This is a genomic window from Halomonas smyrnensis AAD6 (genome assembly GCF_000265245.1).
Classification (GTDB): domain Bacteria; phylum Pseudomonadota; class Gammaproteobacteria; order Pseudomonadales; family Halomonadaceae; genus Halomonas; species Halomonas smyrnensis.
Genome location: NZ_AJKS02000001.1, coordinates 1 through 56582 on the forward strand (window position 1 = coordinate 1; position 56582 = coordinate 56582).

At 69.1% G+C, this 56582-nt stretch carries 52 protein-coding genes (1 of these 52 running past the window's edge); 30 read left to right on the plus strand and 22 right to left on the minus strand.

Going from position 1 to position 56582, the window contains the following annotated elements:
* The 3 genes from UYS_RS0200005 to acnA all read right to left on the minus strand — a co-directional run.
* A partial coding sequence (locus tag UYS_RS0200005; protein WP_016853433.1) for a D-alanyl-D-alanine carboxypeptidase family protein occupies positions 1-965 on the minus strand: 965 nt, incomplete at its 3' end.
* Positions 966-1003: 38 nt separating this feature from the next.
* A complete protein-coding gene (locus UYS_RS18765; RefSeq protein ID WP_016853434.1) occupies positions 1004-3991 on the minus strand; it encodes an HD domain-containing phosphohydrolase in 2988 nt (995 codons plus the stop codon).
* A 298-nt stretch (positions 3992-4289) separates the two neighbouring features.
* On the minus strand, positions 4290-7037 hold the full coding sequence (acnA, locus tag UYS_RS0200015; RefSeq protein WP_016853435.1) for an aconitate hydratase AcnA: 2748 nt from the start codon (positions 7035-7037) through the stop codon (positions 4290-4292).
* A gap of 171 nt (positions 7038-7208) precedes the next feature.
* Here acnA and UYS_RS0200020 point away from each other — a divergent pair, with 171 nt between their 5' ends.
* From UYS_RS0200020 to trxB, 3 genes are all read left to right on the plus strand, one after another.
* Positions 7209-7418 (plus strand): zinc ribbon domain-containing protein, encoded by a 210-nt coding sequence (locus tag UYS_RS0200020; RefSeq protein WP_016853436.1) that lies wholly within the window; start codon positions 7209-7211, stop codon positions 7416-7418.
* A 171-nt stretch (positions 7419-7589) separates the two neighbouring features.
* On the plus strand, positions 7590-8192 hold the full coding sequence (locus tag UYS_RS0200025) for a peroxiredoxin (RefSeq protein WP_016853437.1): 603 nt from the start codon (positions 7590-7592) through the stop codon (positions 8190-8192).
* 133 nt (positions 8193-8325) lie between these two features.
* On the plus strand, positions 8326-9276 hold the full coding sequence (gene trxB / locus UYS_RS0200030; RefSeq protein WP_016853438.1) for a thioredoxin-disulfide reductase: 951 nt from the start codon (positions 8326-8328) through the stop codon (positions 9274-9276).
* A gap of 32 nt (positions 9277-9308) precedes the next feature.
* On the opposite strand, the gene UYS_RS0200035 is transcribed toward trxB, so the two are convergent.
* A complete protein-coding gene (locus UYS_RS0200035; RefSeq protein ID WP_016853439.1) occupies positions 9309-9554 on the minus strand; it encodes a SlyX family protein in 246 nt (81 codons plus the stop codon).
* 183 nt (positions 9555-9737) lie between these two features.
* Here UYS_RS0200035 and UYS_RS18940 point away from each other — a divergent pair, with 183 nt between their 5' ends.
* Entirely contained in the window at positions 9738-10202 is a 465-nt protein-coding gene (locus UYS_RS18940; protein WP_016853440.1) for a cold-shock protein, read from the plus strand.
* Positions 10203-10496: 294 nt separating this feature from the next.
* On the opposite strand, the gene UYS_RS0200045 is transcribed toward UYS_RS18940, so the two are convergent.
* The 7 genes from UYS_RS0200045 to map form a co-directional block, all read right to left on the minus strand.
* Complete coding sequence (locus tag UYS_RS0200045; protein ID WP_016853441.1) at positions 10497-10883, minus strand: hypothetical protein; 387 nt, start codon at positions 10881-10883, stop codon at positions 10497-10499.
* Positions 10884-10890: 7 nt separating this feature from the next.
* Entirely contained in the window at positions 10891-12066 is a 1176-nt protein-coding gene (dapE, locus tag UYS_RS0200050) for a succinyl-diaminopimelate desuccinylase (protein WP_016853442.1), read from the minus strand.
* A gap of 51 nt (positions 12067-12117) precedes the next feature.
* Complete coding sequence (dapD, locus tag UYS_RS0200055; RefSeq protein WP_016853443.1) at positions 12118-13143, minus strand: 2,3,4,5-tetrahydropyridine-2,6-dicarboxylate N-succinyltransferase; 1026 nt, start codon at positions 13141-13143, stop codon at positions 12118-12120.
* Between the two features lie 41 nt (positions 13144-13184).
* Positions 13185-13523: an arsenate reductase gene (locus tag UYS_RS0200060; protein ID WP_016853444.1), complete on the minus strand. Its 339-nt coding sequence runs from the start codon at positions 13521-13523 to the stop codon at positions 13185-13187.
* A gap of 15 nt (positions 13524-13538) precedes the next feature.
* Positions 13539-14738 carry a succinyldiaminopimelate transaminase gene (gene dapC, locus UYS_RS0200065; protein WP_016853445.1) on the minus strand — a complete coding sequence of 400 codons (1200 nt, stop codon included), beginning with the start codon at positions 14736-14738 and terminating at the stop codon, positions 13539-13541.
* A 144-nt stretch (positions 14739-14882) separates the two neighbouring features.
* Positions 14883-17561, minus strand: coding sequence for a [protein-PII] uridylyltransferase (locus UYS_RS0200070; RefSeq protein ID WP_016853446.1), 2679 nt, complete (start codon positions 17559-17561; stop codon positions 14883-14885).
* A 10-nt stretch (positions 17562-17571) separates the two neighbouring features.
* The gene (gene map, locus UYS_RS0200075; RefSeq protein WP_016853447.1) at positions 17572-18363 is read right to left on the minus strand and encodes a type I methionyl aminopeptidase; all 792 of its coding nucleotides are present in this window, start codon (positions 18361-18363) and stop codon (positions 17572-17574) included.
* A 295-nt stretch (positions 18364-18658) separates the two neighbouring features.
* On the opposite strand from map, the gene rpsB reads away from it, so the two are divergent.
* The 17 genes from rpsB to tilS all read left to right on the plus strand — a co-directional run bounded on the left by rpsB (position 18659) and on the right by tilS (position 39077).
* Positions 18659-19402: a 30S ribosomal protein S2 gene (rpsB, locus tag UYS_RS0200085; RefSeq protein ID WP_016853449.1), complete on the plus strand. Its 744-nt coding sequence runs from the start codon at positions 18659-18661 to the stop codon at positions 19400-19402.
* 137 nt (positions 19403-19539) lie between these two features.
* On the plus strand, positions 19540-20409 hold the full coding sequence (gene tsf / locus UYS_RS0200090) for a translation elongation factor Ts (RefSeq protein ID WP_016853450.1): 870 nt from the start codon (positions 19540-19542) through the stop codon (positions 20407-20409).
* A 110-nt stretch (positions 20410-20519) separates the two neighbouring features.
* Positions 20520-21284 (plus strand): UMP kinase, encoded by a 765-nt coding sequence (pyrH, locus tag UYS_RS0200095; RefSeq protein ID WP_016853451.1) that lies wholly within the window; start codon positions 20520-20522, stop codon positions 21282-21284.
* A gap of 4 nt (positions 21285-21288) precedes the next feature.
* The gene (gene frr, locus UYS_RS0200100; protein ID WP_026068241.1) at positions 21289-21846 is read left to right on the plus strand and encodes a ribosome recycling factor; all 558 of its coding nucleotides are present in this window, start codon (positions 21289-21291) and stop codon (positions 21844-21846) included.
* 72 nt (positions 21847-21918) lie between these two features.
* Positions 21919-22680: a polyprenyl diphosphate synthase gene (gene uppS / locus UYS_RS0200105; protein WP_026068242.1), complete on the plus strand. Its 762-nt coding sequence runs from the start codon at positions 21919-21921 to the stop codon at positions 22678-22680.
* A complete protein-coding gene (locus UYS_RS0200110; RefSeq protein WP_016853454.1) occupies positions 22673-23479 on the plus strand; it encodes a phosphatidate cytidylyltransferase in 807 nt (268 codons plus the stop codon). Before uppS ends, UYS_RS0200110 begins: the two co-directional genes overlap by 8 nt.
* The gene (gene ispC, locus UYS_RS0200115; protein ID WP_016853455.1) at positions 23476-24660 is read left to right on the plus strand and encodes a 1-deoxy-D-xylulose-5-phosphate reductoisomerase; all 1185 of its coding nucleotides are present in this window, start codon (positions 23476-23478) and stop codon (positions 24658-24660) included. Before UYS_RS0200110 ends, ispC begins: the two co-directional genes overlap by 4 nt.
* A 33-nt stretch (positions 24661-24693) precedes the next feature.
* Positions 24694-26052 carry a sigma E protease regulator RseP gene (gene rseP, locus UYS_RS0200120; protein ID WP_016853456.1) on the plus strand — a complete coding sequence of 453 codons (1359 nt, stop codon included), beginning with the start codon at positions 24694-24696 and terminating at the stop codon, positions 26050-26052.
* Between the two features lie 87 nt (positions 26053-26139).
* Positions 26140-28497, plus strand: a complete 2358-nt coding sequence (gene bamA, locus UYS_RS0200125; protein WP_016853457.1) for an outer membrane protein assembly factor BamA — start codon at positions 26140-26142, stop codon at positions 28495-28497.
* 163 nt (positions 28498-28660) lie between these two features.
* Positions 28661-29698, plus strand: a complete 1038-nt coding sequence (gene lpxD / locus UYS_RS0200130) for a UDP-3-O-(3-hydroxymyristoyl)glucosamine N-acyltransferase (protein ID WP_016853458.1) — start codon at positions 28661-28663, stop codon at positions 29696-29698.
* A gap of 104 nt (positions 29699-29802) precedes the next feature.
* Positions 29803-30246, plus strand: coding sequence for a 3-hydroxyacyl-ACP dehydratase FabZ (fabZ, locus tag UYS_RS0200135; protein ID WP_026068244.1), 444 nt, complete (start codon positions 29803-29805; stop codon positions 30244-30246).
* Positions 30243-31010 carry an acyl-ACP--UDP-N-acetylglucosamine O-acyltransferase gene (gene lpxA / locus UYS_RS0200140; protein WP_016853460.1) on the plus strand — a complete coding sequence of 256 codons (768 nt, stop codon included), beginning with the start codon at positions 30243-30245 and terminating at the stop codon, positions 31008-31010. Before fabZ ends, lpxA begins: the two co-directional genes overlap by 4 nt.
* Before the next feature lie 4 nt (positions 31011-31014).
* Positions 31015-32223, plus strand: a complete 1209-nt coding sequence (gene lpxB, locus UYS_RS0200145; protein ID WP_016853461.1) for a lipid-A-disaccharide synthase — start codon at positions 31015-31017, stop codon at positions 32221-32223.
* A complete protein-coding gene (rnhB, locus tag UYS_RS0200150) occupies positions 32220-32831 on the plus strand; it encodes a ribonuclease HII (RefSeq protein WP_016853462.1) in 612 nt (203 codons plus the stop codon). Before lpxB ends, rnhB begins: the two co-directional genes overlap by 4 nt.
* A 178-nt stretch (positions 32832-33009) precedes the next feature.
* Positions 33010-36519 carry a DNA polymerase III subunit alpha gene (gene dnaE / locus UYS_RS0200155; RefSeq protein WP_016853463.1) on the plus strand — a complete coding sequence of 1170 codons (3510 nt, stop codon included), beginning with the start codon at positions 33010-33012 and terminating at the stop codon, positions 36517-36519.
* 127 nt (positions 36520-36646) lie between these two features.
* Positions 36647-37600: an acetyl-CoA carboxylase carboxyltransferase subunit alpha gene (locus tag UYS_RS0200160; protein ID WP_016853464.1), complete on the plus strand. Its 954-nt coding sequence runs from the start codon at positions 36647-36649 to the stop codon at positions 37598-37600.
* A 196-nt stretch (positions 37601-37796) separates the two neighbouring features.
* Positions 37797-39077 carry a tRNA lysidine(34) synthetase TilS gene (gene tilS, locus UYS_RS0200165; protein WP_016853465.1) on the plus strand — a complete coding sequence of 427 codons (1281 nt, stop codon included), beginning with the start codon at positions 37797-37799 and terminating at the stop codon, positions 39075-39077.
* Positions 39078-39100: 23 nt separating this feature from the next.
* On the opposite strand, the gene ppx is transcribed toward tilS, so the two are convergent.
* Positions 39101-40636, minus strand: coding sequence for an exopolyphosphatase (gene ppx, locus UYS_RS0200170; RefSeq protein ID WP_016853466.1), 1536 nt, complete (start codon positions 40634-40636; stop codon positions 39101-39103).
* Between the two features lie 444 nt (positions 40637-41080).
* Between ppx and rho the strand changes: the two genes are divergently transcribed.
* The 8 genes from rho to UYS_RS0200205 all read left to right on the plus strand — a co-directional run bounded on the left by rho (position 41081) and on the right by UYS_RS0200205 (position 47379).
* On the plus strand, positions 41081-42340 hold the full coding sequence (rho, locus tag UYS_RS0200175; RefSeq protein ID WP_016853467.1) for a transcription termination factor Rho: 1260 nt from the start codon (positions 41081-41083) through the stop codon (positions 42338-42340).
* Between the two features lie 244 nt (positions 42341-42584).
* Positions 42585-44078: a 4-hydroxy-3-polyprenylbenzoate decarboxylase gene (gene ubiD, locus UYS_RS0200180; RefSeq protein ID WP_016853468.1), complete on the plus strand. Its 1494-nt coding sequence runs from the start codon at positions 42585-42587 to the stop codon at positions 44076-44078.
* Positions 44075-44860 (plus strand): NAD(P)H-flavin reductase, encoded by a 786-nt coding sequence (locus tag UYS_RS0200185; RefSeq protein WP_016853469.1) that lies wholly within the window; start codon positions 44075-44077, stop codon positions 44858-44860. The genes ubiD and UYS_RS0200185 overlap by 4 nt, the downstream gene beginning before the upstream one ends.
* Positions 44857-45570 carry a dihydromonapterin reductase gene (gene folM, locus UYS_RS0200190; protein ID WP_016853470.1) on the plus strand — a complete coding sequence of 238 codons (714 nt, stop codon included), beginning with the start codon at positions 44857-44859 and terminating at the stop codon, positions 45568-45570. The genes UYS_RS0200185 and folM overlap by 4 nt, the downstream gene beginning before the upstream one ends.
* 75 nt (positions 45571-45645) lie before the next feature.
* Positions 45646-45774, plus strand: a complete 129-nt coding sequence (locus tag UYS_RS18945; RefSeq protein WP_016853471.1) for a hypothetical protein — start codon at positions 45646-45648, stop codon at positions 45772-45774.
* Between the two features lie 89 nt (positions 45775-45863).
* A complete protein-coding gene (locus UYS_RS18295) occupies positions 45864-46010 on the plus strand; it encodes a hypothetical protein (RefSeq protein WP_016853472.1) in 147 nt (48 codons plus the stop codon).
* A 134-nt stretch (positions 46011-46144) separates the two neighbouring features.
* Positions 46145-46309 carry a hypothetical protein gene (locus UYS_RS18615; RefSeq protein ID WP_172977724.1) on the plus strand — a complete coding sequence of 55 codons (165 nt, stop codon included), beginning with the start codon at positions 46145-46147 and terminating at the stop codon, positions 46307-46309.
* A 5-nt stretch (positions 46310-46314) separates the two neighbouring features.
* Positions 46315-47379 (plus strand): 3-deoxy-7-phosphoheptulonate synthase, encoded by a 1065-nt coding sequence (locus UYS_RS0200205; RefSeq protein WP_016853473.1) that lies wholly within the window; start codon positions 46315-46317, stop codon positions 47377-47379.
* 84 nt (positions 47380-47463) lie between these two features.
* On the opposite strand, the gene ppk1 is transcribed toward UYS_RS0200205, so the two are convergent.
* Positions 47464-49668, minus strand: a complete 2205-nt coding sequence (gene ppk1 / locus UYS_RS0200210) for a polyphosphate kinase 1 (protein ID WP_016853474.1) — start codon at positions 49666-49668, stop codon at positions 47464-47466.
* 339 nt (positions 49669-50007) lie between these two features.
* Here ppk1 and elbB point away from each other — a divergent pair, with 339 nt between their 5' ends.
* Positions 50008-50667 (plus strand): isoprenoid biosynthesis glyoxalase ElbB, encoded by a 660-nt coding sequence (elbB, locus tag UYS_RS0200215; protein WP_016853475.1) that lies wholly within the window; start codon positions 50008-50010, stop codon positions 50665-50667.
* Between the two features lie 89 nt (positions 50668-50756).
* On the opposite strand, the gene tatC is transcribed toward elbB, so the two are convergent.
* The 9 genes from tatC to hslU all read right to left on the minus strand — a co-directional run.
* Positions 50757-51521, minus strand: a complete 765-nt coding sequence (gene tatC / locus UYS_RS0200220) for a twin-arginine translocase subunit TatC (RefSeq protein WP_016853476.1) — start codon at positions 51519-51521, stop codon at positions 50757-50759.
* Positions 51518-51922 carry a Sec-independent protein translocase protein TatB gene (gene tatB, locus UYS_RS18770; RefSeq protein ID WP_016853477.1) on the minus strand — a complete coding sequence of 135 codons (405 nt, stop codon included), beginning with the start codon at positions 51920-51922 and terminating at the stop codon, positions 51518-51520. The genes tatC and tatB overlap by 4 nt, the downstream gene beginning before the upstream one ends.
* Before the next feature lie 6 nt (positions 51923-51928).
* The gene (tatA, locus tag UYS_RS0200230; protein WP_016853478.1) at positions 51929-52183 is read right to left on the minus strand and encodes a Sec-independent protein translocase subunit TatA; all 255 of its coding nucleotides are present in this window, start codon (positions 52181-52183) and stop codon (positions 51929-51931) included.
* Positions 52184-52227: 44 nt separating this feature from the next.
* Complete coding sequence (locus UYS_RS0200235) at positions 52228-52563, minus strand: phosphoribosyl-ATP diphosphatase (RefSeq protein ID WP_016853479.1); 336 nt, start codon at positions 52561-52563, stop codon at positions 52228-52230.
* Between the two features lie 28 nt (positions 52564-52591).
* Positions 52592-54214, minus strand: coding sequence for a ubiquinone biosynthesis regulatory protein kinase UbiB (gene ubiB, locus UYS_RS0200240; protein ID WP_016853480.1), 1623 nt, complete (start codon positions 54212-54214; stop codon positions 52592-52594).
* Positions 54211-54852, minus strand: coding sequence for a ubiquinone biosynthesis accessory factor UbiJ (locus UYS_RS0200245; protein ID WP_016853481.1), 642 nt, complete (start codon positions 54850-54852; stop codon positions 54211-54213). The genes ubiB and UYS_RS0200245 overlap by 4 nt, the downstream gene beginning before the upstream one ends.
* A 7-nt stretch (positions 54853-54859) precedes the next feature.
* Positions 54860-55615, minus strand: coding sequence for a bifunctional demethylmenaquinone methyltransferase/2-methoxy-6-polyprenyl-1,4-benzoquinol methylase UbiE (gene ubiE / locus UYS_RS0200250; RefSeq protein ID WP_016853482.1), 756 nt, complete (start codon positions 55613-55615; stop codon positions 54860-54862).
* A gap of 266 nt (positions 55616-55881) precedes the next feature.
* On the minus strand, positions 55882-56265 hold the full coding sequence (locus tag UYS_RS0200255) for a gamma-butyrobetaine hydroxylase family protein (RefSeq protein WP_016853483.1): 384 nt from the start codon (positions 56263-56265) through the stop codon (positions 55882-55884).
* Positions 56266-56358: 93 nt separating this feature from the next.
* A protein-coding gene (hslU, locus tag UYS_RS0200260) for an ATP-dependent protease ATPase subunit HslU (protein ID WP_016853484.1) crosses the window boundary here: on the minus strand, positions 56359-56582 show its final stretch. Its footprint extends 1099 nt past the window's final position; the window shows 224 of its 1323 coding nt (coding positions 1100-1323); the start codon falls outside the window, past its right edge — the gene reads right to left on this strand; the stop codon is at positions 56359-56361.

The following is a 56582-nucleotide window of genomic DNA, read 5'->3' on the forward strand; positions in this document are numbered from 1 at the left end:
GCGGCGGCCGACGTCGCGGCCGGCGCGGCAGTGTCGCGGCTCGCCAGCATCTGCCCGGCCGGCGGCAGGGTGCGGCCCGGCAGCGGCATCAGCCGCTCGGCGGCGATCTCGGTGCGCGCCAGCCAGCCGTGGCCGTCGGCCAGGGCGGCGCGGGCGAAGCCGCGATTCAGCAGGTCGGCCATGTGCTCATCGCGGGAGGCCGCGGTGAAGCCGCCCATCACCACCGAGAGCATGCGCCGGCCGTCGTGCACCGCCGAGGTGGCGACGTTGAAGCCGGAGGCGCGGATGAAGCCGGTCTTGAGGCCATCGGCGCCCGGGTAGTTGGCCAGCAGGCGATTGTGGCCGCGGTAGGTGTTGCCGCGCCAGGTGAAGTCCTGCAGCGAGAAGTAGTGGTAGTACTGGGGGAAATCGAGCATCAGCCGACGGGCCAGCACCGCCATGTCGCGGGCGGTGGTGACCTGGGCGTCGTCCGGCAGGCCGGAGGCGTTGCGGAAGGTGGTGCGGCCCATGCCGAGCTCGCGGGCGCGCTCGGTCATCATCCGCGCGAAGTGGCGCTCGCTGCCGCCCAGCGCCTCGGCGATGACCACCGCCACGTCATTGGCCGAGCGCACCACCAGCGATTCGATGGCGGTCTCCACCGGAATGCTGTCGCCCGGCTTGAGGTAGAGCTTGGTGGCCGGCATGGCCGCGGCCGCCTGCGAGACCGGCAGCGGCTGCCCCAGGCTCATGCTGCGCCCCTCGATGGCCTCGAACAGCAGGTAGAGGGTCATCATCTTGGTCAGCGAGGCCGGGAAACGCGGCGCATCGGCGTTCTCGGCGTAGAGGATCTCGTGGGTATCGGCGTCGATGACGATCCCCGCGTAGCGAGGGTTCTCGGCCTGGGCGAGCGGTGCCAGCAGCAGGCTGACCATGACGAGGACGGCAAGCAGACTCGCTCGCCAGCCGGAAATCTGAGTCGGCAGCATCGGTGTTCCCCTGAAAAATGACGCGCTTTATAAGTGCATTATGACCTAGGGGCCTGCCCTGTACAGGACGAAACGCGGCCCGCAGCGCCATTTCCACTTTTCGTTGTCGGACATCCAGCCTCGTGCTTGAGCGCTTCGATGTCCACCTCGTCGATCTGCGCCGCGGCCAGGAAGCGTGCGGCATAGTCGCGCCACACGCCGCTGTCGAGCAGCAGGGCAAAGACATCGGGGTCCAGATGGCCATCGCGGGCCATGCCGGCCAGGATCGACAGCGAGCGCGACAGCGTCAGGCCCGGCTTGTAGGGCCGGTCGGCGGCGGTCAGCGCCTCGAAGACATCGGCCACCGCCATGATGCGCTCCTCCAGGCTGGCCTCGGCCAGCACCAGCCGGCGCGGATAGCCCTGGCCGTCCATGCGTTCGTGATGGTTGCCGGCGATGGTCGGCACCCGCCGCAGGTGCGCCGGCCAGGGCAGCGACTCGAGCATCATGACGGTCTGGACGATGTGCTCCTGGATGCGGAAGCGCTCGATGTCGTTGAGCGTGCCGCGCGCCACCCGCAGGTTGTAGAGCTCGCCCTGGTCGCCGGCCACCTCCGGCGGCTGCATGGCGAAGCCCCAGCGGTTGCGCGGGTCGTCCTCGGCCACCGGCGGCGGCGCGACGGCCCAGTCGAGGCGATGCCGGGGGCGGTCGGCCAGCAGCCGCTCCTCGGCGGGGAGCGGGGCTTCGGGCTCGCGGGCCAATCGTGCGGCCTCCTCCTCGGACACGCCGAGCCGGTCGTCGAAGTGGCGCCACCAGCGCCAGTCGGCGATCGCCTCGAGCCGCGCCAGGCCGTCCGCATCGACCGCCTGGCCGCCGCGGTTGAGCTCGGCCACCCGTCCAAAGGCCTCCTGCAGCTCGGTCTGCCGGCGCTGGCGCGCCGCGGCCAGCGTGGGCTCGTCGCCGCCCTCGGCCAGCCCGCGCCAGTAGGCGACGTCGGCGTCGCGCCACAGCACCTCGAAGCGGGTGCGGATCTCGTGGATGCGGTTGTAGCGGGTCTCCAGCTTGGTGGCCTTCTCCATGACCTCGTCGGGCGTGGTCAGCTTGCCGCAGTCGTGCAGCCAGGCCGCCAGGTGGAAGGCGGTGCGGCGCTCGTCGTCCAGCGTCTCGTCGGCGAAGGGGCCGGTGGTCATGCGATGGGCGCCCTCCAGCAGCATCTCGGCCAACTGCGGCACCCGCGAGCAGTGGCCGCCGGTATGCGCCGACTTGGCGTCGGTGGCGCCGGCGATCAGCTCGACGATGGCATCCAGCAGGCGCTTCTCGCCCTCCAGCAGTCGACGGGTCTCGATCGCCACCGCCGCCGCGCCGGAGAGCTCCTCGACGAAGCGCCGCCAGGAGCGATCGCCGCCCTGCCCCGACGCGCGCAGCGCCAGCACCAGCAGCCCCATGCGATGGCCGCTGCGATTGCACAGCGGCTGCACCAGATAGCCGCTGGCCGCGGCCCGGCGCTCCAGCGCCGCCATGCCGCCCTCCTCGGGGGCCTTCAGGGTCAGGCACGCCGGCAGCGGATCGTCGGGATCGCCCTGGCCCCGCTCGGCCTCGCAGACGAAGCGGGTGGCATCGCTCTCGTCCTCGAGGTAGATGGCGCCGTGGCGGCTGTCGGTGATGTTCAGCAGGTCCTCGAGCACGGTGGCGAGCAGCGTGTCCAGCCGCGGCTCGCGGCTCAGCGTGCGGGTCATGCGCTGGAAGCCCGCGATGCCCTCGGCCATGCCCGTCAGCGCGCCGCTCAGCTGCTGCACCTCGCGCACCGGCGAGCGCACCCCGCGGCAGGCCGAGAAGTCGAAGTCGCCCAGCGCCCGGACCTGCTCGGCCAGGGCGTTCAGCGGGCGGCTGAGCCGATGCCCGACCCACACGCCCAGCGGCAGCAGCGCCAGGGCCAGCAGCACGGCCACCAGCGAACGCTGCCACAGCAGCTCGCGGGTGCCGGCGAGCAGCTCGCGCTCCGGCACCACCATCAGCAGCGTGGCCGGCTCCACGCCGGGGATGCGGAACGGCAGGCGCATGCCGAACCAGTCCTCGCCGTCGACCCGGAAGCTGGCGGAGGCGCCGAAGGCGTCGTCGCCGGAGGCCGCCTCGCCCGGGGCCGCGGCGCCCAGCGAGGCGCCCTCGTCCCGGGTCAGGTGGCCGAGCCGCCGCAGCACCGGGTCATCGAGCTCGTCCAGCGTCGCCAGCCGCGGCGATCCGCCAGGCGCGGCGAGCAGCGTCTCCACGTCGGGATGCGCCAGCAGCCGGCCATCGCGGGACACCACCACCAGCCGGGTGCCGGGCGTGATGCCCAGCGCGTCCATTTCGCTGCCGAGATCGGCCAGCGAGGCATCAAGCCCCACCACCGACCGACCGTCGCGGCTGCGCCGGGCCAAGGTGATGCCGATCTCGCGGGTGGTGAACAAGGCATAGGGCTCAGTCAGCCAGGGGCCGCTGGCCGCCATCGCCCGCCGATACCAGGGGCGCTCCCGGGGGTCGAAGACGTCGCCCGGCTGGAGCCGCCGGCCGAGCAGGTTCAGGTCGCGGTCGTAGAGCCGCCACTCGGCCTGGGCATTGCCGCCGGCATCGCGGTCGACCGCCTGCACCAGATACGCCGCCTCGTCGGCCTCGGGCACCTCGGGCAACCGCGCCTGCGGCACCCGCCCGGCCGGGCGCAGCAGCAGGAAGTCGCCGTCCTCGTAGCCCACGTAGACGGCGCTGGCCGCCGAGTGCACCTCCAGCGAGGCGGCCAGCAGCGGCAGATGGCGCAGGCGATCGACGAGCCGCTGGCGCGACGCCAGATCGTCCTGGGCCAGCAGCGCCACCACCACCCGGGCCGGGTCGATCAGCCGCCGCGCCCGCTCCTCGGTGGTCACGGCCAGCTGACGGCCGGTGTCCTCCACGGCGCGGACCATCATCTTGTCGGCACCGCGGACGCCGTGCCACAGCAGCACCCCGGCCACGATCAGCATCAGGCCGACGATCGACACGGCGGTCAGCGCGCGAAGGGAGAAGGAACGGCGCATGGGCGGCCTCGGCAGCGGCGAGTCGGGCGCCGACGAGGTGCCGGCACTGCCTTCAAGATACGCCAAGTCCGCCGAGGATGGCGGCACCTTGCGGGAACGCCTTTCAACGTGGGGAGCCGTGCGCCTGGCTCGGATAGCCCTCTCGGAGTCTCCGCTCAGCTACCCCAGAGGCGCGAAACGCCGAGCCAGACCAGCCGCAGCGAGAGCAGCGTCAGCACCAGCCGGAAGAGATCGTCGAAGCCCCGCCGGTATCCCCCGGCGGGGCCTGTCACTCCCAAAGTGCCTGGGGATACCCCAATCAGGCTGCGCCGATCATCTTGCGCAGCACGTAGTGCAGGATGCCGCCGTGGCGGTAGTACTCCAGCTCGTTGGCGGTGTCGATGCGGCACAGCGCCTCGAGGGTCTGCTCGCCCTTGTCGCTCTCGATGGTCACCTCGACCCTGCCGCCCGGGGCGAGATCGTCGAGGCCCTTGATGGAGACGCGCTCATCGCCGGTCAGGCCCAGGGTCTCGCGGGTCTCGCCCTCGGGGAACTGCAGCGGCACCACGCCCATGCCGATCAGGTTGGAGCGGTGGATACGCTCGTAGGACTCCGCCAGCACGGCGCGCACGCCGAGCAGCCGGGTGCCCTTGGCGGCCCAGTCACGGGAGGAGCCGGTGCCGTATTCCTTGCCGGCGATCACCACCAGCGGGGTGCCTTCCTGCTGGTACTGCATGGCCGCGTCATAGATGGCCATCTGCTGGCCGGAGGGCACGTGGCGGGTCTCGCCGCCGACCACGCCGTCGAGCATCTCGTTCTTGATGCGCACGTTGGCGAAGGTGCCGCGCATCATGATCTCGTGGTTGCCGCGCCGCGAGCCGTAGGAGTTGAAGTCCACCGGCTTGACGCCGCGCTCCTGCAGGTAGCGGCCCGCCGGGCTGTCGGGCTTGATGGCGCCGGCCGGCGAGATGTGGTCGGTGGTCACCGAGTCGCCGAGCATGGCCAGCACGTGGGCGCGGTGGACGTCCTCGGTGGGGGCGGGGTCGCGGCCCATGCCGTCGAAGAACGGCGGATGCTGGATGTAGGTGGAGGCCTCGTCCCACTGGTACACCTCGCTCTCGGGGACGTCGATGGCCTTCCACACCTCGTCGCCCTCGAACACCTCGGCGTACTCCTTGCGGTACATCTCGGTGCGGACCTTCTCCACCGCCTCGGCGATCTCGGCCTGGGAGGGCCAGATGTCCTGCAGGTAGACCGGCTTGCCGTCGCGGTCGATGCCCAGCGGGTCGCGGGCCAGGTCCTTGCGCACGTTGCCGGCCAGGGCATAGGCCACCACCAGGGGCGGCGAGGCCAGCCAGTTGGTCTTCACCTGCGGATGGACGCGGCCCTCGAAGTTGCGGTTGCCGGACAGCACCGAGGCCACGGTCAGGTCGCCGTCGGTGATGGCCTGCTCGATCGGGCCGGGCAGCGGGCCGGAGTTGCCGATGCAGGTGGTACAGCCGTAGCCGACCAGGTTGAAGCCCAGGGCGTCGAGGTCGTCCTGCACGCCGCCGGCGGCCAGGTAGTCGGTGACCACCTTGGAGCCGGGGGCCAGCGAGGTCTTGACCCAGGGCTTGGTGTCGAGGCCGCGCTCCCGGGCGTTACGCGCCAGCAGGCCGGCGGCCATCATCACGCTGGGGTTGGAGGTGTTGGTGCAGGAGGTGATGGCGGCGATCACCACCGCGCCGGGGTCGAGGCGGAAGGCCTCGCCCTCGAGGTCGACCTGCTGGCTGTCGTGGTGCTCGTAGCTCTCCTCGACGCCGACCGCGGTCTGGCCGCCTTCGGACATCAGCTTGCCCTTCTCGGAGGGCGCCTCGAGCGGCTTGCCGTCGTCTTCCATCACCTTGGCGAAGGCCGTCGGCATGTCGGCCAGGTTGACGCGGTCCTGGGGCCGCTTGGGGCCGGCCAGGCTGGCCTCGACGTCGCCCATGTCGAGCTCGAGGGTATCGCTGAAGACCGGCTCGGCGCCGGGTTCGCGCCACAGGCCCTGGGCCTTGCAGTAGGCCTCGACCAGGGCGATCTGCTCCTCGTCGCGGCCGGTCAGGCGCATGTAGGTGAGGGTCTCGTCGTCGACCGGGAAGAAGCCGCAGGTGGCGCCGTATTCCGGGGCCATGTTGGCGATGGTGGCGCGGTCGGCCAGCGGCAGGTCCTTGAGGCCGTCGCCGTAGAACTCGACGAACTTGCCGACCACGCCGCGGCTGCGCAGCATCTGGGTCACCGTCAGCACCAGGTCGGTGGCGGTGATGCCCTCGCGCAGCTTGCCGGTGAGCTTGAAGCCCACCACCTCGGGGATCAGCATCGACACCGGCTGGCCGAGCATGGCCGCCTCGGCCTCGATGCCGCCGACGCCCCAGCCGAGCACGCCCAGGCCGTTGATCATGGTGGTGTGGGAGTCGGTGCCGACCAGGGTGTCGGGATAGGCGAAGGTCTTGCCGTCCTCCTCCTTGGTCCACACCGTCTTGCCCAGGTACTCGAGGTTGACCTGGTGGCAGATGCCGGTGCCCGGCGGCACCACGCGGAAGTTGTCGAAGGCCTGCTGGCCCCAGCGCAGGAACTCGTAGCGTTCGCGGTTGCGCTCCATCTCGATGGCGACGTTGTCCTTGAAGGCGCTGGGATCGCCGAAGTGGTCGACCATCACCGAGTGGTCGATCACCAGGTCCACCGGCGACAGCGGGTTGATGCGCGAGGGCTGCTCGCCGAGGGTCTCGACCGCGGCGCGCATCGAGGCCAGGTCGACCACGCCGGGCACGCCGGTGAAGTCCTGCATCAGCACCCGGGCCGGGCGGTAGCCGATCTCGCGATCGGACGAGGCGGTCTTCTGCCAGTCGACCAGCGCCTGCATGTCCTCGCGCTCGACGCCTTCCTGATCGGCGAAGCGCAGCTGGTTCTCGAGCAGGATCTTCAGCGTCATCGGCAAGCGCTCGATGTCGCCCAGCGTCTCGGCGGCCTTGGGCAGGCTATGGTAGTGGAAGGTGGTGCCGGCGGCGTCGAGGGTCTGCAGCGTCTCCGGTAGGGACGAAGTGCTCATGGGGTCCTCCTGTCACGGCGGGTAAGATCGAACCATCCTGGTCCGCTATAGATTACATGGTCATGATAGATGGCCTTTTCAACCATCGCGCCGACGCTGACCCCGGCGCCCTTGAAAAGACGGCCGCGGCGCCCCATCTAACGGGGCAGTGATCCGGCCGGGGAGGACATCGTGCACGAGGAAGCACTGGACAGCCACGCGGTGCGCTGCCCCTACTGCGATACCGGCTTCGAGCTGCTGGTCGATCTTTCCCAGGGCAGCCACACGACCTGGGAGGACTGCCCGCAGTGCTGTTCGCCGATCCAGATGCGCATCGAGGTGTCGCTCCTCGGCGGCGAGCTCGAGTCGCTGACCCTGGGGCGCGACGACGAGGTGCTGTGAAACCGGTGCCGTGAGCCGCCATGCCGCGAATGGGCCGCCCCGATGCCGGCCATCGATTTTGACTATCCGTGCCATTGACTCGCTTCAGTGGTGCGGCGAGGATGCCTGACCTAGCGTGGGCATTCCGCTTCTACCCCCGATGAATGTCATCACTCACTCAAGGAGATCTGCATGAGCGTACTGGTTGGACGTCAAGCACCCGATTTCGAAGCCGCCGCCGTCCTCGGCAACGGCGAGATCGTCGACAACTTCAAGCTGTCCGACAGCAACGGCAAGCTCCGCGTGCTGTTCTTCTGGCCGCTGGACTTCACCTTCGTGTGCCCGTCCGAGATCATCGCCCACGACAACCGTCTGGCGCAGTTCAAGGAGCTCGGCGTCGAGGTGATCGGTGTCTCCATCGATTCCCAGTTCACCCACCACGCCTGGCGCCTGACCTCGCCGGAGAAGGGCGGCATCGGTGAAGTCGGCTTCCCGATCGTGGCCGACGTCAAGCACGAGATCACCCAGGCCTACGGCATCGAGCATCCGGAAGCTGGCGTCGCCATGCGCGGCTCCTTCCTGATCGACGAGAACGGCGTCGTCCAGCACCAGGTCGTCAACAACCTGCCGCTGGGCCGCAACGTCGACGAGATGCTGCGCATGGTCAAGGCCCTGCAGTTCCACCAGAAGAACGGCGAAGTCTGCCCGGCCGGCTGGGACGAAGGCCAGGAAGGCATGAAGGACACCGCCGAAGGTGTCGCGAGCTACCTGGGCAACCACGCCGGCGCCCTCTAAGCCCGTGTGATGTCCTTCGGGGCGGCCTGCGGGCCGCCCCTCGCGTCCCCGACAGCGGCCTTCGCGATGCCGACGGCTCGCCGCCATCGCCAAGCCCGTTGCTCCACCCCTTTCGAGAATTGCGAGGTTTCCCATGAGCGAAGCACGCCACGAACGCCTGATCATCCTCGGCTCCGGTCCGGCCGGCTACACCGCCGCCGTCTACGCGGCCCGCGCCAACCTGAAGCCGCTGCTGATCACCGGCATGCAGGCCGGCGGCCAGCTGACCACCACCACCGACGTGGACAACTGGCCGGGCGATGACACCGGCGTGCAGGGCCCCGAGCTGATGGAGCGCATGAAGCGCCATGCCGAGCGCTTCGAGACCGAGGTGCTGTTCGACCATATCCACGAGGTCGAGCTGCGCGAGAAGCCCTACACCCTGAAGGGCGACAACGGCACCTACACCTGCGACGCGCTGATCATCGCCACCGGCGCCAGCGCTCGCTACCTGGGGCTGGACTCCGAGCAGCGGTTCATGGGGCAGGGCGTGTCCGCCTGCGCCACCTGTGACGGCTTCTTCTATCGCCAGCAGGAAGTGGTGGTGGTCGGCGGCGGCAACACCGCCGTGGAAGAGGCGCTGTATCTCTCCAACATCGCCTCCAAGGTCACCCTGGTCCATCGCCGCGACAGCCTGCGCGCCGAGAAGATTCTCCAGGACAAGCTGTTCGAGAAGGCCGAGAACGGCAATGTCGAGCTGATCTGGAATCACACCCTGGACGAGGTGCTGGGCGACAACACCGGCGTCACCGGGGCGCGGCTGAAGTCCACCGAGGACGGCAGCACGCGCGAGATCGGCGCGCCGGGCGTGTTCATCGCCATCGGCCACAGCCCCAACACCGGCATCTTCGAGGGCCAGCTGGACATGGCCAACGGCTACATCAAGGTGCAGTCCGGCCTCGAGGGCAACGCCACCGCCACCAGCGTGCCGGGCGTGTTCGCCGCCGGCGACGTCATGGACCACGTCTACCGCCAGGCGGTGACCTCCGCCGGTACCGGCTGCATGGCGGCCCTGGACGCCGAGCGCTATCTGGAAACGCTCTGAGCCTGGGCCCGCCTGGCGGGCCCGAGCCATCGCTAGTAATGCGGCGGCACCTCGTCCTCTGGGCGGGGTGTCGCTGTATCCGCCTCCTGGAGCGCCTGACGCTGCTCGCGCAGCTTGTGCTGCATCAGCTCGTTGAGGCGCTCCAGCTGCATCAGGCGCCTTTCCTGGGCGGCCACCGTGCGGTCCAGCGTATCCAGCCAGTGTTCCTGGTAGGCCAGCCGGCTCTCCAGGGCCTCCAGTCGCGCCGCCGCGTCGGAGGGCGTGTCGTCGTCGTGCATGATAGACTCCTTATGCCGTGTCAAGCTCATCCTGGCGCGGCCTGCCGTGGCCTGTCCGCATCGTTGGCGTTCACCGATGGTTCGCATGGTGCCGACGCAGCCGGGTCGAGGGCGGCCTTCGTGCCGTTCGGTGCCTCGCCCCCATCACATCCGTTCCCTACGACAAGAGAGCATCCGAGGTTTATGAATCGAAAGGTCGTGTTTCGTTGCAGTATCGTCAGTCTGCTGCTGGCCGCGCCGGCGCCGCTGCTGATCGCGCTGTTCGTCCATCTCACCGGCGGTGAGCTGTCCCGCGAGCTGTTTGCCAGCCTCGAGGTCGGCGGGCTGGCGGTGGTCTATGTCGCGGCGGCCCTGGCGGTCTTCCTGCTGATGCTGGTGGCCACCCTGGCGATCAACGCCCTGACGCCCCAGCTGTCCAACATCGCCGAGGTCGAAGACGACGGCCGCGAGATCGGCGAGGTCAAGTGGTTCAACGTCAACAAGGGCTATGGCTTCATCACCCGCGACAGCGGCGAGGATGTCTTCGTCCATTTCCGTGCCATCCGCGGCCGCGGTCATCGCACCCTGGCCGAGGGTCAGAAGGTGAAGTATCACGTCTCGCGCAATGACAGAGGTCTGCAGGCCGACGACGTGACGGTCATCACGTGAAGAGCGTCAGGCTTTAGCCCCCGCCAACGACATCGCCCCGCATCCGCGGGGCGATGTCGTTTCAAGAGCCGCCGTTCTGGCCGCAAGATGAGCCGATCCGGTCACAAGCCTGCGCGAGGGCGCTGTAAACCCGTCCCTGGGGGCACCTTTTGCCCTGCAGCGCTCTCGCATCCTGCTTCGCTTGCAGGACCGGTGCTGGCCATCCATGGCCAGCCCGTTCGGCGAGAATCGCCTCACCCATGGCAAAAAAACCTCGCTCCGCCTTGTCACCGGCGCTCATCGGCCGTCGAGCGATCACTGCCCCGAGTCGGGCCAGTCGATGGTGGCTTCAAAGCCGTCGGGCAGCACCTGCAGGAAGCGGTCCGGGTCGTCGCCGGGCTGCCAGCCGCCCAGCGAGCAGCGCACCTCGCAGCCGAGTCGCGCGGCGGCGGCGCGGGCGAGGTCGCCGTCGGTGGGCCAGGGCGATTCGGCGCTGTCCAGCCACAGGCTGGCGAAGCCGTCGGCGGCCTTCTCGACCAGCAGCACCGGGATCTCGGCCCCGTCGTGGCGGCCCTGGGTGCGCCAGCGGTGCTTGCCGGCCGGCTTCAGCGGCGCGGCGTCGAGGGCCTCGCCGAGCCAGGCGTTCAGGGCGTCGGGCTCGACGCGGGCCAGATAGATCTCGATGTCGGGATAGCGTTCCATGGTGTCCTCAGGGGCGTGACGTGCCGTCGACGAACAGCCGGGTCATGATCGCTTCATAGACCCGGCTGAGGTCGTCCAGGTCGGCGGCGCGGACCCGCTCGTTGACCTTGTGGATGGTGTCGTTGCGCGGGCCGAGCTCGACCACCTGGCTGCCCAGGGTGGCGATGAAGCGGCCGTCGGAGGTGCCGCCGGCGGTGGACAGCTCGGGGCGATGGCCCATCACGTCCTCGACGCCGCCGACCGCGGCCTCCACCAGCGCGCCTTCCGAGGTCAGGAAGGGTTCGCCGTTGAGCGTCCAGTCGATGTGGAAGTCCAGGCCGTGGGCCTCGAGGATCGCCTCGGTGCGCTGGCGCAGCGTCTCGTGGGTCAGGGCGGTGGAGTAGCGGAAGTTGAACACCACTTCCACCTCGCCCGGAATCACGTTGGTGGCGCCGGTGCCGGAGCGGATGTTGGAGACCTGGAAGCTGGTCGCCGGGAAGAAGGCGTTGCCGCCGTCCCAGTGCTCGCGCACCAGGGCGTCCAGCGCCGGGGCGACCTCGTGGATCGGGTTGCGCGCCATGTGCGGGTAGGCCACGTGGCCCTGCACGCCCCTGACGTGCAGCACGCCGCCCAGCGAGCCGCGCCGGCCGTTCTTGATCACGTCGCCGAGCCGGTCGGTGGAGGAGGGCTCGCCGACGATGCAGTAGTCGAGGCGGTCGTGGGACTCGCGCAGGTGCTCGACCACGGCGCGGGTGCCGTCCACCGCCGGGCCTTCCTCGTCGGAGGTGATCAGGAAGGCCAGGCGCCCCGGATGATCGGGGTGGGCGGTCACGAAGCGCTCCACGGCGGTGACCATGGCGGCCAGGCTGCCCTTCATGTCGGCGGCGCCACGGCCGCACAGCATGCCGTCGTCATCGATGCAGGGCGCGAAGGGCGGGTGCTCCCAGTTCACCTCGGGGCCGCTCGGTACCACGTCGGTGTGGCCGGCGAAGGCCAGCACCGGGCCGTGATGGCCGCGCACCGCCCAGAAGTTCTCGACGTCGCCGAACGGCAGGCGCTCGACGGCGAAGCCCAGGCGCTCCAGGCGTTCGATCATCAGGTCCTGGCAGCCCAGGTCGTCGGGGGTCACGGAGGGGCGGCGCATCAGCGCCATGGCGAGTTCGAGGGTCGGGGAGAGCGTGGGGTCGGAGCTGGTCGAGGTCATGCGGGATTCCGGCGGGCCGCACCCCGGCGCCGTGAGGCGCCGGGGCAGGGCTCAGTTGTGGGCGTGCAGGGCTTCGTTGAGTGCGATGGCGCTCTTGTTGGTCAGGCACTCGATGCGGCCGTTCTGGGAGTTGCGGCGCAGCAGCAGGTCGTCCTGGCCGGCCAGTTCGCGGGCGGCCACGACCTCGGCTTCCTGGCCCTGGTCGTCGAGCACGGCGACCTTGGCGCCGGCGGTGATGTAGAGGCCGGCTTCGACGGTGCAGCGGTCGCCCAGCGGGATGCCGATGCCGGCGTTGGCGCCGATCAGGCAGCCTTCGCCGACCTTGATGATGATGTTGCCGCCGCCGGACAGGGTGCCCATGGTGGAGCAGCCGCCGCCCAGGTCGGAGCCCTTGCCGACCATCACGCCGGCGGAGATGCGGCCCTCGATCATGCCCGGGCCTTCGGCGCCGGCGTTGAAGTTGACGAAGCCCTCGTGCATCACGGTGGAGCCCTCGCCGAGGTAGGCGCCCAGGCGCACGCGGGCGGTGTCGCCGATGCGCACGCCGGTCGGCACCACGTAGTCGGTCATCTTGGGGAACTTGTCGACGCAGTCCACCGACAGGGTGCGGCCTTCCAGGCGCGCCTTGAGGCGGCGGGCCGGCAGCTCCTCGATGTCGATCGGGCCTTCGCTGGACCAGGCGATGTTGCGCAGCAGGCCGAACATGCCGGTCAGGTCGGTGCCGTGGGGCTTGACCAGGCGGTGCGACAGCAGGTGCAGCTTGAGGTAGACCTCCGGGGCGCTCTGCGGCGGCAGGTCCTCGGCGATGAAGGTCGCCACCAGCGGGCGCCGGCTGGCGGCCATGGCCTCGGCGAGCTCGGCCTGGTCGGCGTGGCCGGCGGCCTTCAGGGCCTCGGCGAGCGCGGTGCACTGCTCGGGCAGGAAGCTGACGGCGGCGTTGCCGGCGGGGGCGTCGAGCACCTTGGCGGCGGCCTCGACCAGGGCGGCGTCCGGATTCAGCAGCGGCGCCGGGTAGTAGATCTCCAGCCAGTCGCCCTGGGTGTTCTGGGTGCCGATTCCGAGTGCAAAGCTGAGCATGTGGGGTCCTCTCGATGGGGGCAGGTCGGCCGCGTGGCCGCCTAGAGATTGTCGTAGTCGCCGTCGCGGAAGCCGACGAGGATGTCGTCGCCGGTGTCGAGCAGCGGGCGCTTGATCAGGGTGGGGTTGGCCATCATCAGCCGGCGGGCCTTGTCGCCATCGATGTCGGCCTTGTCCTCGTCGGGCAGCTGGCGCCAGGTGGTGCTGCGCTTGTTGAGCAGGGTCAGCACCGGCACCCGCTCGAGGATGTCCTCGAGCAGCGGGGCGGACAGGCCGTCCTCGCGCAGGTCGTGGAACTGAAAGGGTTGCCCCTGGCCTTCCAGGGCCTTGCGCGCCTTGCGGCAGGTATCGCAGTTCTTGATGCCGAACAGCGTCATCATGGCGGTCTCTCCTGATCAGGCGTGTCGTTCGACGTGGCGGCGCAGGCGGTGGGCGGCCTCGACGGTGGCGTCGAGCTCGTCCACCAGCGCCAGGCGGATGCGGCCGGCGCCGGGGTTCACGCCGTTGGCGCCGGGGCGGCCCATGTAGCTGCCCGGCAGCACGCTGACGTGCTGCTCGGCGAACAGCGAGCGGGTGAAGGCCTCGTCGTCGCCGCCGGGCACCGCCGGCCACAGGTAGAAGCTGGCCTCGGGCGCGGGGAAGTCCATCACCGGGGCGAGAATCTCGGTCACCGCGGCGAACTTCTCGCGATAGGCGTCGCGGTTGGCACGCACGTGGGCCTCGTCGTTCCAGGCGGCGATCGAGGCGTGCTGCAGCGGCAGCGACATGGCGCAGCCGTGATAGGTGCGGTAGCGGCGGAAGGCCGCCAGCAGCGCGGCGTCGCCGGCCACGAACCCCGAGCGCAGCCCCGGCAGGTTGGAGCGCTTGGACAGCGAATGGAACACCAGGCAGCGCCGGTAGTCGTGGCGGCCGAGCTCGGCGCAGGCCTGCAGCAGGCCCGGGGGCGGGGCGCCCTCGTCCAGGTAGAGCTCCGAATAGCACTCGTCGGCGGCGACGATGAAGTCGTGCTCGTCGGCCAGGGCGATCAGCTTCTTGAGCTCGTCGAGCGGCGTCACCGCGCCGGTGGGGTTGCCCGGCGAGCAGGTGAAGACGATCTGCACGTCGCGCCAGGTCTCGGCCGGCACGGCGTCGAGATCGGGACGAAAGCCGTGCTCGGCGCGGCAGTCGAGATAGAGCGGCGTGCCGCCGGCCAGCAGGGTGGCGCCCTCGTAGATCTGGTAGAAGGGGTTGGGCACCGCGACCCGCGCCGGGCGGCTGCGGTCCAGCGCCGCCTGGACGAAGGCGAAGATCGCCTCGCGGGTGCCGTTGACCGGCAGCACCTGGGATTCGGCGTCGAGGCCCTCGAGGGCGAAGCGCCGCCGGGCCCAGTCGGCGATGGCGCCGCGCAGCTCGGGCATGCCGGGGGTGGCCGGATAGCGGGCCATGTCGCCGATGTGCGCGGTCAGCGCTTCGAGGGCGCCGGCATAGGGCGCGTGGCGCGGCTCGCCGATGGTCAGCGGGATGTGCGCCAGGTCCTCGGGCGTCGTCACGTCGGCCTTGAGAGCGGCGAGCTTCTCGAAGGGATAGGGCTGCAGGGCGTCGAGATCGGGGTTCATGGCGCGTCCAGTGGGGGCCGTTATCGGCGTCGTTATGATGCTTGTGGTTCGATCGAGCGCTGGGCAAGACGCCGATTATAGGGAACCCCCGGTGGGGCCTCAAACGCGAGACACTGCGCAGGCTGACCCGGCGCCCGGCGCCGTTCAGCCGCGGATATCGAGCGTCTCGATCAGTCGCTCGCGCAGGCGCTGCTGGCGCTCGGGGTCGGTGATCGGATCGCCGGCCCGGTCGGTGATGAAGAACACGTCCTCGACCCGTTCGCCCAGGGTGGCGATCTTGGCCGCCGAGAGGGCGATGTCCTGCTCCATGAAGATGCGCCCGACCCGGGCCAGCAGGCCGGGACGGTCCGGCGCGGTGAGCTCCAGCAGGGTGCGGCCGCCGGTCGGGTCCTGCTCGATGATGACCTGGGTCGGCACCCGGAAGTGCTTGAGCTGGCGCGGGGTGTGACGGCTGACGATCTGCGGGTAGTCGTCCGGGTCGTCGAGCTCTTCCACCAGGTGGCGACGGATCTCCTCCAGGCGTGCCGGTTCGCGGATCGCCAGGTTGTCGTCGTCGAGCACGATGAAGGTGTTGAGCGTCCAGTCGTTGCTCGAGGTGGCGATGCGGGCGTCGTGCACCGAGAGGCCGAGCTGCTCCATGGCCGCCGAGGTGGCGGCGAAGAGGTTGTCCACCGAGCGGGTATGGATGAAGACCTTGGTGCCGCCCTCGGCCATGTCGGCGGTGGGGGCGCTGATCATCACCAGCGGCAGCTCGCTGCCCTGGTGGTCGAGGATGCCCTGGGTCTGCCAGGCGATCTCGCTGGGGGCGTACTGCAGGAAATAGTCCTCGCCCAGCGACTCCCACAGCCGGTCGACCCGGTCCATGTCGGCGCCCACCGTGGCCAGCAGCGAGTGCGCCTCGTCGCGGGTCTCGCGCACCGAGTCGTCGCGCTCCATCGGGTTCTCGAGCCCGCGGCGCAGGGCGCGCTTGGTCTCGGCGTGGAGCTGGCGCAGCAGCGAGGCGCGCCAGCCGTTCCACAGCGTGGGGTTGGTGGCGGTGATGTCGGCCACGGTCAGCACGTAGAGATAGTCGAGGCGTGTCTCGTCGCCGATCTCGCGGGCGAACTCGCTGATCACCTCCGGGTCGCTGATGTCGCGCTTCTGGGCGACCATCGACATCAGCAGATGATGCTCCACCAGCCAGGCCACCAGCCGGGTGTCGCGGACGGAGAGGCCGTGCAGGGCGGCGAAGGCCTCCACGTCGCGGGCGCCGATCATCGAGTGGTCGCCGCCGCGGCCCTTGCCGATGTCGTGGAACAGTCCGGCGATCCACAAGAGTTCCAGCTTGGGCAGCTGCTGGATCAGCACCGCGGCCACCGGGTAGGTCTCGCGGGCCTCGGCCTTGCGGAAGTTGTGGAAGCACTTGAGCAGGCGCAGGGTGTGGGCGTCCACGGTGTAGATGTGGAACAGGTCGTGCTGCATCAGCCCCACGGCCTGGCCGAACACCGGCAGGTACTTGCCGAGCACGCCGTAACGGTTCATGCGCCTGAGCTGACGGGCGACGTTGCCGCTGGAGCGCAGCAGGGCCATGAACAGCCGCTGGTGGCGCGGGTCCTCGCGGTAGCGGTCGTCGATCAGGTGGCGATGATCGCGGATCAGGCGGATGGTGTCGGCGCGCACGCCCTCGATCTCGGGGTGCTCGGCCATCAGCAGGAACAGTTCGAGCAGCGCCGAGGGCGCCTCGCGGAACACCGTCCGCGAACGGGCCTGGATGTAGCCGCCGGTGATCTCGAAGCGGGCGTTGAGCGGCACCGTCTCGAGCTCTTCGCCGTCGCGCAGGATGGCCTCGTCGAAGTGCTGCAGCAGCATGTCGTTGAGCCCGGCGAGCGCCGTCACATGCCGGTAGTAGCGTTTCATGAACTGCTCGACGGCGAGGCGCTCCGGGGTGTCCTGATAGCCGAACAGCTCGGCGATGGTGGCCTGGTGGTCGAACAGCAGGCGGTCCTCTGCGCGCCCGGTGAGCATGTGCAGTGCATAGCGGACCTGCCACAGGAAGGCCTGGCCCTGGCTGAGGATGCGCAGCTCGGCGTCGTTCATGAAGCCGATGTCGACGATGTCCTCGTAGCGCTCGGTGGCGAAGTGTCGCTTGGCGACCCAGCCGATCATCTGGATGTCGCGCAGCCCGCCGGGCGAGCTCTTGATGTTGGGCTCGAGGTGATACTCGGAGTTGTTGAAGCGGTAGTGGCGGGCGATCTGCTCCTGCCACTTGGCCTCGAAGAAGCGGTCCGCCGGCCACAGTCGGTCGGTGGCGATGCGCGCCTGCATGGCCTCGCGCAGCCGCTCGGGGCCGGCCAGGGTGCGCGATTCGAGCAGGTTGGTGATCACCGTGACGTCGGCGGCGGCCTCGCGCTCGCAGTCGGAGAGCGAGCGCACGCTGTGGCCGATCTCCAGGCCGATGTCCCACAGGAAGGTGATGAAGGCGGTCAGCGGTTCGCGGAACGGCTCGTCGTCATCGTGCTCGAGCAGCAGCAGCAGGTCGATGTCGGAGCGGGGATGCAGCTCGCCCCGGCCGTAGCCGCCCACGGCGAGCAGGGCGATGCCGTCGGGCCAGTCATGCTGCTGCCAGGCGAGCGCCAGCAGGCGGTCGAGGCACCAGGCGCGGCCGTGCACCAGGTCGCGGATGTCGGCACCGGCGTGGAAGCGTTCGTCGAGGCGCGCCTGGATCGTGGCCAGGGCCGCCTTGAACGGCGCGATCGGCGATCGGCTGCCGGTCAGCTCGGCGCGGAAGTCCTCGACGTCGAACAGGCTCTCGTCGGGCGTGAAGGCGTAGTGGTGCAGCAGCATGGCGGCCGGCTCAGTGGGCGAGGAAGGAGAGGTCTTCGTCGCTGCGCGCGGTCAGCACCTCCACGCCGCTGGCGGTGACCAGCAGGGTGTGTTCCCACTGGGCGGTGAGGCCCTTGTCCTTGGTGACCGCGGTCCAGCCGTCGCGCAGCACCTTGGTGCGGTGGTCGCCCACGTTGATCATTGGCTCGATGGTGAAGCACATGCCTTCCTCGAGGGCGATGTCCGCCTCCGGCGCATAGCCGTCGTAGTGCAGCACCTGCGGGTCCTCGTGGAAGCCGGCGCCGATGCCGTGACCGCAGAAGTCGCGCACCACCGAGTAGCCGCTGGCCTCGGCGTGCTGCTGGATGGCGCGGGCCAGCTCCGAGAGATGCACGCCGGGACGCACCAGGGCGATGCTTTTGTAGAGGCATTCCTGGGTGACGCGGCACAGGCGGCTGCCCTGGATGCTCTCGCCGACGATGAACATCACGCTGGAGTCGCCGTGGTAGCCGTCCCGGGTCTTCACCGTGACGTCCAGATTCATGATGTCGCCCTTCTTCAGCTTCTTGCCGTCGTCGGGGATGCCATGGCAGACCACGTGATTGATCGAGGTGCACACGGACTTGGGGAAGCCGTGATAGTTGAGCGGGGCGGGCGTGGAGCCGAGCTCGTCGACGATGTAGTCGTGACAGCGCCGATCGATCTCGCCGGTGCTGACGCCGGCCTGGACGTAAGGGGCGATCATCTCGAGCACGCTGGCGGCCTGGCGGCCCGCTTCACGCATCTTCTCGATCTCGTCGGGCGTTTTGATGGGTACGTTCATGGAATCTCGGAATCGGAGGTGGTGTCGCCGGGCTCGAGGGCGCGGGAGGCGTCGGGCGACTTCATCTTGGGAGTGATCCATGGTATAAAGCTGCGCGCTTTCCTGCAATCGCGGAGCCTCGCCGAGTCCTCGGCGCCTCGGCGACCCCCAGGGGAGTACGTCAATCAACGCAATGCCTTGAAAACACACATGCACCGGCACATGGTCTCGGGTGCTGTCGTGGCCATCCTCGATGACGCGACGGTCGGATCCATGGGGTGCGTGGAGGCCTAACCCGATTTTTCAGGAGTCATCCATGGCACACGTCAACATGCGTGACCTGCTCAAAGCAGGCGCCCACTTCGGTCACCAGACCAAGTACTGGAACCCGAAGATGAGCAAGTTCATCTTCGGCGCTCGCAACAAGATTCACATCATCAACCTCGAGCACACCCTGCCGGCCCTCAACGAGGCGATCGACGTGGTCGAGAAGATGGCTGCGGCCAACAACAAGATCATGTTCGTCGGCACCAAGCGCAGCGCGAGCAAGATCGTCAAGGAAGAGGCCACCCGCGTCGGTCAGCCGTTCGTCAACCACCGCTGGCTCGGCGGCATGCTGACCAACTACAAGACCATTCGCGTCTCCATCAAGCGTCTGCGCGAGCTCGAGGCCATGCACGAGGATGGCACCTTCGAGAAGCTGACCAAGAAAGAAGTGCTGATGGCGACCCGCGAGCAGGACAAGCTCGAGCGGTCCGTGGGCGGTATCAAGGAAATGGGCGGCCTGCCCGATGCCCTGTTCGTGATCGACGTCGATCACGAGCGCATCGCCATCAACGAAGCGAACAAGCTGGGCATTCCGGTCATCGGCGTGGTGGATACCAATTCCAACCCCGATGGCGTCGACTACGTGATCCCGGGCAACGATGACTCCATCCGCGCCATCCAGATCTACGTCAAGGCCATCGCCGACGCCTGCGGTCGTGCGAAGGAAGGTCGTCCGGACGAGTTCGTCGAGGTGACCGAAGCCGAAGAGAGCCAGGGCGACGCCGCCGAGTGATCGTCGGCCCGCCTGGGTCGGCCCGACTGCCGTCACTTCGGTGACGGCTCGCCGAGCAGGCGCAAGGGGGCTCAGGCCCCCTTTTCTCTCTTCTTCCCCGCTATTATTTCAGGTCGAACCATTCAGAGGACACTACCATGGCAGCTATCAGCGCCTCTCAGGTCAAGGAACTTCGCGAGCGCACCGGGCTCGGCATGATGGAGTGCAAGAAGGCCCTCACCGAGGCCGGCGGTGACATCGACACCGCGATCGAGAACCTGCGCAAGAACTCCGGTCTCAAGGCCGCCAAGAAGGCCGGCCGTACCGCCGCCGAAGGCGCCGTCGTCACCCGCGTTGCCGAAGACGGCAGCTATGGCGTGATGGTCGAGATCAACTCCGAGACCGACTTCGTCGCCCGCGACGACAACTTCACCGCCTTCGCCGACCGCGTGGCCGATGCCTTCTTCGCCGCCAAGAGCGAAGACGTCGCCGCCATCATGGAAGGCGAGCTGGAAGAAGCCCGCGAGCAGCTGGTGCAGAAGATCGGCGAGAACATCGGCGTGCGCCGCAGCGTCGTCGTCGACGCACCGGAAGGCGGTCTGGTGGGCGCCTACGTCCACGGCGGCCGCATCGGCGTGCTGACCACCCTCAAGGGTGGCACCGCCGAGGCCGCCAAGGACGTGTCCATGCACGTGGCCGCCATCAACCCGGCCGTCGCGCTGCCGGAAAACATGCCGCAGGACAAGCTGGACGCCGAGAAGGCGATCATCCTGGCCCAGCCGGACATGGCCGGCAAGCCGGAGCAGATCGCCGAGAAGATGGTCCAGGGCCGCCTGAAGAAGTACCTGGCCGAGAACAGCCTGACCGAGCAGGCCTTCGTCAAGGATCCGAACCAGACCGTGGCCGAGTACGTCAAGGCCGCCGGTGGCGAGGTCATTGGCTTCACCCGCTTCGAAGTGGGCGAGGGCATCGAGAAGGAAGAGGTCGACTTCGCCAAGGAAGTCATGGAACAGGCGCAGCGCAGCTAAGGCGCCAGCCGGTTCCAGCATGAAGATGGCGTGCGCGAGAGCGCACGCCTTCGCGTATCCGGCCGGTGCATCCGGCCATCCAGATTCCTCGAGTTTCCGGGAGACATGCCATGAGCAGTGCCGAGCCACTTTCCACCAAGACCGACAAGCCTCGCGCCGAGGTCTCTAAGTACAAGCGCATCCTGCTCAAGCTGTCCGGGGAGGCCCTGACCGGCGACGCCGAATTCGGCATCGACCCCAAGGTGCTCGACCGCATGGCGCTGGAGATCGGCCAGCTGGTCGGCATCGGCGTTCAGGTCGGCATCGTGGTCGGCGGCGGCAACCTGTTCCGCGGCGCCGCGCTGCACGAAGCGGGCATGGAAAGGGTCACCGGCGACCACATGGGCATGCTGGCCACGGTGATGAACGCCCTGGCGATGCGTGACGCCCTGGAGCGCTCCAACATCCGTTCGCGGGTGATGTCGGCGATTCCCATGAGCGGCGTGGTCGAGCACTACGACCGCCGCACGGCGATCCGCTACCTGACCTCCGGCGACGTGGTGATGTTCTCCGCGGGAACCGGCAACCCCTTCTTCACCACCGACTCCGCGGCCTGCCTGCGCGGCATCGAGATCGACGCCGACGTGGTGGTCAAGGCCACCAAGGTGGACGGGGTGTACGACAAGGACCCGGTCAAGTATCCCGATGCGGTCAAGTATGAGCAGCTGTCCTACGATGACGCCATCGACCAGAAGCTCGGGGTCATGGATTTGACCGCCATCTGCCTGGTGCGGGACCATGACATGCCGGTACGCGTGTTCAACATGAACAAGCCGGGGGCGCTGCTGAACCTGGTGGTAGGCGGCCGGGAAGGCACGCTGATTGACAGAGGGTGAGAACGTGATTGACGAGATCCAGAAGGACGCAGAAAGTCGCATGAAGAAGAGCCTCGACTCTCTTCATCACAACTTCAACAAGATCCGCACCGGCCGGGCGCATCCCAGCATCCTGGAGGCGGTGACCGTCGATTACTACGGCGGCCAGGTGCCGATCAATCAGGTGGCCTCGGTGAACATTGAGGACGCCCGGACCCTGACCGTGGTGCCCTGGGAGCAGCAGATGGTGCCGAAGGTCGAGAAGGCCATCATGACCGCCGAGCTGGGCCTCAACCCGGCGAGCGCCGGCAACGTGATCCGCGTGCCGATGCCGATGCTCACCGAGGAGACTCGCAAGGGCTACATCAAGCAGGCGCGTCAGGAAGCCGAGAATGCCCGGGTGGCGGTGCGCAACGTGCGCCGCGACGCCAACGGCGACATCAAGGCGCTGCTGAAGGACAAGGACATCACCGAGGACGAGGCGCGTCAGGGTGAGGATGCCATCCAGAAGCTGACCGACAAGGTCGTCGCCGAGATCGACAAGACCCTGGAAACCAAGGAACACGACCTGATGCAGGTCTGACGGACGGGCCGGCGGCACCTCCGGGTGCCGTCGTTCATGGAATGCCCCGTCCCACCCGCCATGCGAGACATCATGACGTCACCCCAGTCTCCCCAGCCCCGAGCCGACGGGGACCGCCTGCCGCATCACGTCGCCATCATCATGGATGGCAACAACCGCTGGGCCAAGGCCCGCGGCATGTCCGGCGTGCGCGGCCATCATGCCGGCGTCGAGGCCGTGCGTGCGGTGATCCGCCGGGCCGCCGAACGCGGCATCGAGACCCTGACGCTGTTCGCCTTCTCCAGCGAGAACTGGAAGCGGCCCGCCGTCGAGGTCAACGCCCTGATGGAGCTGTTCCTGATCGCGCTCAAGCGCGAGGTCAAGAAGCTGCATCAGCACGACATTCGCCTCTCGGTGATCGGCGATCGCAGCGGCTTCTCGTCCTCCATCCAGAAGCGCATCGAGCAGGCCGAGGCGCTGACCGGCGACAACCGTGGGCTGCATCTGGTGATCGCCGCCAACTACGGTGGCCAGTGGGACATCGCCCAGGCGGCCCGGCGGCTGGGGGAGCGGGTGGCCGCGGGCGAGCTGGCCCCCGAGGCGATCGACGAGGCGGCGATCGGGGCCGAGCTGAGTCTCACCGCCCCGGTGGACCTGTGCATCCGCACCAGCGACGAGAAGCGCATCTCCAACTTCCTGCTCTGGCAGCTGGCCTACGCCGAGCTCTATTTCTCTCCGCTGCTGTGGCCCGATTTCGACGGCGACGCCTTCGACGCGGCCCTGGCCGACTTCGCCGGGCGCAAGCGCCGCTTCGGCATGACCGACGACCAGGTCGAGGCTCAGCAAGGTGCTTAAACAACGCATTCTCACCGCCGCCTGGCTGGCGCCGCTGGCGCTGGTCGGGCTGTTCGGGCTCGACGGCGTCGCCTTCGCGCTGTTCACCGCGGCCATCGTGCTGCTCGGGGCCTGGGAATGGGCCAATCTGGCCGGCCTCGGGGCCGGCGCCCGCCGGCTGAAGCCGGTGCTGGGCCTCGCCGTCCTGATGGCGCTGCTGGGCCTGACCGGCCAGCACCAGGCGAGCTGGGTGCTGTGGCTCGGCGCCCTGGGCTGGCTGCTCAACCTGCGCTGGGTGGTCGGCTATCCGTCACGCCTCGCGCAGTGGGGCTCCACCGGCATGCGCCTGGCCATGGGGCTGTGGGTGCTGCTGCCGGCCTGGGTCGGCTTCAACGTGCTGCGCGAGGCCGGCGGCGTGTGGCTGCTGTTCGTGCTGCTGCTGGTGTGGGGCGCCGATGTCGGCGCCTACTTCGTCGGCAAGTCGCTCGGCAAGCGCAAGCTGGCGCCCCGCGTGAGCCCCGGCAAGACCCGCGAGGGCGTGATCGGCGGGCTGGTGGTGACCGAGCTGCTGGCGCTGGTGTTCGCCGACTGGCAGGCCCTGTCGTTCGGCGCGACCCTGGCGCTGCTGGCGGCGACCGCGGTGGTCACCCTGGCCTCGGTGGTCGGCGACTTGCTCGAGAGCATGCTCAAGCGTCACCGCGGCATCAAGGACTCCAGCCAGCTGCTTCCCGGTCACGGTGGGGTGCTGGATCGCATCGACAGCCTGTGCGCCGCGGTGCCGCTGTTCGCGCTGCTGCAGGTCGGAGGGTTCGGCGCATGAGCCAGCCCCAGGCCGTCACCGTTCTCGGCGCCACCGGTTCGATCGGCGCCAGCACCCTGGACGTGCTGGCGCGGCACCCCGACCGCTATCGCGTCCATGCCCTGACCGCCCACCGTTCCCGCGAGGCGCTGCTCGCGCAGTGCCGGACCCATGCCCCGGCGCTGGCCGTGCTCGACCGCGAGGAAGACGCCGCCTGGCTGCGCGAGCGGCTGGGCGAGGCGGGGCTCGCCACCGAGGTGCGCTGCGGCCCCGAGGCGCTGGTCGAGGTCAGCGAGGCGTCGGAGGTCGAGGTGGTCATGGCGGCCATCGTCGGCGCCGCCGGGCTGCTGCCGACGCTCGCCGCGGTGCGCGCCGGCAAGCGGGTACTGCTGGCCAACAAGGAAGCGCTGGTGATGTCCGGGTCGCTGTTCATGGACGCCGTGGACCGTCACGGCGCGACCCTGTTGCCGATCGATTCCGAACATAATGCCATCTATCAGTGTCTACCCGTCGAGCATCGCGGCGGGCTCGCGCGCCACGGCGTCACCCAGCTGCTGCTGACCGCCTCCGGCGGCCCCTTCCGCGGCTGGTCGGCCGAGGCGCTGGCCGGGGTCACCCCCGAGCAGGCCTGCGCCCATCCCAACTGGTCGATGGGGCGCAAGATCTCGGTGGACAGCGCCACCCTGATGAACAAGGGCCTCGAGCTGATCGAGGCCTGCTGGCTGTTCGATGCCCGGCCGTCGCAGATTCAGGTAGTGGTGCACCCGCAGAGCGTGATCCACTCGATGGCCGCCTATGCCGATGGCTCGGTGCTGGCCCAGCTGGGCAACCCGGACATGCGCACCCCGATCGCCTACGGGCTGTCGTGGCCGGAGCGCATCGATGCCGGCGTGGAGGCGCTGGATCTGTTCCAGATCGCGCGGCTCGACTTCGAGCCCGCCGACGAGGCCGCCTTCCCCTGCCTGCGGCTGGCCCGCGAGGCCATGGAGGACGGCGGCACGGCGCCGGCGGTGCTCAACGCCGCCAACGAGGTGGCCGTGGAGGCCTTCCTTGACGGCCGGCTGGGCTTCGCCGGGATCGGCGAGCTGGTGGCGCGGGTGCGCGAGGCCTGCCCGCTCGAGCCCGCCGATGCGCTGGAAGGGATTCTCGCCGCCGATGCCCGGGCGCGCCGTGAGGCCGAGGCCTGGCTGGGGCGCCGCTAGCGCCTTCTTTCGTCAACTTTACCGGAGATAGCCATGGGTCTGATCCAGAACGTGCTGGCCGTGATCGTGGTGCTTGGCCTGCTGATCACCTTCCATGAGTTCGGCCACTTCTGGGTCGCCCGGCGCTGTGGCGTCAAGGTGCTGCGCTTCTCCGTGGGCTTCGGCAAGCCGCTGTGGTCGCGGGTCGACCGCCACGGCACCGAATTCGCCGTGGCGGCCATTCCGCTGGGCGGCTACGTCAAGATGCTCGACGAGCGCGAGGCGCCGGTCCCCGACGACGAGCGTCACCTGGCCTTCAACCACAAGGGCGTGTGGCAGCGCATCGCCATCGTCGCCGCCGGCCCGGTGGCCAACTTCCTGCTGGCGCTGGTCGCCTACTGGCTGCTGTTCGTGGCCGGCACCACCACCGTGGTGCCGGTGATCGGCGAGGTCGCGCCCGACTCGCCGGCCGCCCGCGGCGGCCTGGTCGCCGGCCAGGAGATCACCGCGGTGCGAGGCGAGGCGGTCAACTCCTGGGAAGACATCAATCTCGAGCTGGTCGCGGCCATCGGCGCCAGCGGCGAGCTGACGGTCAAGGCCCGCGACGAGGGCGACAGCCGGGCCAGCGAGCATCGCCTGCCGGTGCAGGACTGGCTGGTGCGCCAGGACCCGCCGCGGCCGCTGCAGACCCTCGGCGTGACCCCCTGGCGGCCGACCCTTCCCGCGGTGCTCGGCCAGGTGGTCGAGGGCGAACCGGCCGCCGAGGCCGGCCTCGCGGCCGGCGACGAGATCCTGGCCATCGACGGCGAGCCCGTGGCCGACTGGAGTGACTTCGTCCAGCGCGTCCGCGGCCGCCCCGGCGACACCCTGTCGCTGAGCGTGGACCGCGACGGCGAGCGGCGTTCGCTGTCGCTGACGCCGCGACCCCGGACCCTCGATGATGGCTCCACCGTCGGCCACGTGGGCGCCGGCGTCGCGTCGGTCTCGTGGCCGGAAGAGTATCGCCGCGAGATCCGCTATGGGCCGCTGGCCGCCGTGGGGCAGGCGGTGTCGCGTACCGGCGAGATGACCGTGCTGACGCTGGACTCGATCCGCAAGATGCTGGTCGGGCTGATCTCGCCGTCCAACCTCTCCGGGCCCATCACCATCGCCCGCATCGCCGGTGATTCCGCCCGTTCGGGGCTGGAGAGCTTCATCAGTTTCCTGGCCTACCTGTCGATCAGCCTCGGCGTGCTCAACCTGCTGCCGATCCCGGTGCTCGATGGTGGCCACCTGCTGTATTACCTGGTGGAGGCGGCCCGGGGGCGGCCGGTGTCGGAGCGGACCCAGGCGATCGGCCTGCGCGTCGGCCTGACGCTGGTCGGGACCCTGATGCTGATGGCGCTGTATTTCGACCTGATGCGGCTCTGGTAGCCGGCCCCTGGCTTGTCAGTTACCCGTGCAAATGTATAAGGTGCCTGTCTGGACAGGTAGGCAGATCAACGCGAGCGAATCGACTGCATGAAGATCAAGACCATCGGACTGGCGGCGCTGCTGCTCGCCGGTGCCGGCAGCGGCACGGCACAGGCGGAAACCTTCGACGTAAAGGACATACGAGTGGAGGGGCTGCAGCGCGTATCGGCGGCCTCCGTCTTCAATGCCTTTCCTGTCAATGCCCCGGACACCGTCGACGACCGAGAGCTGGCCGAGGCGGCCCGACAGCTGTTCGCCACCGGCCTGTTCGAGGACATCCAGCTGGCCCGCGACGGCGACGTGCTGATCATCGAGGTGGAAGAGCGCCCGACCATCACCAGCCTCAACATCGAGGGCAACAGCCAGATTCCCGAGCAGGATCTGCGTGACGGCCTGCGCGAGGCCGGCCTCGACGAGGGGCAGGTGCTGCAGCTCTCCACCCTGGAAGAGATCCAGCGCGAGCTGTCCGGGGTCTATCAGGCCCAGGGCCGCTACAGCGCCAGCATCGACACCGAGGTCCAGGAGCTGGGCCAGGGCCGCGTTCAGGTCAACATCGACATCGATGAAGGGGCGGTGGCCAAGATCCGCCAGATCAACATCGTCGGCAACCGGGACATCGACGACGAGACCCTGCGCGACGTGCTCGAGCTCGAGGACAAGCCGGGCTGGTTCTTCGGCTGGTTCTCCAGCGACGAATATTCGCGCCAGGCGCTGTCCGGCGACCTGGAGCGACTGCGCTCCTATTACCTCGATCGCGGCTACGTCAACTTCGCCATCGAGTCGACCCAGGTCTCCATCGGCCCCGACAAGTCGAAGATCTTCATCACCATCAACGTCAGCGAGGGCGAGCGCTACCGCCTCGGCGACATCGACTTCGCCGGCGACCTGCGCATCCCTGAGCGCGAGGCCCGGGAGCTGCTCGAGGTGCAGAGCGGCGAGGTCTTCTCGCGCAGCGACGTGACCGCCTCTTCCGAGGCGCTGCGCTCGCGGCTCGGCGCCGAAGGCTTCGCCTTCGCCAACGTCGATGGCATCCCCGAGACGCGCAGCGACGGCACCGTCGACCTGACCTTCCGTGTTCAGCCCGGCAACCGCGCCTACGTGCGCCGGATCGAGTTCGTCGGCAACACCACCACCCAGGACGAGGTGCTGCGTCGCGAGATGATCCAGATGGAGGGCGCGCCGGCCTCCACCGAGTCGATCAGCCAGTCCCGCGAGCGCCTGGAGCGGCTGGGCTTCTTCAAGCAGGTCGAGGTGCAGACCGAGCCGGTGGCCGGCTCCGACGACCAGCTCGACGTGACCTACAATGTCGAGGAGCAGCCGTCCGGCTCGATCTCCGCGAGCATCGGCTTCTCCCAGAGCGCCGGCGTGATCTACGGCGCCTCGCTGTCCCAGAACAACTTCCTGGGCACCGGCAACCGGGTCAACATCGGCGCCCAGCGCAGCGACACCTACACCAACCTGAACTTCGGCTTCACCGATCCCTACTGGACCCTCGACGGCATCTCCCGCGGCTACAACCTGTTCTACCGCGAGACCGACTACGAGGACTCCGACATCTCGACCTATTCGACGGATGCCTACGGCGGCGGCATCAACTTCGGCTATCCGATCAACGAGCTGACCCGGCTCAACTTCGGGGCCGACGTCGAGGACCTGACCATCGAGACCTACGACGACACGGCCTCGGAGATCCAGCGCTACGTCGACGAGGAGGGCGACAACGCCCAGGCCTTCAAGCTGACCGCCAGCTGGACCCGCAACGACCTGAACCGCGGCATCATGCCCACCGCCGGCAACTACCAGCGCCTGTCGCTGGAGACCGCGGTGCCCGGCAGCGATTCCGAGTACTACAAGCTGCGCGCCCGCGCCCGGCAGTTCTTCCCGATGAACGAGGAACAGACCTGGTCGTTCAAGCTGCGCGGCGAGGTGGGCTATGCCGACAGCATCGGCAGCGATCCCTATCCGTTCTACGAGAACTTCTACACCGGCGGCCTGGGGTCGGTGCGCGGCTTCACCAGCAACACCCTGGGGCCGAGCACCACGCCGCCCACCGACAGCGACGACGACGAGGACCGCACCCTGGGCGGTAACGTGCTGATCGAGGGCGGCGCAGAGCTGATCTTCCCGATGCCCTTCGTCGAGGACAAGCGCTCGGTGCAGCCCTCGGTGTTCCTGGACGCCGGCAACACCTTCCTCACCGACTGCTACGAGGTGCGCGACGAGGAGGCCGGTCAGTCGAACTGCAGCTCCGGCGTCGACCTGGGCGAGCTGCGCTACAGCGTGGGCCTCGGCGTCTCCTGGCTGACCCCGGTGGGCCCGCTGACCTTCAGCATCGCCGAGCCGCTCAATGCCGAGAGCGACGACGATACCCAGTTCTTCCAGTTCTCGCTGGGTCAGACCTTCTAGTCCGGCCGCCGGCGGGCCGCCTCGTCCGGAACGGGGGAGGCGGCGATGCCACGGCTCCGGGGCCTCGACTCGCGTCATCGACGCCGTCGGGGCCCATCGATATCGAACCGGCGCGGCGGCCGTCGCCAGCGCAGAGTGTTTTCCCAACCGACATCGGGTTCCCATGACACAAGACTCTCCTTCCCTGACGCTGGCCGAGATCGCCACGCAGCTGGGGGCCGGCCTCCAGGGTGACGGCGAGCGCCGCGTGCGTGGCCTGGCCACGCTGCGCGATGCCGGGCCCGATCAGATCGCCTTCCTGGCCAACCGCGCCTACCTCAAGGACCTGCCCGAGACCCGCGCCGCGGCGGTGCTGCTGCACCCTAGCCATGCCGGGGAATCTCCGGTGCCCTGCCTGACCCTCGACAATCCCTATCTGGGCTATGCCCAGCTGTCGCGGCTGTTCGACCCGCTGGCCGGCCGCGAGGCATCGGGCGTGCATCCCTCGGCGACGGTCGCCGAGGATGCCCGGCTGGGCGAGGGCGTGGTGATCGGCCCCCAGGCGGTGATCGAGGCCGGCGTCGAGCTCGGCGACGGCGTGGTGATCGGGCCCGGCTGCGTGGTCGGCGCCGACACCCGGATCGGCGCCGAGTCGCGGCTGCATGCCAACGTGACCGTCTACCATGGGGTCAGCATCGGCGCGCGGGTGATCCTGCACAGCGGCTGCGTGATCGGCGGCGACGGCTTCGGCTTCGCCCATGACGGGGCCGGCTGGCACAAGATCGCCCAGCTCGGCGGCGTGGTGCTGGGCGATGACGTCGAGGTCGGCAGCTGCTCGAGCATCGACCGCGGCGCCCTGGGCGACACCGTGATCGGCGAGGATGTGAAGATCGACAGCCAGGTGCAGATCGCTCACAACGTGCAGGTCGGCGCCCACAGCGCGCTGGCCGGCTGCGTCGGCATCGCCGGCTCGACCCGGGTCGGGCGGCACTGCATGCTGGGCGGCGGCGTGGGGCTGTCCGGCCACCTGACGGTGTGCGACGGCGTCCAGGTCACCGGCATGAGCCTGGTCACCAACTCGATTCACGAGCCGGGGGTCTACTCTTCCGGGACCGGTGCCATGGAGAATGCCCAGTGGCGTCGCAGTGCGGTGCGCTTCAAGCAGCTCGACGACATCGCCCGCCGGCTGAATCGCCTGGAAAAAGCCGGGCGGGATGCTTGAGGCCGCCCCCTCGGGCGGTATAATCCCCGCCCGTCCGTCGCCACGCGCGCGGCGACGGTCGCGCCCGCGATGCGGGGCATTCTGTCATTTCAGAGGTTGCTACGATGGTAATGGACATTAACGAGATTCGTGAGTATCTGCCCCACCGGTATCCCTTCCTGCTGGTGGACCGGGTGACGGAGCTTACCCACGGCGAATCCATCGTTGCCTACAAGAATGTCAGCATCAACGAGCCGTTCTTCAATGGCCACTTCCCGCATCACCCGATCATGCCGGGCGTGCTGGTGGTGGAAGCGCTGGCCCAGGCCTGCGGCATCCTCGGCTTCAAGACGGTCAACAAGCTGCCCGCCGACGGTTACGTCTACTACCTCGTGGGCAGCGACAACGTCCGCTTCAAGCGCCCGGTGATGCCCGGCGACCAGCTGGAACTGCGCGCCGACGTGATCCGCGAGAAGCGCGGTATCTGGAAGTTTCAGTGCAAGGCCAGCGTGGCCGGCGAGGTCGCCTGCGAGGCCGAGATCACCTGTGCCGAGAGGAAGGTCGCTTGATTCATCCCACCGCCATCGTAGATCCGGCCGCGCGCCTGGCCGATGACGTCGAGGTCGGCCCCTTCAGCGTGATCGGCGCCGACGTCGAGATCGGTGCCGGCTCGCGCATCGGCCCCCATGTGGTGATCCAGGGCCCGACGCTGATCGGCGAGCGCAACCGGATCTTCCAGTTCGCCTCGGTCGGCGAGGAGTGCCAGGACAAGAAGTACGCCGGCGAGCCCACCCGCCTGGTGATGGGCGACGACAACGTCGTGCGCGAGGGCGTGACCCTGCACCGCGGCACCGTCCAGGATCGCGGCGAGACCACCATCGGCTCGCGCAACCTGTTCATGGCCTACGTCCACGTCGGCCACGACTGCGTGATCGGCGACGACTGCATCCTGGCCAACCAGGTGACCCTGGCCGGCCACGTCAAGCTGGGTGACTTCGCGATCATCGGCGGCCTGTCGGCGATCCACCAGTTTTGCCACTTCGGCGACCATGCCATGGCCGGCGGCGGCTCGATCATCACCAAGGACACCCCGGCCTACGTGATGATCAACGGCAATCCCGCCGCGGCCCACGGCCTCAACCTCATCGGCCTGCGCCGCCGCGGCTTCTCCAACGAGGCGATCCGCGCCCTGGGCGAGGCCTACAAGCTGGTCTATCGCCAGGGCCTGACCGTGGAGCAGGCGCTGACCGAGATCCGCACCCAGTACGCGCTGCCGGAAACCGAGGCGTTCGTCGCCTCCATCGAGGCCTCGACCCGCGGCATCGTGCGCTGACGCCATGACGATCGCGCGCGTCTACCTGGTGGCCGGCGAGCTCTCCGGCGACATCCTCGGCGCCGGCCTGATGCGCGAGCTCAAGGCCCGCCACCCGGGCGTCGAGTTCCGGGGCATCGGCGGGCCGCGCATGATCGAGCAGGGCATCGACAGCCGCTTCCCGCTCGAGACCCTCTCGGTGATGGGGCTGGTCGAGGTGCTCAAGCACCTGCCGGGCCTGGTGCGCGTGCGCCGCACCCTGCGCCAGGACGCCCTCGACTGGCGGCCCGACATCGTGATCGGCATCGACGCGCCGGACTTCAACCTCGGGCTCGAGCGCCAGCTGCGCGAGGCCGGCCTGACCACCGCCCACTACGTCAGCCCCTCCGTGTGGGCCTGGCGCCAGGGGCGGGTCAAGGGCATCGCCCGCTCGGTGGATGCCATGCTGACCTTCCTGCCCTTCGAGGCCGCCTTCTACGCCCGCCACCGGGTGCCGGTGGCCTTCGTCGGCCATCCGCTGGCCGACGAGCTGCCGCTGGTCAACGACCGCGGCGAGGCTCGCGAGGCGCTCGGCCTGCCCGCCCGGGGCGTGTCCGACGCGGCGCCGCTGCTGGCCGTGCTGCCCGGCTCCCGGGCCAACGAGATCCGCTTCCTGGGCGCGACCTTCCTCGATACCGCCGAACGGCTGTGTCGCGAGCGCGACGCGCTGCGGGTGGTGATTCCCGCCGCGACCCCGGCGCGGCGCGCCGAGCTGGAGGCGCTGCTCGAGGGCCGCGAGACGCTGCGCGAGCGGGTGACCCTGGTCGATGGCCAGTCCCGCGAGGCCATGGTGGCCGCCGATGCCGTGCTGCTGGCCTCCGGCACCGCGGCGCTGGAGGCCATGCTGTGCCACCGCGCCATGGTGGTGGCCTACCGCATGGCGCCGATGACCCACTGGCTGGCCAGGCGGCTGGTCAAGACCGAATGGATCTCGCTGCCCAACCTGATCGCCCGGGAGGCGCTGGTGCCGGAGCTGATCCAGGACGACGCTAGCCCCGAGGGCATCGCCGCCGAGCTCGCCTCACTGCTCGACGACGCCGAGGCGCGCCACGCCCTCGAGGCGCGCTTCGCGGCCATGCACGAAGGGCTGCAGCGCGACGCCAGCCGCCGCGCGGTGGACGCCGTCGAGGCGCTGGTGGCGCGCCGCGCGCTGCCGGCCTCGGTGGCGCCCGAGGCGCTGGAGGAGGGCGCATGAAGGCCGAGGACTTCCCGCCGCTGGTCGTCGACTATCGCGGCACGCACCTGGCCGGGGTCGACGAGGTCGGGCGCGGCCCGCTGGTCGGCCCGGTGATGGCCGCCGCGGTGATCCTCGATCCGGCCGCGCCGATCGACGGGCTGACCGACTCCAAGAAGCTGACCGCCAGGCGCCGCGAGGCGCTGGACGCCCGGATCCGCGAGCGGGCGCTGGCCTTCGCCGTGGCCGAGGCCAGCCCCGACGAGATCGATGGCCTGAACATCTATCACGCCACGCACCTGGCCATGCGGCGCGCCATCGATGCGCTGTCGCCGGCCGCGGAATATCTGCTGGTGGACGGTAATCGGCTCCCCGGGCATCATGTGCCGGGCCAGGCGGTGGTGAAGGGCGATGCGCGTCATCCGGCGATCGCCGCGGCCTCGATACTGGCCAAGGTGGCCCGCGACGCCGACATGCTGGCGCTGGACGCGCGCCATCCCGACTATGGCTTCGCCCGCCACAAGGGCTACCCGACGCCCGAGCACCTGGCCGCCCTGACGCGCCTCGGCGCGCTGCCCGAGCACCGTCGCTCCTTCGCGCCCGTCAAGCGCCAGCTGAACCTGCTCTAACTTGTCCACATCCCGTCGCGCAGGGGGCAGGCCGCAGAGGAGGTCCTACGCCAGGGATGGCGTCGGTAGCGCCCAGGGAGGGGTTCACAGCGCCTCCTCGGAGGCCTGACGCCTGCTTGCTTTCTGACGCCGTGACAGACAGCGTCGACCCATTTCCATCATCAAGCCCGAGTCCGCCATGACCGCTCCCTTCGTTCATCTCCGTGTGCACAGCGAATTCTCCCTGGTCGATGGCCTGGTGCGTCTCAAGCCGCTGATCAAGGCGGCGGGCAGCCAGGGTGTGCCGGCGCTGGCGCTCACCGACGAGGCCAACCTCTTCGCCCTGGTCAAGTTCTACGGCGGCGCCCAGGGGGCCGGCCTCAAGCCGATCATCGGCGGCGACTTCTGGCTCGCCAACCCCCACGACGAGGCCCATCCCTATCGCCTGACGCTGCTGGCCATGAACGATGTGGGCTATCGCAACCTCACCGAGCTGATCTCGCGGGGCTGGGTCGAGGGGCAGAAGGACGGCATGGCGCTGCTGGAGCGGAACTGGGTGCTCGAGCAGAGCGAGGGGCTGATCGCCCTGTCCGGCGGGCGTGAGGGCGACGTCGGCCGTCACCTGCTGACCGATCACCACGCCGAGGCCCGGGCCCTGCTCGACGAATGGCAGGCCGCCTTCCCCGGGCGCTACTACCTGGAGCTGACCCGCACCGGCCGGCCGCTGGAGGAGGAGTGCGTGCACCTCTCGGTGGATCTGGCCGTCGAGACCGGCACCCCGGTGGTGGCCACCAACGACGTGCGCTTCCTCGAGCGCGAGGACTTCTGGGCCCACGAGACCCGGGTCTCGATCGGCGAGGGCAAGGCGCTGGACGACCCGCGCCGCGAGCGTCGCTACACCGAGGAGCAGTACTTCAAGAGCCCCGAGGAGATGGCCGAGCTGTTCTCGGACCTCCCCGAGGCGCTGGAAAACAGCGTGATGATCGCCGCGCGCTGCAACGTCGACGTGCGCCTGGGCGAGATCTTCCTGCCGGAATACGGCATCCCCGAGGGCATGACCCAGGACGAGTTCTTCCGCAAGATCTCCCACGACGGCCTGACCGAGCGCCTGGACTTCCTCTACCCGGTGGAAAGGTATCCCCGCGACGGCGACGAGTACGCCGAGATCGATGCCCGCTACCGCCAGCGGCTCGACTTCGAGCTCGACATCATCCTGCAGATGGGCTTCCCGGGCTACTTCCTGATCGTGATGGACTTCATCCAGTGGGCCAAGGACAACGACGTCCCCGTCGGCCCGGGGCGGGGCTCCGGTGCCGGCTCGCTGGTGGCCTACGCGCAGAAGATCACCGACCTGGACCCGCTCGAGTACGACCTGCTGTTCGAGCGCTTCCTCAACCCCGAGCGTGTCTCGATGCCCGACTTCGACGTCGACTTCTGCATGGAGAAGCGCGACCGGGTGATCGACTACGTGGCCGAGCGCTACGGCCGCGACGCCGTCTCGCAGATCGTCACCTTCGGCACCATGGCCGCCAAGGCCGTCGTGCGCGACGTGGCCCGCGCCCAGGGCAAGCCCTACTCGCTGGGCGACAAGCTCTCCAAGCTGATTCCCTTCGAGGTCGGCATGACGCTGGCCAAGGCCATCGAGGACGAGCCCCAGCTCAAGGAGTTCCTCGACGCCGACGAGGAGGCCCAGGAGATCTGGGACATGGCGGTGAAGCTCGAGGGCATCACCCGCGGCACCGGCAAGCATGCCGGCGGCGTGGTGATCGCGCCGACCAAGCTCACCGACTTCTCGCCGCTGATCTGCGACGAGGACGGCAGCGGCCTGCGCGTGCAGTACGACAAGAACGACATCGAGGACGCCGGGCTGGTCAAGTTCGACTTCCTGGGGCTGCGTACCCTGACCATCATCGACTGGGCGCTGGAGATGGTCGACAAGGTGCGCGTCAAGGAAGGGCTGGGGCCGCTCAACATCGACGCCATCCCGCTGGACGACAAGCCGACCTTCGAGATGCTCAAGAAGGCCGAGACCACGGCCGTGTTCCAGCTCGAATCCCGCGGCATGAAGGAGCTGATCAAGCGCCTGCTGCCGGACTCGCTGGAGGACATGATCGCCCTGGTGGCGCTGTTCCGGCCGGGGCCCCTGCAGTCGGGCATGGTCGACGACTTCATCAACCGCAAGCACGGCCGGGCCGAGGTTGCCTATCCGCACCCGGACTACCAGCACGAGCTGCTCAAGCCGGTGCTCGAGCCCACCTACGGCATCATCCTGTATCAGGAGCAGGTGATGCAGATCGCCCAGGTGATGGCCGGCTACAGCCTGGGTCAGGCCGACATGCTGCGCCGCGCCATGGGCAAGAAGAAGCCCGAGGAGATGGCCAAGCAGCGCGCCGGCTTCATGGAGGGCTGCGCCGAGAACGGCATCGACAAGGATCTGGCCGGCAACATCTTCGACCTGGTGGAGAAGTTCGCCGGTTACGGCTTCAACAAGTCGCACTCGGCGGCCTACGGCCTGGTGTCCTACCAGACCGCCTGGCTCAAGGCACACTATCCCGGGCCCTTCATGGCGGCGGTGATGTCCACCGAGATGGACAACCTCGACAAGGTGGTGCCGCTGATCGAGGAGTGCCGCCACATCGGGCTCACGGTGACGCCGCCGGACGTCAACGTCGGCGGCTACAAGTTCACCGTCGATGACGAGGGTCGGGTGGTCTACGGCCTGGGCGCCATCCGCGGCGTCGGCGAGGGCCCCATCGGCGCCATCGTCGAGGCCCGGGAGGAGGGCGGCGCCTTCCGCGACCTGTTCGATTTCTGCAAGCGGGTCGATCCCAAGCGCATGAACAAGCGCACCCTGGAGGCGCTGATCCGCTCCGGGGCGCTGGACAACCTGGGGCCGAGCCGCGCGGTGATGGCCGCCTCGCTGGAAGCCGCGCTCAAGGCCGCGGCCCAGAACCAGGCCAACCAGAACCTGGGCATGATGGACATGTTCGGCGAGGCCTTCGCCGCCTCCGATGAAGAGGAAGACACTGACGTCTATGCCGACTATCGCGGCGCCCGCGACTGGACCGACAAGGAACGCCTGGGCGGCGAGAAGGACACCCTCGGGCTGTATCTGACCGGCCACCCCATCGACGAGTACGAGAAGGAGCTCGAGCGCTTCGTCTCCACCCGTATCGGCGACCTCAAGCCGTCGCGAGAGCCCCAGCGCGTGGCCGGGCTGGTGGTCGGCATGCGCACCATGAAGTCCAAGCGCGGCGACACCATGGCCTTCGTCACCCTGGACGACCGCACCGGCCGCATCGAGGCCTCGCTGTTCGGCGAGCTGTTCGACCAGGTGCGCAGCCGCCTGGACACCGATCAGGTGCTGATCGTCGAGGGCGAGGTACAGAGCGATGACTACTCGGGTGGCCTGCGCCTGCGCGGCAAGGAGATCACGCCGATGGTCGACGCTCGCACCCGCTACGGCCAGGCGGTGGAGCTGGCGCTGGACGGCGAGCGCGCCAACGGCCGGCTGGTGGACAGCCTGCGCGACAGCCTCGCCCCCTATCGCAGCGACGAGGGCCTGCCGGTACGGCTGCGCTACCGCAGCGCCGCGGCCAGCGGCTGGCTGGAGCTGGCCGAGGAGTGGCGGGTCACGCCCTCCGACGAGCTGCTGATCGCCCTGCGCGAGGTCGAGGGCCAGGACGGCGTGCGCCTGCGCTACCGTTGATTCGCGTCGCTCCGACAATGTGCAGGCACCCTGGCTCGCCTTGCGTGGGCGTGTCAGGGTGCGATAATGAACGCCGTTTGACGCTTCCCCCCGGTCGCCCCTTCGGCCGACGAGACAAGGCTATCCCATGAACCCCAACTACCTAGACTTCGAACAGCCCATCGCCGAGCTTCAGGCCAAGATCGAGGAGCTGCGCCTGGTCGGCAACGACAGCCAGGTCAATCTGAGCGACGAGATCGGTCGGCTCGAGGAGAAGAGTCGCAAGCTCACCGAGTCGATCTTCAAGGATCTGACCGCCTGGCAGGTGTCACAGCTGTCGCGCCATCCGCAGCGCCCCTACACGCTCGACTACCTCGAGCACGTCTTCACCGACTTCGACGAGCTGCACGGTGATCGCAACTTCGCCGACGACGCCGCCCTGGTCGGCGGCGTGGCGCGGCTGAACGACAAGCCGGTGATGGTCATCGGCCACCAGAAGGGCCGTGACGTCAAGGAGAAGGTGCGTCGCAACTTCGGCATGCCGCGCCCCGAGGGCTACCGCAAGGCCTGCCGACTGATGGAGATGGCCGAGCGCTTCAGGATGCCGGTGCTGACCTTCATCGACACCCCGGGCGCCTATCCGGGCATCGACGCCGAGGAACGCGGCCAGTCCGAGGCCATCGCCTACAACCTGGCGGTGATGTCGCGGCTCAAGACCCCGATCGTCTCCACCGTGGTGGGCGAGGGCGGCTCCGGCGGCGCGCTGGCCATCGGCGTATGCGACGAGCTGGCCATGCTGCAGTACTCCACCTACTCGGTGATCTCGCCCGAGGGCTGCGCCTCCATCCTGTGGAAGAGCGCCGAGAAGGCCTCCGAGGCCGCCCAGGCCATGGGCATCACCGCCGAGCGCCTCAAGGAGCTGGGCTTCGTCGATACCCTGATCCCCGAGCCGCTGGGCGGCGCGCACCGCAAGCCGGTGGACACCGCCGAGCGCATCCGTACCGCGCTGACCGAGAGCCTCGAGCGCCTCGAGGGCATGGAGACCGACGACCTGCTCGAGCGGCGGTACAAGCGCCTGATGAGCTACGGCGCCCCCGTCTGATATCGGGCCTTTCTGCGCTCGATCTGGCGGTGTTGGAGAAGACCTCATCCTGCTCATTTAGCCGCAAGTAAACTCCGCGGCTTCGGTCTTCTCCGCCTAGCCAGATCGTCGCTCGAAGAGGCCGAGAACTCGGTGGATGCCGTCTCGCCACCTTGGTGGTGGCACACCCTGCTTCCTCTGAGTCATTTTCCTGCCCATGAGCCTCGCGTCTTCTTCCCTGCAAGCCACGATCGACAGCGCCCTGGCCCAGACCCCGCCGGGGCGCGGCGTCTGGGTGGCGCTCTCCGGCGGGCTCGATTCCGCGCTGCTGCTGACCCTGGCCGCCGACGCCTGCCGGCGTCATCCGCGTCCGCTGCGGGCGCTGCACGTGCATCACGGCCTGCAGGCCGCCGCCGACGACTTCGAGCGTCACTGCCGGCGGCTGTGCGCCTGGCTCGGGGTGCCGCTGTTCGTCGAGCGCGTCGCGGTCGATGCCTCGGCGGGGCGGGGGCTCGAGGGCGAGGCGCGGGCCGCGCGCCATGCGGCCTTCGCCCGCCGCGTCGGCGCCGGCGAGACCCTGTGGCTGGCCCAGCATCGCGACGATCAGGCCGAGACCCTCCTGCTGGCCGCGCTTAGAGGCGCCGGCCCCCGCGGCCTCGCGGCCATGCCGCCGATGCGCGACCTCGACGGGCGTCGCCTCGTCCGCCCGCTGCTCGACGCTTCCCGCGCGGCGCTGGAGGCCGAAGCCGGGCGCCTGGGCCTCGCCTGGGTCGAGGACCCGAGCAACGTCGACACCGCCCTGGACCGCAACTTCCTGCGCCACCGGGCGCTGCCGCGGCTGGCCGAGCGCTGGCCGGACGCCACGGCGGCGCTCTCGCGCAGCGCGGCGCTGGCCGGCGAGGCCGACGGCCTGCTCGAGGAGTTCGCCGCCGAGGACCTGGCGCGACTCGGCGGCGATCCCGCGCGTCTTTCCTGCGAGGCCCTGCTCGGGCTCTCTGTCCCGCGCCGTCGGCTGCTGATCCGCCACTGCCTCGAGCGACGGGGGCTGCCGCGGCCGCCGGCCGCCCGCCTCTCGACCCTGCTCGACCAGCTCGAGGCGCGCGACGACGCCGAGGTGCGCATCGTCTGGGCGGGCGCCGAGGCGCGGGTCTGGCGCGGGCGCCTGTATCTGCTGGCGCCGGTCGTGTCGCTGCCGGCCGAATGGCGGGCCGCCTGGGACGGCCGCGTGCCGTTGTCCACGCCGCTGGGGCCGCTGGCGAGCGGGCTGCTTCGCGAGGACGGGGAGCCGGTCAGGCTGACGCTGGCGCCGCGGCTGGGCGGCGAGCGGCTGCGCCTGACGGGCCGGGGACGCCGCGATCTCAAGCGCCTGCTGCAGGAGTGGGGGCTGCCGCCCTGGGAGCGGGGCGGGCTGATCGTCGCCTGGCGTGGCGATGACGTGGTCGCGGTGGGGCGGCCCTCGGGCTGGCTGGCCTGCGCCGAGGGCTGGCGCAGCGGCTGAGCGGGCTCGGCCGGCGTCCAGGGTCAGTCGGCGTCGAGGATCAGCGTCAGCTCGGCGGCCTGCTGGTAGCCGACCTCCTGCTCCAGATCGGCGAGCAGCAGGCTGGGTTCCTGTTCTTCCACCAGGCCGAGCCGCAGGCTGGTCTCGCCGTCGGCCGCCAGCGTCGGCGTGTCGGGCGGCTGTTCCGGACGCGAGTGGTTGAGGATCACCGCCAGGCGCAGCAGCCGGGCTAGCCGCGACATGGCGGGACGCTCGGTGGCGGGCAGCGCCTGCCACTCCTTGAGCGGGAACTTGCGCCGGTGGGCGCGGACCAGGAAGGCCAGCTGGCGCTGGTCGGGGCGCGAGAAGCCGGCCAGGTCGGAGTGCTCCAGCAGGTAGGCGCCGTGGCGATGGAACTGGCTGTGGGAGATCGCCAGGCCGACCTCGTGGAGCCGGCTGGCCCACTCCAGGAAGCGCGCCTGATCCTCGTCCAGCCGCCAGGCCTCGCGCACCTGCGCGAACAGCGCCAGCGCCGTGGCGGCGACGTTGTCGGCCTGGCGGGCGTCGACGCCGTAGATGCGCTGGAGGTTGGACAGCGTCTTGAGCCGCGAGTCCTCGGGGCTGTTGCGGCCGGCCAGGTCGTAGAGCACGCCCTCGCGCAGGGCGCCGTCGGAATAGCGCATCTCCTCCAGGTCGAAGGCCTCGAAGATGGCGCCGAGGATGGCGATGCCGGCGGGGAAGACCCGGGCACGGTCGTCCTTGAGGCCGTCCATGGCGACCTTGTCCAGGCGCTTGCACTTGAGCAATCGCTTGCGCAGGTCGGCGAGGCCCTGGCGGGTGATCACGCCCTCGGGCGACTTGCCGGCGGCGGCGATCACCGCCGCGGCGGCCTTGATGGTGCCGCTGGAGCCGACCGGGTCGCTCCAGCCGAGCTTCTGGAAGGGCTTCTTGATGTTGGCGAGCTCGGACAGCGCGGCCAGTTCGGCGCGGCGCATGCGCTTCTCGGTGATCTCGCCGCCGTCGAAGAAGCGTCGGGTGAAGGTCACGCAGCCCATGCTCAGGCTCTCCAGGGCCTGGGGCTCGAAGTGTTCGCCGATGATGAACTCGGTGGAGCCGCCGCCGATGTCGACGATCAGCCGCCGACCGTCCTCGGCCACGGCGTGGGCGGCGCCGAGGTAGACCAGGCGGGCCTCCTCGCGGCCGGCGATGATCTCGATGCGGGTGCCGAGCAGGGCCTCGGCGCGATCGATGAATGCCTGGCTGTTGTCGGCGTCGCGCAGGGCGTTGGTGCCGACCACCCGCCGGTCCTGCGGGGCGATGCCCTCGAGGAAGGGGGCGAAGCGGGCCAGGCAGTCCAGTGCCCGGGTCATGGCCTCCTCGGTGAGGCAGCCGTCGTCGCCGAGGCCCGCGGCCAGCTGGACCTTGTCGCCCTGGCGGGCGACGACCTGCAGGCGGTCGTCCCGATAGTTGGCCACCAGCAGGTGAAAGCTGTTCGAGCCGAGATCGATGGCGGCGAGTCGGCGGGGGGCGAGCTCGGGCTCGCTGGCATCGGCGTCGTGCCGGTCCGTAGGCGCGGTCATGGCGGGTCCTTCAGGGAGACTGGCCAAAAGGTTGCGGTCGTCCATCGGGCTTGTCAATCGCGCCGGGGCGGGGCCGGCGCGGGTATTGCGTTTCCCGTCACCCTTGACTAGTATCGGGGCGTTCGCCTGTTCCGAATGCTTCCCGACCGCGCATGGCAACCACGCCACGGTCATTTTATCCAAGTCGTCAGATAGCCCTCTGCAATCAGCCCTCTTCCCGGCCCATGGCCTGTTGCGCTGATTTCAGGCGAAAACGAACCTGCTCCCTCGCTCCCGAGACTGGCCCGGCATCCTCAGCGGTTGCCCGCCCGTGGCCATGACCCGCATTCGACGAGAGGCAGCCTGTCCGGGCTCTGAACGCATCCACGCGGCGTTAATGTCTCGCCTCTTTTCCCATACGGCGCACGACTGCCCGGCTTTCACGAGCAACTTCTGAACACACCGATGAATCTTACCGAACTCAAGCAAAAGCCCGTGCCGGAACTCCTGGAGATCGCCCGTGAGATGGGCATCGACAACCTGGCACGTTCCCGCAAGCAGGACATCATCTTCGCCATCCTCAAGAAGCACGCCAAGAGCGGCGAGGCCATCTACGGCGACGGCGTGCTGGAAATCCTGCAGGACGGGTTCGGCTTCCTGCGCAGTGCCGACTCATCCTACATGGCCGGCCCCGATGACATCTATGTGTCGCCTTCCCAGATCCGGCGCTTCAACCTGCGCAAGGGCGACTCCATCTCCGGCAAGATTCGTCCGCCCAAGGAAGGGGAGCGTTACTTCGCGCTGTTGAAGGTCAGCGAGATCAACTTCGACAAGCCCGAGAACGCCAAGCACAAGATCCTCTTCGAGAACCTCACGCCGCTGTTCCCCCAGGAACGGCTGCGCATGGAGATCGGCAACGGCTCCACCGAGGATCTCACCGCGCGGATCATCGATCTGACCGCCCCCATCGGCAAGGGCCAGCGCGGCCTGCTCGTCTCGCCGCCCAAGGCGGGCAAGACGCTGATGCTGCAGAACATCGCCACCTCGATCACGCGCAACAATCCCGAGTGTCACCTGATCGTGCTGCTGATCGACGAGCGGCCCGAGGAGGTCACCGAGATGTCGCGCACCGTGCGCGGTGAGGTGGTGGCCTCGACCTTCGACGAGCCGCCGGCCCGCCACGTGCAGGTCGCCGAGATGGTGATCGAGAAGGCCAAGCGCCTGGTCGAGCACAAGAAGGACGTGGTGATCCTGCTCGACTCCATCACCCGCCTGGCGCGCGCCTACAACACCGTGGTGCCGTCCTCCGGCAAGGTGCTGACCGGCGGCGTCGACGCCCACGCCCTCGAGAAGCCCAAGCGCTTCTTCGGCGCGGCGCGCAACATCGAGGAAGGCGGCAGCCTGACCATCATCGCCACGGCGCTGGTCGACACCGGCTCCAAGATGGACGAGGTGATCTTCGAGGAGTTCAAGGGCACCGGCAACATGGAGGCCCACCTGGACCGCAAGCTCGCCGAGAAGCGCGTCTATCCGGCCCTCAACATCCGTCGCTCCGGCACCCGCCGCGAGGACCTGATCGCCTCCGAGGACGAGATGCAGCGCATGTGGATCCTGCGCAAGCTGCTCAACCCGATGGACGATACCGCGGCCACCGAGTTCCTGATCGATCGCCTGAAGGATACCAAGACCAACCTCGAGTTCTTCGAGGCCATGAAGCGACGCTGATCGGCGCTATTGCGCTTGCGGATACGGCGTTGAATCCTCGCTCGGCCTGCTCATGTACGGCTCGTACACTCCGCGGCCCTCGCTCGGATTCGCCTTGTCTCCGCTGCGCTCATGACGCGCCGATGGCCAGCTGACCGAGCTCGATAGGCCATGGGTCAGGCTCATGGCGGCCAGGCGCAGCATCCCGAAGGGGCAGCATGCTATGCTGCCCCTTTTGCGTCGTTCGGGATAACGGGAAGGCCGCATGAAGTACAAGGACCTGCGCGAGTTCATCGCCGCGCTGGAAGATCAGGGCGAGCTCAAGCGCATCACCGCCGAGGTGGATCCCTATCTGGAGATCACCGAGATCTGCGACCGCACCCTGCGGGCCGGCGGACCGGCGCTGCTGTTCGAGAACGTCAAGGGCCACGACATGCCGCTGCTCGGCAACCTGTTCGGCACGCCGAAGCGGGTCGCCCTGGGCATGGGCCAGGAATCGGTCACCGCGCTGCGCGAGGTCGGCGAGCTGCTGGCCTTCCTCAAGGAGCCGGAGCCGCCCAAGGGCTTCCGCGATGCCCTCGACAAGCTGCCGGTCTACAAGCAGGTGATGAGCATGGGGCCCAAGCGGCTCAAGCGCGCGCCGGTGCAGGAGGTGGTGCTGGAGGGCGATGACGTCGACCTCGACCGCCTGCCGATCCAGCACTGCTGGCCCGGCGACGCCGCGCCGCTGGTCACCTGGCCGCTGGTGATCACCAAGGGGCCGCACAAGTCGCGCCAGAACCTCGGCATCTACCGCCAGCAGAAGCTCTCGCGCAATCGCCTGATCATGCGCTGGCTGTCCCATCGCGGCGGCGCCCTGGACTTCCAGGAATGGTGCCGCGAGCATCCCGGCGAGCCCTTCCCCGTGGCGGTGGCGCTGGGCGCCGACCCGGCGACCATTCTCGGCGCCGTGACGCCGGTGCCGGACTCGCTCTCCGAGTACGCCTTCGCCGGGCTCTTGAGAGGCTCGCGCACCGAGCTGGTCAAGTGCGGCCACGCCGACCTCGAGGTGCCGGCCTCCGCCGAGATCATCCTCGAGGGCTTCCTCTACCCGGACGACACCGCCCCCGAAGGCCCCTACGGCGACCACACCGGCTACTACAACGAGGTGGAGACCTTCCCGGTGTTCACGGTCACGCGCATGACCATGCGCCGCGACGCCATCTATCACTCCACCTACACCGGCCGTCCGCCGGACGAGCCCGCGGTGCTGGGGCTGGCGCTGAACGAGGTGTTCGTGCCGATCCTGCGCCGCCAGTTCCCCGAGATCGTCGACTTCTACCTGCCCCCGGAAGGCTGCTCCTACCGCATGGCGGTGGTGACCATGAAGAAGCAGTATCCCGGCCACGCCAAGCGCGTGATGATGGGCGTGTGGAGCTTCCTGCGCCAGTTCATGTACACCAAGTTCGTGGTGGTGCTCGACGACGACGTCAGCGCCCGCGACTGGCAGGACGTGATCTGGGCCATCACCACCCGCATGGACCCGGCGCGGGACACGGTGATGGTGGAGAACACCCCCATCGACTATCTGGACTTCGCCTCGCCGGTGGCGGGGCTGGGCTCCAAGATGGGCCTGGATGCCACCGACAAGTGGCCCGGCGAGACCGATCGCGAGTGGGGCACGCCCATCGTCATGGACGAGGCCGTCAAGGCCCGCGTCAGCGAGCGCTGGGACGAGCTGGGCATCGATACCCCTGATAACCACAAGAGGCATTCATGACGGCAAGGACCCTGACCTGCCAGGTCGTCGAGGTCGAGGACCTCACCCCCGACGTCTTCCGGGTGCGCCTGGAAGGCCGCGCCGAGGCCATGGCCCACGCGCCCGGCCAGTATCTGGAGATGGAGCTCGACCCCGAGACCTGGGTGCCGTTCTCCATCGCCAATGCCCATGAGGGCGACGGCCGGCTGGAGCTGCACATCCAGCACTGGCCGGAGCGCTCCAACTCGGCGCGGCTGCGCGAGCTGCTGGTGGAGGCGCAGCACCTGACCCTGCGGCTGCCGAGCGGCGACTGCGTGCTCGACCCGGACAGCACTCGCCCGCTGCTGCTGGTCGCCGCCGGCACCGGCTTCGCCCAGATGAAGGCGATCGTCGAGGCGGCGCTGCACGCCGACCCGGCGCGCGAGATCGCTCTGTGGTGGGCGGCCAAGGAGCGTCGCGAGTTCTACCTCGAGAGCCTGGCCCGGGAGTGGGCGTCCCAGCACCCGAACCTGACCTTCCACGGCGTCAGCGAGCAGGGCATGGGCGACGATTTCGCCGACGAGCGCGTCCGGGGCCATGCCGGACGCATCGACGCGGCACTGGGCGCGGCGCTCGACGACGTCGATGTCTCCGGCCATGACGTCTACCTCTCCGGTTCGCCGGGCATGGTCTACGCCTGCGTCGACGTGCTGGCCTCGCTGGGGCTCGAGCCCTCTCGGGTGTTCTCCGACGTCTTCGCCTACGCGCCGCGTGACCCGCTGGTGCCCACCGTGGGCAGCCTGGTGAGGGAAGGCCGGGCATGAGCGCCTCGCCGATCCTGATCACCGGCGGCGCCCAGCGCCTGGGGCGTCACTGTGCCGAGCGGCTGGTCGACGAGGGCCATCCGGTGATCGTCAGCTACCGCCGCGAGCGCGAGGCCCTCGAGGCGCTGCGGCGCCGCGGCGTCGTCACCCTGCAGGCCGACTTCGACAGCCAGGCCGGCATCGAGGACTTCCTCGAGCGCCTCAGGGCCGAGACGTCCTCGCTGCGCGCCATCGTCCACAACGCCAGCGACTGGGCGCCGGACGTCGCCGGGCCCGAGGCCGGCGAGAACTTCGAGCGGCTGTTCCGGGTGCACATGCTGGCGCCGTACCTGATCAACCTCGGCGCCCGCGAGCTGCTCGAGGCCTGCAGCGAGCCGATGCGCGACATCGTGCACATGACCGACTTCGTGGCCGCCAAGGGCTCGCGCAAGCACGCCGCCTACGCCGCCTCCAAGGCCGGGCTCGAGAACCTGACGCTGTCGTTCGCCGCCATGTACGCGCCTTCGATCCAGGTCAACGCCATCGCGCCGGCGATGATCATGCTCAACGAGGACGACGACGAGGCCTATGCCGAGAAGGCCCGTTCCAAGTCGGCCATGGGGCTGATCCCCGGGCCGGGCGTGATCCACCAGAGCCTGCGCTACCTGCTCGACAACCGCTACGTGACCGGCATCACCCTGCCGGTCGATGGCGGGCGCCATCTCCGCTAGCGTCGGGGGAGGGCTCGCCGTCGCACGGCATTCCGCCTAGACTGGCGGTATTCCCGACGAGGCGAGGAGGGTGCCATGTCCGAACACGACGATGACGTCAAGGACGACAGCGGGCTGCTGGCCGTCTTCCTGGGGCTGGCGGTGCTGGTCGGCATGAGCGGCCTGCCGGCCACCATCGCCTGGATCCGGTTCGCCACCGGCTGAGCCTTGCCATCCGGCCCGTTAGCGGGCAGGATGGGGCCTGACATTCAGGATCACCCTCACGCGAACCGTCGCGAAACACCGAGCGCCCCATGACACCGAGCCCGTCCCTGACCCCGCGCCGCCCGATCACCGCCTTCCCGGCGGCGATGGCCGATGGTCACGCGACCGTCGTCGGTGACGCCTATTATTGGCAGGGCTACTGGTTTAGCGCCGGCGTGCCGGCGGCCGTGTCCTGATCGCACAGGACGACGCCGCGAGGCACGCCCGCCAAGGGTTGCCTCCGACACGCAGAACCCCCGGACGGCAATCCCGCCCGGGGGTTCTGCGTTTCTGGCCTGACACGCTGCATTCGAGATTCGAGGAGACACTCATGACCGCATTCGATCGCCACCACGCCGAGTTCCGCACCCTGGGCCGGGACTATTACGGCTATGGCTGGCGATTTATCGACGTGCGGTCGGCTCAGTGCGCCACCTCCGACCGTGGGATTTCCGGTGGCATGACCCTGTCCCGACCTTCACGCTCACGGAGTTGATGCTCATGAATGCCCCCGTTTCCCTCGCCGCCACCGCCGAATCCGCCTCCCGCCGCGACGCCCGCGCGCTGCCCACGCCGGCCGAGCTCCACCACGCCCTGCCGCTCGAGCCGGCCCTGGCCCGCCGCATCGAGGGTCAGCGCCAGGCCATCCGCGATATCCTGGCCGGGCGCGACGACCGTCTGCTGGTGGTCATCGGCCCCTGTTCGATCCACGATCCCGAGTCCGCCCTCGAGTACGCTCGCCGCCTGGCCGAGCTGGCGCCGCGGGTCGAGGATCGCCTGCTGCCGGTGATGCGGGTCTACGTCGAGAAGCCGCGCACCACCGTCGGCTGGAAGGGCCTGGCCTACGACCCGGACCTGGACGGCAGCGGCGACCTGGCCCGCGGCCTCGAGCTCTCCCGCTCGCTGATGCGCGAGATCGCCGGCCTCGGCCTGCCCGTGGCCACCGAGCTGTTGCAGCCGATGCTGGCGCCCTATCTCGACGACCTGCTGAGCTGGGTGGCGATCGGCGCCCGCACCACCGAGTCCCAGCTGCATCGCGAGCTGGCCAGCGGCCTGGAGGCGGTGGTCGGCTTCAAGAACGCCACCAGCGGCGACCTGCAGGTGGCGGTGGATGCCATGCGCGCCGCCGCCCATCCCCACCAGCACTTCGCCATGGGGCCCGACGGTCGCCCCGAGGTGTGCGAGACCCCCGGCAATCCGCATACCCATGCGGTGCTGCGCGGCGGCCACGGCGAGCCCAACTTCCGCGCGCCCCAGGTGGCGGCGGCGCGCCGGACCCTGGAGGACGCCGGCCAGAACCCGCGGCTGATGGTCGACTGCAGCCATGCCAATGCGCAGAAGGATCATCGCCGCCAGAGCGAGGTGATGCTCGACGTGCTGAATCAGCGGCTGGCCGGCGACGCCTCGCTGGCGGGGCTGATGCTGGAGAGCCATCTCCACGAGGGCAAGCAGCCGCTGGTGCCGGGCGCGCTGCGCCACGGCGTCTCGGTCACCGATGCCTGCATCGGCTGGGACACCACCGAGCATCTGCTGACCACGGCCGCGGAGCGCCTGCGCGACGCCTGAGCCCGACGCGACACCCGCGCACGCAAAAGCGCCTCCCCGGCCGGGCCGGGGAGGCGCTTTGCATTGTCGCCTCGATCGATCGCGTCAGGCGTGGGCGGCGTAGGCGTAGAGCAGCGTCTCCTGGGCGCTGATCGGCGCGGCGTCGCCGGGGGCCTGCTTGATGTAGGTGCCGTCGGGCTGCAGCAGCCAGCTCTGGCAGTTGTCGACCAGGTAGGTCTCCAGGTCCTTGCGCACCTGGGCCGCCAGCTTCTTGTCGAGCAGCGGGAAGCAGGTCTCGACCCGGTGGAACATGTTGCGGGCCATGAAGTCGGCGCTGGAGCCCCAGGTCTCGGGCTTGCCGTCGTTGTGGAAGTGGAACACCCGGGTGTGCTCCAGGAAGCGGCCGATGATCGAGCGCACCCGGATGGTCTCGGAGATGCCGGGCAGGCCGGGGCGCAGGCAGCACATGCCGCGGATGATCAGGTCGCACTCCACGCCGGCCTGGGAGGCCCGGTAGAGGGCCTGGATCAGCTTGGGCTCGGTCAGCGAGTTGCACTTGATGATCAGGTGGGCGCGCTTGCCCTTGCGGGCGAATTCGGCCTCGCGATCGATCATCGCCACCAGCCGCTCGTGGAGGGTGAAGGGCGCGTGCAGCAGCTTCTCGATCTGGCGCGCCCGGCCCATGCCCGAGAGCTGCTGGAAGACCTTGTGCACGTCGGCGCACAGCACCGGGTTGGCGGTCAGCAGGCTGTAGTCGGTGTAGAGCTTGGCGGTCTTGGAGTGGTAGTTGCCGGTGCCCAGGTGGGCATAGTGGCGCAGCTGGCCCTTCTCGCGGCGCACGATGTGCATCATCTTGGCGTGGGTCTTGTAGGCCATCACGCCGTAGATGACGATGGCGCCGGCCTCCTGCAGCCGCGAGGCCAGGGCCAGGTTGTCGGCCTCGTCGAAGCGCGCCCGCAGCTCGATCACCACCGTGACTTCCTTGCCGTTGCCGGCGGCCTCCACCAGGGCATTGACGATGGGAGAGTCGGCGCCAGTGCGGTAGAGGGTCTGCTTGATGGCCAGCACCTCGGGGTCGCGGGCGGCCTCGCGCAGCATCTCCTCCACCGGGGAGAAGGAGTGGAAGGGGTGGTGCAGCAGGATGTCCTGCTCGGCCATGGCCTGCAGCACGCTGTCGCGCTTGCGCAGCGCCTTGGGCAGGCCGGGGGTGAAGGCGCGGTAGCACAGCTCCGGGCGCTCGACCTCGCCCAGCACCGACATCATGCGGGTCAGGTTCACCGGGCCGTTGACCCGGTAGAGGTCGGCCCCCTCGAGATTGAACAGCTTGAGCAGGAACTCGGTCAGCTCTTCCGGGCAGTTGTTGGCGACCTCGAGGCGCACGCCGCTGCCGTAGCGGCGCGAGAGCAGCTCGCCGCGCAGCGCCGAGGCCAGGTCGGAGACGTCATCGGGGTCCACCGAGAGGTCGGCGTTACGGGTCAGGCGGAACTGGTAGCAGCCGTTCACCTTCATGCCGGGGAACACTTCCTCGGCGTGGGCGTGCATCATCGACGACAGGAAGACGTACTCGGTGAAGCCTTCCTCGCAGAGCTCGTCGGGCAGGGCGATCACCCGGGGCAGCGAGCGCGGGGCGGGCAGGATGGCCAGCCCGCCCTCGCGTCCGAAGGCGTCCTTGCCCTCGAGCTCGACGATGAAGTTGAGGCTCTTGTTGACCAGGCGCGGGAAGGGGTGCGAGGGATCGAGGCCGATGGGACTGATCACCGGCATGATCTCGCTCTCGAAGTACTCCTTGACCCAGGTGCGCTGGGCCTCGCTCCAGTCGCCGCGGCGGCGGAAGCGCAGGCCCTGGCCCTCGAGGGCGGGCAGCAGGGTGTCGTTGAGGATGCGGTACTGGCGATCGACCTGCTCGTGGGCGATCTGCGAGATCTCGCTCAGCACCGAGCGCGGCGAGCGGCCGTCGGCGCCTGAGGAGGCGTCGCCGACCATGATCTGGTTCTTCAGGCCGGCCACGCGGATCTCGAAGAACTCGTCCATGTTCGAGGAGAAGATCAGCAGGAACATCAGCCGGTTGAGCAGCGGGTGCGCCTCGTCCAGGGCCTGTTCGAGCACCCGCACGTTGAACTGCAGGTGCGAGAGCTCGCGGTTGAAGTAGAGCCCGGGGTCGGCGAGGTCGGCCTCGGGGTCCGGCAGCGCCTTGGGCTTGATCCCCGTGCGCGTCTGGTTGATGCGCGGGGCGGGCATCTCGCTCTGGGGCTCGCCTGTCGCGGCGGGCTCGGAGGGGATCGAGGTGTCGGGGCTACGTGAATCGTCCATGGAAGTACCCTGTCGTCGGCCCGCGGGCGGCCGCGTCGCTCGCCGGGCGTTATCGTTCATGATGCCGTCCTGCCCGTGGCGCCGGGAGGCGTCATGCATCGCCTGTTGCGGGAGGCGATCAGGGGCAGGCGGGGCCGGGCTCGGCCGCCGTGGCAAGTCTGGTGCCCATAAATGACAGAATGATGACAGTCCTCCGCCGGGGGCGATGTCCTGAGTATATCAGCACGCTTCGACGCCGAAAGACGCGCCTTGTCGCGCTTACGGGGACTCTCTAAAGTGGTGGCTTCATGTTCATCGGCCCCGTCGACGACCGGCGGGGGGCGCACAAGGAGACGCATAATGAGCAAGCAGGTGGCGGTCATTCTGTCGGGATGCGGTGTCCAGGATGGCTCTGAGATCTACGAGACCACCCTGACCCTGTTGCGCCTGGACCAGCTGGGCATCGGCTATCGCTGCTTCGCCCCGGACATCGACCAGCATGACGTGGTCGATCACCGCAGCGGCGAGGCGGCCGAGGAGCGCCGCAATGTGCTGGTCGAGTCGGCGCGCCTGGCGCGCGGCGAGATCTCTCCGCTGGCCGAACTGGAGGCCGACGAGTTCGATGCCGTGATCCTGCCCGGCGGCTTCGGGGCGGCCAAGAATCTCTCCAACTTCGCCGAGGCCGGCGCCGACATGGTGATCCACGAGGAGCTGGTGGGGGCCATGGCCGAGTTCCACGAGGATCGCAAGCCGATCGGCCTGATGTGCATCGCGCCGGTGATGGTGCCGCGCCTGCTGGGGCCGGGCATCGCCGTGACCATCGGTCACGACCCGGGCGTGGCGGGCGCCATCAGCAGCATGGGGGGGCTGCATCGCAGCTGCGGCGTGGAGGACATCGTGGTCGACTTCGACAACCGCGTGGTCACCACCCCGGCCTACATGCTGGCCACCCGCCTCGGCGAGGCGGCGACCGGCATCTTCAAGCTGGTGGATCGCATCGACGAGATGATGGATCTGTAAGCGCCGGGCCACGAGCGCCGAGCGACGAGAAACCCCGAGGGCCAGGCCTTCGGGGTTTCTTTTGCTCCGGGCGATGTGCGGCTCGCGGCTTATTGCTCGTCGGCGGCGTCCCGGTCGCGCCTGCGACGCACCAGCCGGCCGAACAGCAGGCCGACCTCGTAGAGCAGGTACATCGGCACCGCCAGCAGGCTCTGGGAGACCACGTCCGGCGGGGTCATCAGCATGCCCACCACGAAGCAGCCCAGCACCACGTAGGGGCGCTTCTTCGACAGGCTCTCCACCGTGGTCGCCCCGCTCAGGATCAGCAGGAAGGTGGCGATCGGGATCTCGAAGGCCACGCCGAAGGCGAAGAACAGCTTGAGCACGAAGTTGAGGTACTGGTTGATGTCGGTCATCACCGCCACGTCCTCCGGCCCGGTCTGGGTGAAGAACTGGAACAGCAGCGGGAAGACCACGTAGTAGGCGAAGGCGGCCCCGGCGTAGAACAGCGCCACGCTGGAGGCCAGCAGCGGCAGCGCCAGCGCCTTCTCGTTGTCGTACAGCCCCGGGGCGATGAAGGCCCAGGCCTGATGCAGCACGAAGGGCACGGCGATGAACACCGCCACCACCAGGGTCAGCTTGAAGGGCGCCAGGAACGGCGAGGCCACCTCGGTGGCGATCATCCGCGAGCCTTCCGGCAGCAGCGCCATCAGCGGCTCGGCGACGAAGGCGTAGATGTCGTTGGCGAAGGCGTAGAGGCCGAGGAAGATCACCAGTATCGCGATCACCGCGCGCAGCAGTCGCGAGCGCAGCTCGACCAGATGCTCGATCAGCGGGGCATGGCCCGGCCCCTGGGAGTCGTCGGTTTGGCTCATCGGGAAGAGGCGTCCTCGTGGGCGTCGGCGTCGGAGTCATCGGTCTGACGGCGGGCGCGACCCAGGGCATCGTCGAGGCGACGCTCGGGCGTGGCCTCGGCGCGTTCTCGGGGGGCGGCGCCGGTGCCGCGCTCGCTGGGCGTCTCCACCGAGCGTTCGACGTCGCGCTTGACCCGGTCGAGGCCCTCGTCGAGCTTCTTCTGCTGCTCGTTGAGCTTCTGGCGCAGCTCCTCCGCCTCGAGCTGGGCGTTGATCTCGCGCTGCATGCCGGAGACCGTGCGCTTGATACGGCCGATCCACATCCCGGCGGTGCGGGCGGCCCTGGGCAGACGCTCGGGGCCCAGCACCAGCAGGGCGACCACGCCGATGAACAGGAGTTCGAGAAAGCCGATGTCGAACATGGCGGCTTACTTGCGCTCTTCCGATTCCTCGGCCTTGCGCTCGGCGTGGACGTCGTAGGTCCGGCCTTCGTCGTCGTGGCGCACCTGGGCCTGGGGCTTGTCGCCCTCGTCGCTCTTCTCTTCCTCGCCCATGGCCTTCTTGAAGCCCTTGACCGCGCCGCCGAGGTCGCCGCCGACGTTGCGCAGCTTCTTGGTGCCGAAGATCAGGATGATGATGCCGAGGACGATCAGGAGTTGCCAGATACTGATGCCGCCTAACATAGGGTATACCTCAGGTTGCTGCGCCGGAGATCGGCGTCGTTGTCTTATCGGGGCCGCGCGGCCTTTTCGTCGTGGCCGGACAGACCGAAGCGTCGGGACAGCTCGTCGAGGACCTCGCGATGGCTCAGCCCCATGTGCGACAGCATCACCAGGCTGTGGAACCACAGGTCGGTCGTCTCGGCGACCAGCGCCTGGCGCGCCGCCTCGTCGCCCTGTTCGGCGTCCTTGGCCGCCAGCAGCGTCTCGGTGGCTTCCTCGCCGACTTTCTCGAGTATCTTGTTCAGGCCCTTGTGATGCAAGCTGGCCACGTAAGAGTCGTCGGGAGCGGCCTGGCGGCGGCTGGTCAGGACCTCGTCGAGGCGGTCGAGAATATCGCTCATATGAGACGTTTCCGTTGCAGTGGGTGAATCAGTTCCAGGCCAGCAGCGCCGCGCCGATGGCCACCGCCCCCAGCACCGGCCAGGGCTGGCCGTCTGCCCATTGGACCAGCGGCTGCCAGGCGAGTGCCACCGCCACGATCACGAGCCCCAGGCGCAGGCGGCGCTGGCGCCTGCCCTGGCCCTCGAGGCGGCGCTGGATGGCACCGATGGCCTCGCTCTGGCGCTGGCGCTGCTGATGGCCGTGTTCGGCCCGGGCCAGGGCCTGGTGCGCGAGCACCGGCAGCTCCGGCAGCTGTCGCGAGAGCTCGGGGGCCTGGCGCTTCATGGACTCCCAGAGCCCGCGGGTGCCGGCGCGCTCCTTCATCCAGTCCTCCAGGTAGGGCTTGGCGGTGGCCCAGAGGTCGAGGTCCGGGTACAGCTGGCGCCCCAGGCCCTCGATGTTGAGCAGGGTCTTCTGCAACAGCACCAGCTGCGGCTGGACCTCCATGTTGAAGCGCCGGGCGGTCTGGAACAGGCCCAGCAGCACCTGGCCGAAGGAGATGTCCTTGAGCGGCTTCTCGAGGATCGGCTCGCACACGGTGCGCACCGCGGCGGCGAACTCGTTGGCCCGGGTGTCCTCGCTGACCCAGCCCGACTCGATGTGCAGCGCCGCCACCTCGTAGTAGTCCTGATGGAAGAAGGCCAGCAGGTTGCGCGCCAGGTAGTCCTGGTCCTCGCGGGTCAGGCTGCCGACGATGCCGCAGTCGATGGCGATGTATTGCGGGTTCCAGGGCGTCTCGCGGGACACGAAGATGTTGCCCGGGTGCATGTCGGCGTGGAAGAAGTTGTCGCGGAACACCTGGGTGAAGAAGATCTCCACGCCGCGCTCGGCCAGCCGGCGCAGGTCGGTGCCCTGGGCCTCGAGGGCCTCGAGATCGGCCACCGGGATGCCGTGGATGCGCTCCTGGACCATCACCCGGCGGCGGGTCAGCGCCCAGTGGATGGTCGGCACGAACAGCAGCGGCGAGCCCTTGAAGTTGCGCTTGAGCTGGGAGGTGTTGGCGGCTTCCTTGGTCAGGTCGAGCTCGTCGAACAGGGTCGACTCGTAGTCGCGGACGACCTCCACCGGGCGCAGCCGGCGGGCCTCGGGAATGCGCGCCAGGCCGGCGGCCAGCCGGTACATCAGCGCCATGTCCTGGCGCATCACGCGTTCGATGCCGGGGCGGATGATCTTGACCACCACCTGCTCGCCGTCGGGCAGCCGGGCGGCGTGGACCTGGGCCACCGAGGCCGAGGCCAGCGGCTCGGACGAGAACTCCGAGAAGGCCTCGTCCAGCGACATGCCAAGCTCTTCCTCGACCAGCCCGCGGGCCAGGTGGCCGGGGAAGGGCGGCACCTGATCCTGCAGCCGGCGCAGCTCGTTGCCGATGTCGTCGGGGAACAGGTCGCGGCGGGTCGACAGCACCTGGCCGAACTTGACGTAGATCGGCCCCAGGGTCTCCAGCGCCAGGCGCAGCCGCTCGCCGCGCGGACGCTGGCCCACCGGCACCAGCCGCAGCGGCGACAGCGCCAGCAGGCCGCGCAGCCACCAGGGCAGCCGCTCGTGGGGGATCAGGGTATCTAGGCGATAGCGGGTGACCACCCAGGCGATGCGCGCGAGCCGCCGGATCATGCGCCGTCTCCCGCCGAGATGAGGCGGCGGCGCAGGCGCTCCAGGCGCGCCTCGAGGCGGTCGGTGGCGACTTCCAGCTCGGTGAGGTGATCGCGCAGCCCCTCGAACTGATGGCGGCCGGGCAGCAGGCGGGCCTCCTCGAAGACGTACTCGGAGACGTCGGCGCACAGCTCCTGGCGAGTGCGCAGGCCCCAGCGGCCGAGGCTGCGCATGCCCTCGGCCAGGCTGTGGGCCGGCACGTCGCCGAGCCAGTGGGCCAGCTCGCCTTCCCAGTCCAGGTCGAGGTCGAGCAGCAGGTCGCGGGTCGCCTCGAGCAGGGGGATATGCCCGCGTACCGCGAGCTTGCCCTGGAACATCAGCCGCTCCACCGAGGCGCCGCCGAGCAGCTCGCCCAGGGTCTCGGGGTCGAGTTCGACGACGGCGTCGAAGGCGTGCTCGGGCTCGTCGTCCGGGCGCATCAGGTCCACGCCCTGGGCGTGGTAGGCCATGGCCACGGCCAGCGGCGAGCCCTCGAGGCGCACCAGCAGGCGCTGGCCGGCGAGGCGGGAGAGCCGCGCGGGCGCGGCGGGGTCGCGGGCCAGCAGGGCGTTGAGGCTGCGTTCGAGGCCGCCCAGCAGCAGGGTCGGTGTCAGCGCCATCTCGTCCTCACAGCTTGATGCCGCGGTGCAGGGCGACGATGCCGCCGGTGAGATTGGTGTACTCGACCCGCTCCAGGCCGGCGGCCTCCATCATGCCCTTCAGGGTCTCCTGATCGGGGTGCATGCGGATCGACTCGGCGAGGTAGCGGTAGCTCTCGGCATCGCCGGCCACCAGCTCGCCCATGCGCGGCAGCAGGCGGAAGGAATACTGGTCGTAGGCCTGGCTCAGCAGCGCGTTGTCGGGCTTGGAGAACTCCAGCACCAGCAGTCGGCCGCCGGGCTTGAGCACCCGCGCCATGGAGCGCAGCGCGGCGTCCTTGTCGGTGACGTTGCGCAGGCCGAAGGCGATGGTGATGCAGTCGAAGGTGTTGTCCGGGAAGGGCAGGGTCTCGGCGTTGGCCTGGACGTACTCGACGTTGCCGCCGACGCCCCGATCGAGCAGCTTGTCGCGGCCGACCCGCAGCATCGATTCGTTGATGTCGGCCAGCACCACGCGCCCCCGGGGACCGACCAGTCGCGAGAACTTCAGCGTCAGGTCGCCGGTGCCGCCGGCGATGTCGAGCACGCTGTGACCCGGGCGGACGCCGGCGCGTTCGATGGTCAGGCGCTTCCACACCCGGTGGATGCCGAACGACATCAGGTCGTTCATCACGTCGTAGCGGGCGGCCACCGAGTGGAAGACGTCGGCCACGCGGGAGGCCTTCTCGTCGACCGGAACTTCCTGGTAACCGAAGTGTGTGGTGCGCTTGTCGCTGGGGGTCATGCGAGGGAGGCTCCCGGGTCAGCTGCACAATGGGGGCGAGGCCGACGGCCCCGCGTGTTGGGCCGCATTGTAGCGCCCCCCGGGGGGCCTTGTCTTGACGGTGGAGGCGGTTGCTCTGGCCCCTGTAACCGGGAAGTTGCATGGGGCTGATCCGGCGACGAGTCCACGAGGGGCGCTTTGAACCCATCCATGGGCGCTACTTTTGCCATCCATGGCAAAAACCCCCTCGACGACTCATCCCCGGCGCCTCCGGAGCGTGCCGATTCCTACAGCTGCTTGATCTCGATGCCCAGCGCCTCCCGCGAGGCCCCGGCGTCTTCGAGTCGCTGCAGGTAGTCGGCCCAGTTGGCCTCCCGGTGCTCGATCAGCTCGTGCAGGTAGTCCCAGCTGTAGAGGCCGCTGTCGTGGCCGTCGTCGAAGTGCAGCTTGAGCGCGTAGCGGCCGGCCTGGGTGATGTTGGCCAGGCCGACGTGCTTCTTGCCGACCTGCAGGGTCTCCTGACCCTGACCGTGACCGCGCACCTCGGCGGAGGGGGAGAAGACACGCAGGTACTCCACCGACAGCCGGTGGCTCTCGCCGCCTTCATAGGTCAGCTCCAGCTCGCGGGCCTGCTTGTGGTAGTGCACTCGGGTGGGGATCGGGGCGGACATGGGCACCTCCGGTGAAATGTCCGAGGGATGCGGGGCGCGAGGGGGAGGGAGGTCGGGCCTCCCTCCCCATGCGATCGCCTTTTCGCGTCGCGCCTAGAGGATGTAGCGCGACAGGTCCTCGTCCAGCGCCAGCTCGCCGAGCTGGGAGTCGACGTAGGCGGCGTCGATGGTCAGCGGGCTGCCCAGGTCGCCGCCCTGGTAGGAGGCCTCCTCGAGCAGGCGCTCCATCACGGTGTGCAGGCGACGGGCGCCGATGTTCTCGGTGCCTTCGTTGACCTTCCAGGCGATCTCGGCGATGCGTGCGATGCCGTCGTCGG

Excerpts from the sequence above, each read along its gene's own strand:
- UYS_RS18765 (WP_016853434.1), bottom strand. The coding sequence starts at position 3,991 with ATGCGCCGTTCCTTCTCCCTTCGCGCGCTGACCGCCGTGTCGATCGTC.
- acnA (WP_016853435.1), bottom strand. The coding sequence starts at position 7,037 with ATGAGCACTTCGTCCCTACCGGAGACGCTGCAGACCCTCGACGCCGCC.
- UYS_RS0200025 (WP_016853437.1), top strand. The coding sequence starts at position 7,590 with ATGAGCGTACTGGTTGGACGTCAAGCACCCGATTTCGAAGCCGCCGCC.
- trxB (WP_016853438.1), top strand. The coding sequence starts at position 8,326 with ATGAGCGAAGCACGCCACGAACGCCTGATCATCCTCGGCTCCGGTCCG.
- UYS_RS0200035 (WP_016853439.1), bottom strand. The coding sequence starts at position 9,554 with ATGCACGACGACGACACGCCCTCCGACGCGGCGGCGCGACTGGAGGCC.
- UYS_RS18940 (WP_016853440.1), top strand. The coding sequence starts at position 9,738 with ATGAATCGAAAGGTCGTGTTTCGTTGCAGTATCGTCAGTCTGCTGCTG.
- UYS_RS0200045 (WP_016853441.1), bottom strand. The coding sequence starts at position 10,883 with ATGGAACGCTATCCCGACATCGAGATCTATCTGGCCCGCGTCGAGCCC.
- dapE (WP_016853442.1), bottom strand. The coding sequence starts at position 12,066 with ATGACCTCGACCAGCTCCGACCCCACGCTCTCCCCGACCCTCGAACTC.
- dapD (WP_016853443.1), bottom strand. The coding sequence starts at position 13,143 with ATGCTCAGCTTTGCACTCGGAATCGGCACCCAGAACACCCAGGGCGAC.
- UYS_RS0200060 (WP_016853444.1), bottom strand. The coding sequence starts at position 13,523 with ATGATGACGCTGTTCGGCATCAAGAACTGCGATACCTGCCGCAAGGCG.
- dapC (WP_016853445.1), bottom strand. The coding sequence starts at position 14,738 with ATGAACCCCGATCTCGACGCCCTGCAGCCCTATCCCTTCGAGAAGCTC.
- UYS_RS0200070 (WP_016853446.1), bottom strand. The coding sequence starts at position 17,561 with ATGCTGCTGCACCACTACGCCTTCACGCCCGACGAGAGCCTGTTCGAC.
- map (WP_016853447.1), bottom strand. The coding sequence starts at position 18,363 with ATGAACGTACCCATCAAAACGCCCGACGAGATCGAGAAGATGCGTGAA.
- rpsB (WP_016853449.1), top strand. The coding sequence starts at position 18,659 with ATGGCACACGTCAACATGCGTGACCTGCTCAAAGCAGGCGCCCACTTC.
- tsf (WP_016853450.1), top strand. The coding sequence starts at position 19,540 with ATGGCAGCTATCAGCGCCTCTCAGGTCAAGGAACTTCGCGAGCGCACC.
- pyrH (WP_016853451.1), top strand. The coding sequence starts at position 20,520 with ATGAGCAGTGCCGAGCCACTTTCCACCAAGACCGACAAGCCTCGCGCC.
- uppS (WP_026068242.1), top strand. The coding sequence starts at position 21,919 with ATGACGTCACCCCAGTCTCCCCAGCCCCGAGCCGACGGGGACCGCCTG.
- ispC (WP_016853455.1), top strand. The coding sequence starts at position 23,476 with ATGAGCCAGCCCCAGGCCGTCACCGTTCTCGGCGCCACCGGTTCGATC.
- rseP (WP_016853456.1), top strand. The coding sequence starts at position 24,694 with ATGGGTCTGATCCAGAACGTGCTGGCCGTGATCGTGGTGCTTGGCCTG.
- bamA (WP_016853457.1), top strand. The coding sequence starts at position 26,140 with ATGAAGATCAAGACCATCGGACTGGCGGCGCTGCTGCTCGCCGGTGCC.
- lpxD (WP_016853458.1), top strand. The coding sequence starts at position 28,661 with ATGACACAAGACTCTCCTTCCCTGACGCTGGCCGAGATCGCCACGCAG.
- fabZ (WP_026068244.1), top strand. The coding sequence starts at position 29,803 with ATGGTAATGGACATTAACGAGATTCGTGAGTATCTGCCCCACCGGTAT.
- lpxB (WP_016853461.1), top strand. The coding sequence starts at position 31,015 with ATGACGATCGCGCGCGTCTACCTGGTGGCCGGCGAGCTCTCCGGCGAC.
- rnhB (WP_016853462.1), top strand. The coding sequence starts at position 32,220 with ATGAAGGCCGAGGACTTCCCGCCGCTGGTCGTCGACTATCGCGGCACG.
- dnaE (WP_016853463.1), top strand. The coding sequence starts at position 33,010 with ATGACCGCTCCCTTCGTTCATCTCCGTGTGCACAGCGAATTCTCCCTG.
- UYS_RS0200160 (WP_016853464.1), top strand. The coding sequence starts at position 36,647 with ATGAACCCCAACTACCTAGACTTCGAACAGCCCATCGCCGAGCTTCAG.
- tilS (WP_016853465.1), top strand. The coding sequence starts at position 37,797 with ATGAGCCTCGCGTCTTCTTCCCTGCAAGCCACGATCGACAGCGCCCTG.
- ppx (WP_016853466.1), bottom strand. The coding sequence starts at position 40,636 with ATGACCGCGCCTACGGACCGGCACGACGCCGATGCCAGCGAGCCCGAG.
- rho (WP_016853467.1), top strand. The coding sequence starts at position 41,081 with ATGAATCTTACCGAACTCAAGCAAAAGCCCGTGCCGGAACTCCTGGAG.
- ubiD (WP_016853468.1), top strand. The coding sequence starts at position 42,585 with ATGAAGTACAAGGACCTGCGCGAGTTCATCGCCGCGCTGGAAGATCAG.
- UYS_RS0200185 (WP_016853469.1), top strand. The coding sequence starts at position 44,075 with ATGACGGCAAGGACCCTGACCTGCCAGGTCGTCGAGGTCGAGGACCTC.
- folM (WP_016853470.1), top strand. The coding sequence starts at position 44,857 with ATGAGCGCCTCGCCGATCCTGATCACCGGCGGCGCCCAGCGCCTGGGG.
- UYS_RS18945 (WP_016853471.1), top strand. The coding sequence starts at position 45,646 with ATGTCCGAACACGACGATGACGTCAAGGACGACAGCGGGCTGCTGGCC.
- UYS_RS18295 (WP_016853472.1), top strand. The coding sequence starts at position 45,864 with ATGACACCGAGCCCGTCCCTGACCCCGCGCCGCCCGATCACCGCCTTC.
- UYS_RS18615 (WP_172977724.1), top strand. The coding sequence starts at position 46,145 with ATGACCGCATTCGATCGCCACCACGCCGAGTTCCGCACCCTGGGCCGG.
- UYS_RS0200205 (WP_016853473.1), top strand. The coding sequence starts at position 46,315 with ATGAATGCCCCCGTTTCCCTCGCCGCCACCGCCGAATCCGCCTCCCGC.
- ppk1 (WP_016853474.1), bottom strand. The coding sequence starts at position 49,668 with ATGGACGATTCACGTAGCCCCGACACCTCGATCCCCTCCGAGCCCGCC.
- elbB (WP_016853475.1), top strand. The coding sequence starts at position 50,008 with ATGAGCAAGCAGGTGGCGGTCATTCTGTCGGGATGCGGTGTCCAGGAT.
- tatC (WP_016853476.1), bottom strand. The coding sequence starts at position 51,521 with ATGAGCCAAACCGACGACTCCCAGGGGCCGGGCCATGCCCCGCTGATC.
- tatB (WP_016853477.1), bottom strand. The coding sequence starts at position 51,922 with ATGTTCGACATCGGCTTTCTCGAACTCCTGTTCATCGGCGTGGTCGCC.
- tatA (WP_016853478.1), bottom strand. The coding sequence starts at position 52,183 with ATGTTAGGCGGCATCAGTATCTGGCAACTCCTGATCGTCCTCGGCATC.
- UYS_RS0200235 (WP_016853479.1), bottom strand. The coding sequence starts at position 52,563 with ATGAGCGATATTCTCGACCGCCTCGACGAGGTCCTGACCAGCCGCCGC.
- ubiB (WP_016853480.1), bottom strand. The coding sequence starts at position 54,214 with ATGATCCGGCGGCTCGCGCGCATCGCCTGGGTGGTCACCCGCTATCGC.
- UYS_RS0200245 (WP_016853481.1), bottom strand. The coding sequence starts at position 54,852 with ATGGCGCTGACACCGACCCTGCTGCTGGGCGGCCTCGAACGCAGCCTC.
- ubiE (WP_016853482.1), bottom strand. The coding sequence starts at position 55,615 with ATGACCCCCAGCGACAAGCGCACCACACACTTCGGTTACCAGGAAGTT.
- UYS_RS0200255 (WP_016853483.1), bottom strand. The coding sequence starts at position 56,265 with ATGTCCGCCCCGATCCCCACCCGAGTGCACTACCACAAGCAGGCCCGC.